44 protein-coding genes (2 of these 44 running past the window's edge) are annotated in these 57671 nt (G+C 55.8%); 24 read left to right on the top strand and 20 right to left on the bottom strand.

Annotated features, from left to right (window positions below; genetic code table 11):
- On the bottom strand, nt 1-1360 hold the 5' portion of the coding sequence (locus tag PSR63_RS04080) for a hypothetical protein (RefSeq protein ID WP_274330964.1). 41 nt of this gene lie to the left of the window's left edge; 1360 of the gene's 1401 nt are visible here — the first part of the coding sequence; it begins with the start codon at nt 1358-1360; the stop codon falls past the left edge of the window.
- 499 nt (nt 1361-1859) lie between these two features.
- Between PSR63_RS04080 and polA the strand changes: the two genes are divergently transcribed.
- The 7 genes from polA to PSR63_RS04045 all read left to right on the top strand — a co-directional run bounded on the left by polA (nt 1860) and on the right by PSR63_RS04045 (nt 10269).
- A complete protein-coding gene (gene polA / locus PSR63_RS04075; RefSeq protein WP_274330963.1) occupies nt 1860-4715 on the top strand; it encodes a DNA polymerase I in 2856 nt (951 codons plus the stop codon).
- Nucleotides 4716-4820: 105 nt separating this feature from the next.
- Nucleotides 4821-5450, top strand: coding sequence for a dephospho-CoA kinase (coaE, locus tag PSR63_RS04070; RefSeq protein ID WP_274330962.1), 630 nt, complete (start codon nt 4821-4823; stop codon nt 5448-5450).
- A 496-nt stretch (nt 5451-5946) separates the two neighbouring features.
- Nucleotides 5947-7461, top strand: a complete 1515-nt coding sequence (gene rho / locus PSR63_RS04065) for a transcription termination factor Rho (protein WP_443111079.1) — start codon at nt 5947-5949, stop codon at nt 7459-7461.
- Nucleotides 7462-7667: 206 nt separating this feature from the next.
- Entirely contained in the window at nt 7668-8150 is a 483-nt protein-coding gene (gene ribH, locus PSR63_RS04060; RefSeq protein WP_274330961.1) for a 6,7-dimethyl-8-ribityllumazine synthase, read from the top strand.
- A 104-nt stretch (nt 8151-8254) separates the two neighbouring features.
- A complete protein-coding gene (gene nusB / locus PSR63_RS04055; RefSeq protein ID WP_274330959.1) occupies nt 8255-8680 on the top strand; it encodes a transcription antitermination factor NusB in 426 nt (141 codons plus the stop codon).
- 97 nt (nt 8681-8777) lie between these two features.
- Nucleotides 8778-9770 (top strand): signal recognition particle-docking protein FtsY, encoded by a 993-nt coding sequence (gene ftsY, locus PSR63_RS04050; protein WP_274330958.1) that lies wholly within the window; start codon nt 8778-8780, stop codon nt 9768-9770.
- Nucleotides 9771-9987: 217 nt separating this feature from the next.
- Nucleotides 9988-10269 carry a calmodulin-binding protein gene (locus tag PSR63_RS04045; RefSeq protein WP_274334285.1) on the top strand — a complete coding sequence of 94 codons (282 nt, stop codon included), beginning with the start codon at nt 9988-9990 and terminating at the stop codon, nt 10267-10269.
- Between the two features lie 385 nt (nt 10270-10654).
- Here the strand turns inward: PSR63_RS04045 and PSR63_RS04040 are convergent, their stop codons facing one another.
- Complete coding sequence (locus PSR63_RS04040) at nt 10655-11260, bottom strand: hypothetical protein (RefSeq protein WP_274330956.1); 606 nt, start codon at nt 11258-11260, stop codon at nt 10655-10657.
- A gap of 239 nt (nt 11261-11499) precedes the next feature.
- Nucleotides 11500-12684 (bottom strand): M20 family metallopeptidase, encoded by a 1185-nt coding sequence (locus PSR63_RS04035; protein ID WP_274330955.1) that lies wholly within the window; start codon nt 12682-12684, stop codon nt 11500-11502.
- Between the two features lie 230 nt (nt 12685-12914).
- Here PSR63_RS04035 and PSR63_RS04030 point away from each other — a divergent pair, with 230 nt between their 5' ends.
- The 3 genes from PSR63_RS04030 (at nt 12915) to PSR63_RS04020 (ending at nt 15955) form a co-directional block, all read left to right on the top strand.
- Nucleotides 12915-14288, top strand: coding sequence for a sigma 54-interacting transcriptional regulator (locus PSR63_RS04030; protein ID WP_274330953.1), 1374 nt, complete (start codon nt 12915-12917; stop codon nt 14286-14288).
- A 158-nt stretch (nt 14289-14446) separates the two neighbouring features.
- Entirely contained in the window at nt 14447-14800 is a 354-nt protein-coding gene (locus tag PSR63_RS04025) for a hypothetical protein (RefSeq protein WP_274330952.1), read from the top strand.
- Nucleotides 14801-14887: 87 nt separating this feature from the next.
- Nucleotides 14888-15955, top strand: a complete 1068-nt coding sequence (locus PSR63_RS04020) for an Mrp/NBP35 family ATP-binding protein (RefSeq protein ID WP_274330950.1) — start codon at nt 14888-14890, stop codon at nt 15953-15955.
- 172 nt (nt 15956-16127) lie between these two features.
- Here PSR63_RS04020 and PSR63_RS04015 read toward each other — a convergent pair whose 3' ends face one another.
- The 4 genes from PSR63_RS04015 to PSR63_RS04000 all read right to left on the bottom strand — a co-directional run bounded on the left by PSR63_RS04015 (nt 16128) and on the right by PSR63_RS04000 (nt 19249).
- A complete protein-coding gene (locus tag PSR63_RS04015) occupies nt 16128-16412 on the bottom strand; it encodes a hypothetical protein (RefSeq protein ID WP_274330948.1) in 285 nt (94 codons plus the stop codon).
- A gap of 361 nt (nt 16413-16773) precedes the next feature.
- The gene (locus tag PSR63_RS04010; RefSeq protein ID WP_274330946.1) at nt 16774-17571 is read right to left on the bottom strand and encodes an SGNH/GDSL hydrolase family protein; all 798 of its coding nucleotides are present in this window, start codon (nt 17569-17571) and stop codon (nt 16774-16776) included.
- The gene (locus PSR63_RS04005; protein WP_274330944.1) at nt 17565-18350 is read right to left on the bottom strand and encodes a metalloprotease; all 786 of its coding nucleotides are present in this window, start codon (nt 18348-18350) and stop codon (nt 17565-17567) included. The genes PSR63_RS04010 and PSR63_RS04005 overlap by 7 nt, the downstream gene beginning before the upstream one ends.
- Before the next feature lie 203 nt (nt 18351-18553).
- Nucleotides 18554-19249 carry a 3-keto-disaccharide hydrolase gene (locus PSR63_RS04000; protein WP_274330942.1) on the bottom strand — a complete coding sequence of 232 codons (696 nt, stop codon included), beginning with the start codon at nt 19247-19249 and terminating at the stop codon, nt 18554-18556.
- A gap of 570 nt (nt 19250-19819) precedes the next feature.
- On the opposite strand from PSR63_RS04000, the gene PSR63_RS03995 reads away from it, so the two are divergent.
- Both PSR63_RS03995 and PSR63_RS03990 read left to right on the top strand, forming a co-directional pair.
- On the top strand, nt 19820-21391 hold the full coding sequence (locus PSR63_RS03995; protein ID WP_274330940.1) for a sialate O-acetylesterase: 1572 nt from the start codon (nt 19820-19822) through the stop codon (nt 21389-21391).
- A 161-nt stretch (nt 21392-21552) separates the two neighbouring features.
- Nucleotides 21553-22449, top strand: a complete 897-nt coding sequence (locus tag PSR63_RS03990; RefSeq protein ID WP_274330938.1) for a mechanosensitive ion channel family protein — start codon at nt 21553-21555, stop codon at nt 22447-22449.
- Nucleotides 22450-22562: 113 nt separating this feature from the next.
- Here PSR63_RS03990 and PSR63_RS03985 read toward each other — a convergent pair whose 3' ends face one another.
- Nucleotides 22563-23153 (bottom strand): protoglobin family protein, encoded by a 591-nt coding sequence (locus tag PSR63_RS03985; RefSeq protein ID WP_274330936.1) that lies wholly within the window; start codon nt 23151-23153, stop codon nt 22563-22565.
- A gap of 149 nt (nt 23154-23302) precedes the next feature.
- On the opposite strand from PSR63_RS03985, the gene PSR63_RS03980 reads away from it, so the two are divergent.
- On the top strand, nt 23303-23755 hold the full coding sequence (locus tag PSR63_RS03980; RefSeq protein ID WP_274330935.1) for an RrF2 family transcriptional regulator: 453 nt from the start codon (nt 23303-23305) through the stop codon (nt 23753-23755).
- Nucleotides 23756-23812: 57 nt separating this feature from the next.
- On the opposite strand, the gene PSR63_RS03975 is transcribed toward PSR63_RS03980, so the two are convergent.
- Together PSR63_RS03975 and PSR63_RS03970 are read right to left on the bottom strand one after the other, a co-directional pair.
- Nucleotides 23813-23998, bottom strand: a complete 186-nt coding sequence (locus tag PSR63_RS03975; protein WP_274330933.1) for a hypothetical protein — start codon at nt 23996-23998, stop codon at nt 23813-23815.
- A gap of 101 nt (nt 23999-24099) precedes the next feature.
- Nucleotides 24100-25098 carry a DUF1559 domain-containing protein gene (locus PSR63_RS03970; protein ID WP_274330931.1) on the bottom strand — a complete coding sequence of 333 codons (999 nt, stop codon included), beginning with the start codon at nt 25096-25098 and terminating at the stop codon, nt 24100-24102.
- Nucleotides 25099-25817: 719 nt separating this feature from the next.
- Between PSR63_RS03970 and PSR63_RS03965 the strand changes: the two genes are divergently transcribed.
- Entirely contained in the window at nt 25818-27215 is a 1398-nt protein-coding gene (locus PSR63_RS03965; protein WP_274330929.1) for a hypothetical protein, read from the top strand.
- A 12-nt stretch (nt 27216-27227) separates the two neighbouring features.
- Here PSR63_RS03965 and PSR63_RS03960 read toward each other — a convergent pair whose 3' ends face one another.
- The 3 genes from PSR63_RS03960 to PSR63_RS03950 form a co-directional block, all read right to left on the bottom strand.
- Nucleotides 27228-28991, bottom strand: a complete 1764-nt coding sequence (locus PSR63_RS03960) for a hypothetical protein (RefSeq protein ID WP_274330927.1) — start codon at nt 28989-28991, stop codon at nt 27228-27230.
- Between the two features lie 18 nt (nt 28992-29009).
- Nucleotides 29010-30788 carry a hypothetical protein gene (locus tag PSR63_RS03955; protein ID WP_274330925.1) on the bottom strand — a complete coding sequence of 593 codons (1779 nt, stop codon included), beginning with the start codon at nt 30786-30788 and terminating at the stop codon, nt 29010-29012.
- Nucleotides 30789-30893: 105 nt separating this feature from the next.
- Nucleotides 30894-31706 (bottom strand): hypothetical protein, encoded by an 813-nt coding sequence (locus PSR63_RS03950; RefSeq protein WP_274330923.1) that lies wholly within the window; start codon nt 31704-31706, stop codon nt 30894-30896.
- A gap of 239 nt (nt 31707-31945) precedes the next feature.
- Here PSR63_RS03950 and PSR63_RS03945 point away from each other — a divergent pair, with 239 nt between their 5' ends.
- A complete protein-coding gene (locus PSR63_RS03945) occupies nt 31946-33574 on the top strand; it encodes a M60 family metallopeptidase (RefSeq protein ID WP_274330921.1) in 1629 nt (542 codons plus the stop codon).
- A 7-nt stretch (nt 33575-33581) separates the two neighbouring features.
- Here the strand turns inward: PSR63_RS03945 and hisB are convergent, their stop codons facing one another.
- From hisB to rlmKL, 4 genes are all read right to left on the bottom strand, one after another.
- A complete protein-coding gene (gene hisB / locus PSR63_RS03940) occupies nt 33582-34175 on the bottom strand; it encodes an imidazoleglycerol-phosphate dehydratase HisB (RefSeq protein ID WP_274330920.1) in 594 nt (197 codons plus the stop codon).
- Between the two features lie 21 nt (nt 34176-34196).
- Entirely contained in the window at nt 34197-35255 is a 1059-nt protein-coding gene (gene hisC, locus PSR63_RS03935) for a histidinol-phosphate transaminase (RefSeq protein ID WP_274330919.1), read from the bottom strand.
- Between the two features lie 15 nt (nt 35256-35270).
- Complete coding sequence (hisD, locus tag PSR63_RS03930; protein WP_274330917.1) at nt 35271-36635, bottom strand: histidinol dehydrogenase; 1365 nt, start codon at nt 36633-36635, stop codon at nt 35271-35273.
- Nucleotides 36636-36853: 218 nt separating this feature from the next.
- Nucleotides 36854-39064 carry a bifunctional 23S rRNA (guanine(2069)-N(7))-methyltransferase RlmK/23S rRNA (guanine(2445)-N(2))-methyltransferase RlmL gene (gene rlmKL / locus PSR63_RS03925; protein ID WP_274330916.1) on the bottom strand — a complete coding sequence of 737 codons (2211 nt, stop codon included), beginning with the start codon at nt 39062-39064 and terminating at the stop codon, nt 36854-36856.
- A gap of 165 nt (nt 39065-39229) precedes the next feature.
- Here rlmKL and PSR63_RS03920 point away from each other — a divergent pair, with 165 nt between their 5' ends.
- From PSR63_RS03920 to PSR63_RS03905, 4 genes are all read left to right on the top strand, one after another.
- The gene (locus PSR63_RS03920) at nt 39230-40966 is read left to right on the top strand and encodes a DUF1559 family PulG-like putative transporter (RefSeq protein ID WP_274330915.1); all 1737 of its coding nucleotides are present in this window, start codon (nt 39230-39232) and stop codon (nt 40964-40966) included.
- 103 nt (nt 40967-41069) lie between these two features.
- Nucleotides 41070-42113: a threonine aldolase family protein gene (locus tag PSR63_RS03915; RefSeq protein WP_274330913.1), complete on the top strand. Its 1044-nt coding sequence runs from the start codon at nt 41070-41072 to the stop codon at nt 42111-42113.
- A 289-nt stretch (nt 42114-42402) separates the two neighbouring features.
- Nucleotides 42403-45405, top strand: a complete 3003-nt coding sequence (locus PSR63_RS03910; RefSeq protein WP_274330912.1) for a serine/threonine protein kinase — start codon at nt 42403-42405, stop codon at nt 45403-45405.
- A gap of 25 nt (nt 45406-45430) precedes the next feature.
- Nucleotides 45431-47545 (top strand): hypothetical protein, encoded by a 2115-nt coding sequence (locus PSR63_RS03905; protein ID WP_274330911.1) that lies wholly within the window; start codon nt 45431-45433, stop codon nt 47543-47545.
- A 42-nt stretch (nt 47546-47587) separates the two neighbouring features.
- Here the strand turns inward: PSR63_RS03905 and aroF are convergent, their stop codons facing one another.
- A complete protein-coding gene (gene aroF, locus PSR63_RS03900) occupies nt 47588-48613 on the bottom strand; it encodes a 3-deoxy-7-phosphoheptulonate synthase (RefSeq protein ID WP_274330909.1) in 1026 nt (341 codons plus the stop codon).
- Between the two features lie 275 nt (nt 48614-48888).
- Nucleotides 48889-49743, bottom strand: coding sequence for a sensor histidine kinase (locus PSR63_RS03895; RefSeq protein WP_274330907.1), 855 nt, complete (start codon nt 49741-49743; stop codon nt 48889-48891).
- A 225-nt stretch (nt 49744-49968) separates the two neighbouring features.
- On the opposite strand from PSR63_RS03895, the gene PSR63_RS03890 reads away from it, so the two are divergent.
- A complete protein-coding gene (locus tag PSR63_RS03890) occupies nt 49969-50229 on the top strand; it encodes a hypothetical protein (protein ID WP_274330905.1) in 261 nt (86 codons plus the stop codon).
- Between the two features lie 13 nt (nt 50230-50242).
- Here the strand turns inward: PSR63_RS03890 and nadD are convergent, their stop codons facing one another.
- Nucleotides 50243-50866 (bottom strand): nicotinate-nucleotide adenylyltransferase, encoded by a 624-nt coding sequence (gene nadD, locus PSR63_RS03885; RefSeq protein ID WP_274330904.1) that lies wholly within the window; start codon nt 50864-50866, stop codon nt 50243-50245.
- 128 nt (nt 50867-50994) lie between these two features.
- Here nadD and priA point away from each other — a divergent pair, with 128 nt between their 5' ends.
- The 4 genes from priA to recG all read left to right on the top strand — a co-directional run.
- Nucleotides 50995-53280 carry a replication restart helicase PriA gene (gene priA / locus PSR63_RS03880; protein WP_274330903.1) on the top strand — a complete coding sequence of 762 codons (2286 nt, stop codon included), beginning with the start codon at nt 50995-50997 and terminating at the stop codon, nt 53278-53280.
- 125 nt (nt 53281-53405) lie between these two features.
- Nucleotides 53406-55313: a sensor histidine kinase gene (locus PSR63_RS03875; protein WP_274330902.1), complete on the top strand. Its 1908-nt coding sequence runs from the start codon at nt 53406-53408 to the stop codon at nt 55311-55313.
- An 82-nt stretch (nt 55314-55395) separates the two neighbouring features.
- Nucleotides 55396-55860, top strand: coding sequence for a ribonuclease HI (rnhA, locus tag PSR63_RS03870; protein WP_274330901.1), 465 nt, complete (start codon nt 55396-55398; stop codon nt 55858-55860).
- Between the two features lie 34 nt (nt 55861-55894).
- Nucleotides 55895-57671, top strand: the 5' portion of a protein-coding gene (gene recG, locus PSR63_RS03865; RefSeq protein ID WP_274330900.1) for an ATP-dependent DNA helicase RecG. 320 nt of this gene lie beyond the right edge of the window; 1777 of the gene's 2097 nt are visible here — the first part of the coding sequence; it begins with the start codon at nt 55895-55897; its stop codon lies off the right edge, out of view.

Raw genomic sequence — 57671 nt, 5'->3', positions numbered from 1 at the left:
CAGCCTTTTCCTTCTCGGCCTGAGCTTCCAGTTCTTCCAGCTTCGAGGCGGCGTTCAGGCGGACGAGTTCTTCCGCTCCGACGTAGCCGGCCCAGTCGATGAACTGGTCGACGCGGATGGCCTGGATACCGTTAGCACGGGCTGCTTCGCTCATTTGCGAGTAAGCGGTCAGGCTGTTTTCGGCGGTCTTTTCGGTTGGACGCTTACCAAGGATCAGGTAGCGAATATCTGGGGTGATTGCACCCTTGATACTTCCACTTTCATCGACGTAAGCAGCGACAATACCGCCGGAGGTTTCGATGATCTGGCGAAGGTCATCGGTGTCGTCCTTGTCGTCGCCATCGATGTCGATGTAACCGACCACAGCGAACTTTTCAGGGTGTCCTGGGGTCCAGGTTGGCGTGAAGATGGTGTCGCCAGGCATGATCGGATTGGCCAGGTCAAAGTCGGTGATCCGGGCTTCCGCCTGGTGACCGTCATGGATCTTGGTGACTTCGATCTTACCCTTCACCGGAGCGTCACGCAGGTTTTCCTGACCGACAGGGTAAACGCTGAAGGTCATCTGCGGACGCAGCAAGTCTTGCGAACCGAGGTTGATCCAAACGGTCTTTTCCCGCTGGTTCGACCAGACGATCTTGCCATCAGGGCGATCGGTGATGCTTGGCTTCAGGTCTTCATTCACCTTCTGAAGGCCGGCGATGAGGTTCTGCTTGTCGGCGAGTTCCTTATCCAAGGCTTTCTTTTCCTGGGTGAACTTGGCAGTCACCTGGGCAACTTGTCCTTCGATGGCTTGCTTGGAAGCAAGAACCTTCTTCTGGTCGTCTTGCAGCGATTGGCGTTCCGACTGGTAGTCGGCGGTCATCTTACGCAGGTTGGCTTCGGCGGCATCCTTTTCGGACTTTGCTTTGGCGACGGCGGAATCGGCCGTGGTACGAATCGAATCGCGTTCGGCCGTCAGGGCATTCACTTGGGCACGGGCCGATGCCAACTGCTGTTCGAGCGTGGCGTACTTGTTGCGAAGTTCGACCGGGATCTTGCGGTAGTTCAAAGCCTGAACGTCGGCAGGAGTTCCATTCTCGTCAGCCACAAACGCGGCGACGTCGTTGGTGAACTGCGTTTCGATCTCGTCCATGGTCGTTTCGTCGGTATGACCGATCATGACCTTCAGACGGTTGCGTTCGAGCAAGTACTCACGCGACTTCGAGGATTCAGTCTGGGCACGTGCGTTGGCATCCTTCGCGTCTGTCTGGGCTTTCAGATTTGCGTTGTAGAACACGCCGGTCGTGATACCCAAACCGACCACCAGCATGACCATAAGGATCACGGCGATTTGAAGACCTTGATTGTCACGGGCTGCCATGAGCGAAACTCTCCTGAGGGGACAAGTAAAGGGAGACGGGTCGTGGAACTAGGGTCTCCCCAGTTTGCCTAAATTAGTCAAAGCTAGGGCAAATGCCAATCCAGCCGATGGTAGGGATCACGTGAACAAGTTAAGACCAAAGCCCCGCCTGGGCTTTAGCTTAAGGACTTGTGAACCGCTGGATGGATTAGCGATTGGGATGAGTGGTTGGCTGGTCAAAGTCTTGCCAGCACCGTAAGTGTACACGCGTTCTGGGTAGAAGTCAACGAAATGGAATTTTCGTAAGTCGTTGTATGACAAAGGATTTATGGAAATGTTGACCTGGGGCAACATGGGGTTTTTTGGCAACGTTCCTTCAGGGAGTGATGATGAAATTGCGAAAGCCTTAGAAATTAGGTGTTTGGGGGTGGCTTCTTGTTCGTAACTCGTTACTGCACAATAATCTACGTGCAGGATCGCAGCTCATAGCGGCTCTCGGCTTCCCCCTAACGCAGTTGGCATGATGAAAAATCGCACGCGGCAAACGTCGCTAAGTTTCGACACGGACGAGACGCAGGAAATTTCGGAAAAAATTCCCCAGCCCACGGCTGCTCCGGCCGATGTCGGCGATCCCAGCGATTTGAAGGACAAAGAGGTCTGGATTGTCGACTCGCACTCGCTGATCTTCCAGGTCTTCCACGCGATCCCACCCATGACCGGTCCGGCCGGCCAGCCGGTGGCGGCCATCTATGGCTTCGCCCGAGATATGGTCTTCCTGCTGGAAAAGAAGAAGCCTGACTATTTGATCTGTGCGTTTGACCTCTCGGGGCCGACCTTCCGCAACGAGCTGTACGACCAGTACAAAGCCAACCGCGACGAAATGCCAGTCGAATTGCCTTCGCAGATCGCCGGCATCCGGCGGCTGTTGGAAGCGATGACGATCCCGGTGCTCGAGTACGAAGGCTTCGAGGCCGACGACGTCCTGGCTGCCGCCGCGAAAGTCGTGGAAGAGAAGGGGGGCCGCTGCACCCTGGTCACCACCGATAAAGACTGCCGCCAGCTGATCACCGACAATGTGCGGCTGTTCAATGTGCGGAAGGATGCCTTCTACACGGCCGAATCATTGATGGAAGACTGGGGCGTTCGTCCCGACCAGGTTGTCGACTTTCAAGCGATGGTCGGTGACTCGGTCGATAACGTGCCAGGCATTCCCTTGATTGGCCCGAAGATCGCCAAGGATCTGCTCAATCAGTTTGGCACCTTGGAAGAAGTGCTCGACAGTGTCGATAAGATCTCCGGCAAGAAACGCAAAGAGAACATCACCAATGGCCGCGAACTGGCGCTGGTCAGCAAAGAGCTGGTTCGCCTCCGCGATGATGTGCCGCTGACCTGGGAGTGGGACAAGTACGTCGTCACGCCGGTTAATGGTCAGGCATGTGAAGAGCTGTGCGACGAGTTTGGCTTCCGCACGCTGTCGAAACAACTTCTGTCCCTTTCAAGCGGAGCAGCAGGGCAGGCGGAGACCAGCGCGCTGGAAGCAACACCGCTGGACTACCAGGCCATCGAAACGATCGATCAGCTGAAAGAACTGGTCGAGATACTCCGCAAGCAGAAACGCATCTCGATCGATACCGAGACCACGCATACCAGCCCTCGCTGGGCCGACCTAGTTGGTATCTCGGTTTGCTGGAAGCCCGGCACCGCGCGGTACATTCCAATTCAAACACCGGAAGAAGACCCGAGCCTGCCGCTGGAAGAAGCGATCGAACTGCTTCGGCCAGTACTCGAAGACGAAAACATCAAGAAGCTCGGCCAGAACCTGAAGTACGACGAGATTGTCTTTCGCGGTGTCGGCATCGACCTGGCCGGCGTCGACTTCGATACGATGATCGCCCATTACCTGTTGGAAGCCGGCGCACGATCGCACGGCCTGGACGAACTGGCCCGTCGCTATTTACAGCACGAAACGGTCAAGATCAGCGAGTTGATCGGCACCGGCAAGAAGCAGATCCTGATGAGCCAGGTGCCGCTGGAAAAGGTCTCGTACTATGCCTGTGAAGACGCGGACATTCCGCTGCGGCTGTACGAGATTCTGGGCGAGCGACTGGAAGAAGAAGGCCTGACCGATCTGTTCGACGATGTTGAAGTCCCGCTGATCGATGTCCTGGTCGAGATGGAAACCAACGGCATCCGCGTCGATACCGAGCGTCTCAAGAACCTGAGCGACGCTTACGGCGAGCGTCTGGACGGGCTCGAAAAAGAGATCTACGAGATCGCCGAGCAGCCGTTCAACATTGCCTCGCCCAAACAGTTGGCCGAGATCCTGTTTGAGAAACGAAACCTGCCGGTCATCAAGAAGACCAAGACCGGCGCATCAACCGATGCTGAAGTGTTGGAGCAGTTAGCCAAGCAAGATCCGCTGCCGCAGAAGATCATCGACTTCCGCCAATACGCCAAACTGAAGAACACGTACATCGATGCCCTGCCGAACATGATCTGCCCAAAGACCAACCTTGTGCACACGTCGTTCAACCAGGTGGTGGCCGCGACAGGGCGACTGAGTTCCAATGAACCGAACCTGCAGAACATTCCGATCCGTACCAAGGAAGGGAAAGAAATTCGTTCGGCCTTCAAAGCCAGTCGCGAGGACTGGGTGTTGGTCTGTGCCGACTACTCGCAGATCGAACTGCGTGTACTGGCACATTACTCTAAAGACGAAGCTTTGCGTGAGGCGTATCAAAACAATCAAGACATTCACGCCAAGGTCGCGTCGGAGGTGTATGGGATTCCGCTGGAAGAGGTGACCTCCAACGAACGCCGCAGCGCGAAGGCGATCAACTTTGGAATCGTCTATGGCCAAAGCGCATTCGGCCTGGCCAAGAGCCTGGATATCGAGAAGGACGAAGCATTCGGCTTTATTGATGCTTACTTCCGCAAATACCCAGGCGTCGACGATTTCATGGAGAACACCCTGCAGCAGTGCTACAAGGATGGTTTCGTGAAAACGATTCTGGGTCGCCGCCGTAAGATCGACGGCGTACGCTCTCCGCAGAAGCGTGACCGGATGGCGCGTCAGTTACTCATGCCCGAACGGACCGCGGTAAATACGGTCATCCAAGGTTCGGCGGCGGACATTATTAAGCTGGCCATGATTCGCGTTCACAAGGCATTGTCGGCTTCCGACCTGCAGTCGAAACTTCTGCTTCAGATTCACGACGAACTGGTTTTTGAAGCACCCCCGGAAGAAGTGCCATCTTTGGTGAAGTTGATGCTGCCGGAAATGACCGAGGCGGTCGAGTTGGATGTTCCGCTGGTGGTCGATGTCGAGTCGGGGCAGAACTGGGCCGAGTGCGAACCGGTCGATTTAGATGGCTGATGGGTAAGTGTCCACCAAGCTCAGTATGCGGCGGACGAAAAAAACGAGAGGGCGGTTAGCAATTACCCTCACTCCCCAATCGGAAGCTTGTCGGCAAGTCACATCATGAAAACGATCGGAATCCTCGGTGGTATCGCGTCCGGCAAGAGTGCCGCAACGGAGGCCTTGCGCGATTTAGGTGCGGTTGTCTTCGATGCCGACAAGGCCGGACATTGCGTTCTGGAGATGCCTGAGGTGAAGGAGGAAATCCGAGCGAGGTTTTCTTCCGCCGTATTTGACGATCAAGGGAACGTATTAAGGCCGAAAATTGCACAGCTTGTTTTTGGCGACTCTGACCAGCATCGTCAGGCTCTGGCCGACCTCGAAAAGATCTCGCATCCACGGATCGGTCAGCAGCTGGAAGCGGCCCTCCAGGCAGCGGAAGTCGCTGGAGCACCAGCATTTGTGGTCGATGCACCGGTCATGATTAAGGCGGGCTGGATACGCCATTGTGACTATGTTCTTTATGTGGATGCCTCGCGGGAAAAACGCCTGGAACGTGCTCTTGCGCGAAACTGGACAGAAAATGAGTTTGACATTCGTGAGGCCGCGCAGGAAAAATTAGAGGTCAAGCGAAAGCTCGCTGACATCGAGATCCCCAACGACGACGACTTATCCCAGCTACAAGCAGCGATCCGAGCCTTTTGGGATCGGTGTATTGCTCCCCCGCCAGGGCCTCGCGGGAATCCGCGTTAACTTCCCCAAAGATTTTCCTTTTCGTCGCATTGGGCTGCGAAAGAGCGAGGGGAATTTTAGTGGCGATGAAACCCACCTTACTGCAAAGGTGGGGGTCAAGAAATTGCCTGCGTCGATAGCAGCCCGAATTATCGTTACCCCTTTAATTTACAACCATTTACGAAGACTGCGATTCCTGCGATTATCGCCTCGCGAACTTTCGAGCGTTTTGCTACAACGAAAGAGTCTCCTCCTCATCCTGGAACAGCCTGCGTCCACCGAAGACGCCCTTCATGCCGATTTTTTAGTGGAACCGCTTCGTTAGGTAGCCGGTCTGAGTAGTTGGTTAAGGGACATTCCTTTAGACAACTCTGGCCAGGAAACTCCTCTTGGAGAACATTCTCCTATGGCACACAGAAACACGACAACAAACCGAAATACAAATAACAATTCGAATTCGAATAACAAGTTAACGTCCCGGGTCTCGAAAGACGCCAACGCATTTGGTGCCGGCATCATGCCGGAAACCGATGAGGCTACTTCGGATCAAAACAATCATCCCATGCCCAACTCGCCCCAACCTTCAGACTCATCCTCGAACCACGCATCAGACGGGCATCGCTCGTCGCGCGGTTCGAACCGCCGCAACAATAACAACCATTACGACGATGGCCCCGAGCCCATGTCCCTGGCCGAGCAGATCGCTCGCGGGAAGCATCGTGGCGATCAAGGAGAAGACGACGAGCAGTTCGAACAGCTCAAGCACAGCGAAGTGCATATCGCCGAACTGCAGAAGATGTCGATGCAGGATCTGATCGAAGAGGCCCGCAAGGAGAACCTCGAGGACGTTTCCGGCTCGCGCCGCCAGGACCTGATCTTCCGTATCCTCAAAGAACGCGTGAAGATGTCGGGCCTGATGTACGGCGAAGGAACGCTGGAAATCCTACCCGATGGCTTCGGCTTCCTGCGTAGCCCCGACTATCACTATCTGTCTTGCCCAGACGATATCTACGTCTCTCCTAGCCAGATCCGCCGATTTGGCCTGAAGACCGGTAACATCGTCACCGGACAGATCCGTCCACCGAAGGAAAACGAGCGCTACTTCGCGCTGTTGCGTGTGGAAGCGGTCAACTATCAGGACCCGAACGTCGCAGCCCAGAAGGTCTTCTTCGACGACCTCACTCCGCTGCACCCGGACGATCGGATCCGGATGGAGACGACCCCTGACGAATACAGCGGCCGAATCATCGACTTGATCGTGCCGATCGGTTTCGGTCAGCGTGGTCTGATTGTCAGCCCTCCGCGGGCCGGTAAGACGATCATGATGCAGAACATGGCCAAGGCAGTTCTGACGAACTACCCCGATGCCTACTGCATCATGCTGCTGATCGACGAGCGTCCTGAGGAAGTCACCGACATGGAGCGGCAGGTCAAAGGACCGAACTGCGAAGTGATTAGCTCGACCTTCGACGAACCGCCGTCGCGTCACGTTCAAGTGGCCGAAATGGTCATCGAAAAGGCCAAGCGAATGGTCGAATTCGGGACTGACGTGGTCATCTTCCTCGACTCGATCACGCGACTGGCACGGGCCTGGAATAGCGAATGCCCCCCTTCGGGCAAGCTCCTTTCCGGTGGTCTGGATGCCAACGCTCTGCAGCGTCCGAAGCGTTTCCTCGGTTCGGCCCGTAAGGTCGAAGAGGGTGGCTCGCTGACGATCATCGCCACGGCCCTGGTCGATACCGGGAGCCGTATGGACGACGTGATCTTCGAGGAATTCAAAGGAACCGGTAACCAGGAAATCGTGCTCGATCGCCGTATGGTCGATCGTCGCATCTGGCCGGCCATCGACATCAACGCCAGCGGTACACGCCGCGAAGAGATGCTGATGGATCCGGAAGAATACCGCCGAGTCTGCATCCTGCGTCGGGTTCTCAACGAAATGAACCCACCCGACGCGATGGAGTTCCTGCTCGGTCACATGAGCAAGAACAAGACCAACGCTGAGTTTCTCATGAGCATGAATGTGCAGTAACGCACGCTTTATGCCTCTATTCAATTCGTGACTTCCTCTCGGCAGTACCGCGAGAGGGAGTTGGCACATAGTTTTCAGTATTCAGTGTTCAGTTTTCAGTGGGCAAGAGCATGTCGTCTCTTCGCGCCTCGAAGGCTTCGCTGGTGAGAGACGCCCCAATTTCTCTCTCTTGCTGAAAACTGAACACTGAACACTGAAAACTTCCCATGCCTAACATTTACTCCGGAACCGATTACCGCCCCACGGGCGACCGCGTGGCGATTGTCGTTTCGACCTACAACATCTCGATCACCGATAAGTTGCTGACCGGTTCGCTGCAGACGTTGGAGAGCCGTGGATTTTCCGAAGCCGACATCGATGTGGCCAAGGTCCCGGGTGCCTGGGAGATTCCTTTGGCCGCCGCGGTGATGGCTCGGAGCGGTAAATACGCCGCCGTGATTTGTCTGGGATGTGTCATCCGAGGGGAAACGACGCACGACGTGCACATCAATACCCAGGTCAGCCAAACGCTGGGCAACCTGGCGATGGAGTGTCAAATCCCGGTTTCGTTTGGCGTGTTGACCTGCAATACGGTCGAACAAGCGATCAGCCGATCAGGGGGAGCCGTCGGTAATAAGGGGGTCGAGGCAGCCGAAGCGGCCCTGGAAATGATGGGACTTCTGCGAAATCTGCCTGAGTCGAAACCCTGAGCAGGCCACTCTCGCTATAATTCAACCAATCTGGCCGGCGAAATCCCAAAATCGCATCGTGTGCCGGCAAGACGTATTCGAGACGAGGCATTCTCTAGATTCCCATGGCAAGACGTAGTCGAGCACGTGAAGTTGTTCTTCAAATCCTCTATCAAGAGGATCTCAATCCCGACGCAGACCCGCGTCTGGCCGACGAGTTTCTGCGTGCGCGTTTGAAGCATGATGAAAACCTGATTCAGTTCGGTCGTTATCTGCTGGTCGGAACTCGCGAACACCGCAAGAAGATCGACATGCAGTTGGAACGCTTTGCCGACAACTGGAGCCTCCGCCGAATGGCCGCGACCGATCGTAACTTGTTGCGACTCGGTGCGTTCGAGATCATCTACTCTGACACGCCAGCGCGTGTCGCGATTAACGAAGCGGTCGAGTTGGCCAAACGCTTCGGTGGTAAGCACAGTCCGCAGTTTGTGAACGGCTTGCTCGATCGAATTCTCAAAAGTATCCAAGCCGAAGGTGGCGAGCCTGCGTAGTCCGCGGTGGCAGACAATCAGCGGCGATTCCGCTACATTGGCATTGGACCAATGGAACCATTCACCCCACCCAGGGGAACAGGATTGATTCGTAGCGATGGGCATATTCGGATTCGGTAAAAAGAAAGAAGACGCGGAAACGACCTCGGCGGAAGCCGCTCCAGAAAAGGAAGCCGGTTTCTTTGGTCGCTTGGGGCAAGGTCTCGAGAAAACGCGACGACTGCTCAACACCGACATCCGCGACCTCTTCAAAGCGGAAGGTCGCCTGGTCGACGAAGAACTGTTGGACGAGATCTTCGCGATTCTCATTCGTACCGATATGGGGGCCGGGCCTGCCAACCAGATCAAGGACCGCATTGCCCGCGACTTCCGCGGCCGCGTCGTCCATACCGAGGACATCCTGAAGAACATCCAGGAAGAACTCGCTAGTCTGATGCAGCAGGACCAAGAGCCGATCAAAATGGCTGCCGCTGGTCCGACCGTGATTCTGGTGGTCGGCGTGAATGGTGCCGGTAAAACGACTTCCATTGCCAAGCTCACACGCTGGTTCATCGACCAAGGCAACTCCGTGGTGCTGGGGGCCGGCGATACGTTCCGTGCCGCGGCATCCGAGCAGCTTTCGATCTGGGCCGAACGACTCGGTGCGACGATTATCCGCGGCGAAGCCGGCAGCGACCCGGCCAGCGTGGCGTTTCGCGCGGTCGACGAAGGGATCAATCAAAACGCCGACGTGGTCATCATCGATACGGCGGGTCGTCTGCAAACGCAGAAGAACCTGATGACGCAGTTGGACAAAATGCGTCGTGTCATTGGCAAGAAGATCGAAGATGCTCCGCATGAAGTCTTGCTCGTGTTGGATGCCACCGCCGGCCAAAACGGTATCAGCCAGGCCAAGGGCTTCTCGGAAGCCGCCCAGTGCACCGGCATTGTGCTGACCAAGCTCGACGGAACCGCCAAGGGTGGTGTCGTGGTGCCGATCCGCAAGGAATTCGAGTTGCCGGTTAAGTTCATTGGGGTGGGCGAAAAGCCGGAAGACCTCACACGCTTCGACCCTGAAGCATTCTGTAATGCCCTGTTCGCGGCGAGCTAGCAGCGCAGCGTTCTCCCTAATTTGAGTGTGGTACCGGTTCTGCGGGATTTTCGCTTAATTCCTGCTTCCCGACGCGCCGATGCTTAAGGTGCGGCATGTCTCCGTGTCCGTGGGGAGCGTGGTTGATTGGCCACGACTTCCAGTGAACCACAACTGAGTATTAGGGGGATCATCGATGTTTCGACGCATCGTATTTGGTCTGATCATTGCCGCTTCGATGTCGGTGACTTTCTCCAGCGTTGAAGCTGGCGACCAAGCATACAGCCGCGTTTGGGGCGGAACCTACGGTAGCTACGACTGGGAGCGTTTCTATCACTATCCCTACGTCTACTATCCCCAAAACTTCCAGGGTGCCGAGTACTATCGCAGCCGCGAGAGCCTGTACTACCGCTACCCAACCGAAATGCGAATCCCAGTCTACAACGAACAGTGGCAGAACCCGTACCCGAACGGTCGTCTGTATCACTCGGGTCACCACTTCCTGCTGGACGTGTTTTAGTCGGCAGTTGGAAGTTGTCAGTGTTCCGTTTTCAGTAAGAGAAGACTTATGTCTCTCCTGGATGGAACACTCTCAATTTTGAAGACACTGAAAAGGCGAGAGCTTGCCCGCACAGGCTCTCGTCTTTTTGCATGCGCGCACGCAGCGGCCGCACGCCCAAGCAGACTTGGGCATGGCACCCAGGTGGTGATGAATCCGCACCCGCGTTCCGGTCCCCTCGCCCCTGAGGGGAGAGGGTTAGGGTGAGGGGCATGTCGCGTGTTGGCAGCGCATACGAAAACTAAGTTCCAATTGATTGGGAACTCTGTCTGACGATGTCGGGTGAAGGTCGTTCAAGAAACCCTCACCCTGGCCGTCTCCCTGCGAGGGAGAGGGGACAGGATTGTCAGGGTGGTCCGCGTTTGTGCTGGTTGTCTCGATTGGCTGCCATGCCCTGGTCTGCTTGGGCATGTTCCTGCAAGCGTTGCCCCGGAAACTCGTGCGTTTCTTGTAGCGTGACCTTCTTCGCATGCCCGGCCGAACGTGGGCATGGCACCTGGGCGGTTGGCTGTTGTTTGAGCAGCTTCTTCAATCGCTTGATTTCGCTCCCTTGACGGTCGAGGACCTTCAGGTGGAACGAGACCCACGCCAGCGCGCGGTCTAATTCTTGGGAGGACGGTACGCGTAGCCCGTCGATGGTTTGGCCCGTGAAAGAATCCCGCGTGGGTTGCTTCGGGCGGGCTGGTCTGGCAGGTCGGGACTTCTGCCCGGTCGATCGCTCGGGCGTGTCATCAACTGCACGCTCTTGCTGAACTACTGGGGCACCTTCGGACGAATCCTGTGGAGAATGACCGACGGCAACTACCAACTGCCCCACGACATCCGCTGGCACTTCCACTAGCGTCCCGCAGGACGAGCATAGAAAGGTCTTCCCAGCGCGCACGACCACCTGGGGAACGTTCTCTTGCGAGCGCGATCCGCTTTTTTCAGGTTGTTGGCTTGCTGATGACATAGTGAAGACTTTCTCGTGGAGTATTGGCCTATGCTTCGGGTGAATATGGGGGAAGCGTGCAAGCGGTAATTTCGCTTGGAAGACACCGGCCGTAGGCCAGTGGTACACCGCGGTAAGATTCGCGTGTCACCCCGGAGCGAGAATGCTGCGAGGTCTTATGTGGGTAATTTAGCACCGAAGCGCATCCGTAAGATAGTGCGCGCAGAGATTTTTTTACGTGAGATGCTTAGGTCTTCTTCTTAGCCGAACTTGCGGCAAACGGCTTCCAGGATATCTGTGGCCTGGTAAAGCTGTTCGACTTCGATGAACTCATCCTTGGTGTGAGCCTGGGCCAGTGAGCCGGGACCGAAGACGACCGAGGGTACGCCGATGGCGAAGTACGCCGGCGAATCGGTTCCATAGGCAACCTGCATGAACTCGCTGGTTACGCCAAAGTCTTTCGCGACGTCGGCGATGTGGCTGGCCAAGGCCTGGTTCGACTCGGCCAGCGGCAAGCCGGGCGAACTCATGTAGGGTGGGTCGTGCTGAACCTTTTCGGGATCGTCGATCTTGGAAGCGATATAGTCGATCACTTCCTGGCGGACCTCCTCTTGCGATTCACCTGGCAGGACGCGACGGTCGATCTCGATCGTGCAGCAGTCAGGCACCGTGTTGACGCTCACGCCTCCGGAGATCGTGCCCACGCTGATCGTTGGTGGACCGAGCGCACCTTGCTCGGGAGCATTGGCCAGCACCGTTTGTTCGTACTCGCGAATGATCTTCAGGACGTCGGCCATGCGGTAGATGGCGCTATCGCCGACCGATGGCCGGCTACTGTGGGCGGCTTGCCCCAGGGCATGGCATCGCCAGCGGATGACACCTTTGTGCGAAACGACCACATTCATCAACGTTGGTTCGGCAACGAAGACGGCATCAGGCAGTTTCGAGATCAACTTCGAGTTGCTGTTGTGCCAGGTGCTGGCCAGGTGCCGGGCACCGGTGAAGCCGCACTCTTCGTTGACAGTGCAGGCCACCAGGACCGTCGGTTGGTTCTCGCCTGGGTTTTCCTTGAGTCGCGACAGAACGGCCAGGCACATTGCCATGCCGCCCTTCACATCGCAGGAACCGCGACCGTAGATGCGGTTTTCGACGTGGGTGCCGCCGAATGGATCGACCGTCATTCCTTCGACGGGAACGGTGTCTTGGTGGGCTTCAAGCACAACGATCTTGTCCGACGTCCCCGGGAGGCAGGCGATGACGTTGTCACGTTGTGGGGCGACTTCGATGCGTTCGTACTCGACGCCGATCTCTTGGAAGATTTGTTCCAACAGATCGCCTACGCGATGCTCGAGCTGAATCTCGGGCTGGTCGACTTTGTGCCCCATCGGGTTGACGCTGGGAACCTGCACGAGTCGCTGCGTTAGTTCCACCACATCCATCGGCATTGGTAAATCCTTCGGATTTCGTTTGAAGTGTTCCGTGTTCCGTTTTCAGCAAGAGAGAAGAACAGCGCTTTTGCACTGAAAACGGAACACTGAAAACTTAAAAGTTACCATTGTTCTGGTTTACAGGTTTTATAACAAGCATCCCACGCGGTTTGTTGACCTGGTTTATAATACGAAGTTTGGCAAAAACATGTTTGTTTCGCCGCCTAAAGCCCTGTGGACATTAACTGGTGCCATCGACTCCCCGTAAACCGACGACGTTTTTGATCCAGGCGTTCGACCTTTGTGCCTGGCCGGTCGTTTTGTTTGGTGAAGGTAACACGGTTCGTTACATCAACGCGGCCGCCGAGAAAGCGCTGGGCGTCTCGCGCGACGAACTCTTGGAGCAAACGGCCCGGTATCATGGCCTGGGGCAATTGCCGAAAGCCCTGCAGTTGGTTTCCGACCTTTGTCCTGCTTCCAACGTTTGGTTGGGGGAAGTGGCTACCCGCGACATTACGTTGGCTTCGGGGGCGGATGCGACCGCAACCAGATGGCGCGGCGTCTTCTACCCGATCACCGACGCGCCAGACACGGAAGCCATGGGCTTGGTTCGCAACGTGGTGGTGATGCTCGCGCCGCCTGATAAGTTTCCGCACTGGGGACCGCTACAGCCGCAGGAAGAGATTCATGCCACGCTCCAGGCATTGCGTCACGAGTATCGCGGACGGTATTCCGTCAGTCACCTGGTCGGGATAAGCACGGCGATGATCCGCGTGCGACGCCTGGTCGACCTGGCGTCGCAGTCGCGCGTGCCGGTCCTGGTGATCGGCGAGCAAGGTACAGGTCGCGAGCAGGTCGCTCGTACGATCTGTTACGCTTCCAACCCAGGTCACGCAGGCCCGGTGATTACGATCGAAGGCGAACTGATGGACGCCGAGATCATGCAGACAACAATTCGCGCGTTTGCCAACCGCTGCGAAGACGAAGAAGACTCTGCCCATGCGTCGCTGGTGCTATTGAATGCCGAGAAGCTTGATCTAGGCTCGCAGACCGAACTGTTGCACATGTTGGATTTGATTGGGGTCGACCTGCGGATTCTGTCGACGTCCCAAGAGTCTCTTTTGGAACTTGCGCGACGTGGGCAGTTTCGCGAAGACCTCGCGTTTCGGATTTCGACCTTGGAGATCGAACTGCCGCCGCTCTGTGATCGGCCGGAAGACATACCATACATCGCCCAGGCCATGGTCGAAGAACTGAACATCCCTTCCGATCGCCAGCTTCAATCGATCTCGGCTGAAGCGATCGATCGCTTGCAGCAGCAGGAATGGCCCGGCAATATCGATCAGCTGAACGAGATGCTGACCGTGGCCCACCAAACGGCAACCGGGTTTACGTTGGATGTGACCGACTTCCCGGCGGTCGTCTCCCGGGCGCCGCATAAAAAGCTGGAAGCCAAGGAGCCCGAGTCGATCGATCTGGACGCGGCTTTAGAGGCTTACGAGCGAGAGATTTTGCTGCGAACACTGAAGGCGGCCAAGGGAAATAAGACCCAGGCGGCCAATATGCTCAACATTTCCAGGGCTCGACTGCATCGTCGGATCGAGCAATGGGGGCTCGAATGAGTGGTACGACGCGGATCTCGCGTGGTTGTCACTTGTGGCCTCGCTTTTTACGATGAATAAGGGTTTTCATGGATTTATCGGGCCGGTGTTTACTATACGAACCGCAACCATGCTGGGCTCCCCGGTTACGGGGGCTCTCGCCGACCGCAAGGGTTGGTTTGGTCGAGGTTCGCGTAGCATCCGAGGTCACCAAGCTGCTTTCTGAGGAAAGTCAGCGGCTGTTGATGGTTGCCTTGCGGAGTTCGATGACGGCGGCTCAGGTCGCGGCTCGTTTGCGTCAGGTTGCCGAAGTTCGCCAACGCTGGCCGGCGTGTCATGTCTTTCTGCTTTTAGACGAGCGGATGGAAGCATGGCATCGAGCCTGTTGGGAGATGGGCAGTGGGTTCGTTTTTATCGGGCCGAGATCGCTTCCAGTGATCCGCCGCACGATCGAGCGGTTCCTGAACCAGTTGCCTGAGCCTGAAGACCAACCGGCCGACCATAACGACCCACTCCAATGGCTTCCCTGGTAGCCGCCGACAACAATCAATCCCAATCAATGCGCTTCCGGCAAGGCTTGAATGTCTTGCCCTTTGCTTCCGCTCGAAGGAGAGTTCTCCATGGCTGATGTCCAACAAGTCATCAAAGCCCTTGAAAGTATCAAAGACCCGTACAGCGGTCGTTCGATTACGACCACCGATCAGGTCAAAGAAGTCGACGTCACCGGTACCAAGGCATCGTTCATCCTGGAATTGACCACGCATAGTGCTCCACTGTGGGAAGAAACGAAAGAGCTGGTCAAGCAACAGGTGCTCAAAGCGGTGCCTGATCTGACGGAAGTGAACGTCCAACTGCGAGAACACCAACGCAAGATCGAACCGATCGGTCAGATTGGTCTTACGGCTCGCAGCGTGATTGCGGTTGGTTCCGGTAAAGGTGGTGTGGGCAAGAGCACCGTCGCGTCGTGCCTGGCTTACGCACTGAAGAAATCGGGTGCCAAGGTTGGTTTGATGGATGCCGACATCTACGGACCGAGCATTCCGCATCTGCTGGGTGTAAGTGGTCGGCCTGAGGTGATCGAAAAACGGATTCAGCCAAAAGAAGTCGATGGCATGAAGGTCATCTCGATGGGCTTGATCGTCGAGCCTGGCGAGGCGGTGATCTGGCGCGGTCCGATGTTGCACGGCGCGGTGACTCAGTTCCTGCGGGATACCGATTGGGGACCGCTCGATTACTTGATCATCGATATGCCACCAGGCACGGGTGATATTGCTTTGACGCTCAGTCAGCTATTGCCACTGACCGGCAGCGTGGTCGTTTGCACGCCGCAGGAGGTCGCGCTGTTGGATGCGATCAAAGCGGTGGCCATGTTCCGTAAAGTGAAGATCCCGGTTCTGGGGATGGTCGAGAACATGAGCGGCTTCGTTTGCCCCGACACCGGCAAGGAATGGGACATCTTCGGACGAGGTGGCGCCGAGAAGAAAGCGAAGGAGTTGGACGTGCCGTTTTTGGGCGACGTACCGATTACCATCTCCATTCGCGAGCAGGGGGACGCCGGAAAGACCAGTGACGTCCTGCAGAATGAAGTCACCGCACCTCGGTTCGAGAAGCTGGCGTACAACCTGGTGAAGCAGTTGGCCGATTCGGCCGCCGAGAAGCCGCCGATCCCTTCGCTAACTGTATTGTAGATAACAACTTCCAGTTCCCTCTCCCCGCCTGGGGCGAGGGGACCGGAATGGGATCACAAGAAAATGCTAGAGCCGTTTTCTAAGTTAGAAAACGGCTCTGTCTCGTTGTGATCTTGCTGAGGGAAAAGTTGGACGACCGTGGTCCTACTTTTCTTCGAAGCGAGTCTTTCGACTACTTCTTCTTTGCAGTCTTCTTCTTGACAGTCTTCTTCTTAGCGGCCTTCTTTGGGGCAGCCTTCTTCACGGTCTTCTTCTTGACGGTCTTCTTGGCGGCCTTCTTAGGAGCAGCCTTCTTGACGGTCTTCTTCTTGACGGTCTTCTTGGCAGCCTTCTTAGGAGCAGCCTTCTTGACGGTCTTCTTCTTAACCGTCTTCTTGGCAGCCTTCTTTGGAGCAGCCTTTTTGGTTGCCTTCTTTTTAGGTGCCGCCTTCTTCACGGTTTTCTTCTTTGTGGCCACTTAAACGTCCTCCGTAAGATCACGTTGCTGTTCGCGTGATGATGAAAGAAGGTCGAACCGATCGAACTCGTTCATCACTTCGCGAGGTTGCAACAAACTTAAAAATCTACCCGGGCGCCCTGTGGGCAGTGCAGCTTCCGATGCAGCCCGGTGCCTTTAATAAGGCCATTCACAAAAGAAGCTGAGGTAAGTTGTACGTATATTCGTTTTTTTTGCAACACGTTTTCCACATCTCAACACACGCATCTTGAAAGTTCTTTGAGAAAAAATGGCGGTCGCGTCAAGAAGAGCAACGCGCGCTATGCGTTCTTCATCGCGCGCGAAGCAAACCAACAACACCTAATCGCGTCGCGCAGCGCGCTTAGTACAACGCAACCGTAAGATGTGCGCCGCGCTGAATCACGGGCTGCGTTTTTGATTGCTCTTGACCAAAGAGAGTGCGCTTGTGAGGGCGCGTCATCCAATGTTTCATCTCATGAAAGAAGGTCGACTCAACGCGCGTGTAATCGAACGATGAGTGACCTAGCGCGGTAAGAATCGTGTGCCAAACTTCAGGACGTTTGCGCTGTCTCCAATGAATGGGGTCAAAGCCATACCACTCGGGTTTTTGCGGGATAAACGTGATGTCGTCGTCTTTAGCCAGCTCTTGCAAACGGCCATCTAATTCTTCGGCGCGCTGCTGCACGGTAGCGAGTTGCAAAGTCGAACCAGGGAACATAAACGTGCGTAGTGCGCGGAACTTATAGGGCGCTAAAGTTCGAACGCCGGCAAGTGGAATTCCGGTGATCGCAATCGGTCCTGCGGTTAGTCGCAAACGGATGATGCACTGCTCTAACCAATCAATAATTTGATCAACCGTACGACTGTAGAGAAGGTCGTTACCGATGTCGGTGATGACACAACTTGTCTTTGCGGAAATTGCCCTGCTTTCCAAAGCAGGCCAAAGTTCACTTTCCAAAATTCCTGGAAGTCTTCGAAAAAGAAATTTGGATTCGGTGCCGTAAGAACGCCCTCGACCGATCGCCGCGTAGACTTCCAACGGCTTGGCAATCATGTGCGGTGCCACGTTGAGCAGCACCTCTAAACTTTTCGCAACGTTACTGGCACCCAACACAATCAAACGATGCCGTTCGAGTTGGTCGTTTGCTTCGCTTACCAAGGGTTGCCTCCACTTCGGTTGGGTCCGCTTAAATCTTGATAGTTTTGAATCGCCATGAACGCAAAGAAGATGGCCATGAATCGAAGGTCATTTCGAAAGCCCAGGATCGCGATTCCAACGGCACAAATGATGGAAAGGATTAACGAATTGCGGATGGCCATCCCGCCGTCGGCCATTTGAAACAGTTCGCGCGAGATCTTGCCGCCGTCCAGCGGCCAGATTGGCAGTAAATTGACCAATCCCCAAAAGATATTGATGTACAACATCTGTAGCAGCAGGGTCGTCACGTAGGGATACTGCATCAATCGTTCGCCAGGGATCAGCGTATAGCCATTGGGAACAAAGGTTTCACCAAAGGTGAATACGTGAAATTGAGCAATTCCCGTGCCCCAGGTAACCGCCACGATCAGTCCTGCCAAGAGGAAGCCGGCTCCGGGGCCTGCCAGGCTGATAATGATTTGCGTCCATTTATTACGTCTGCCCCTTCCGGGACCATAATTCGACTGAATGTGCGGGTTATGGATCGCTAATCCGCCAAAGGAATAGAGTACGACACTGGGGGACCAGCCATACCATTGAATGACCAGGGCATGTCCCATCTCGTGCACCAAGATCGAAACAAAGACCGCCACGATCCATAACAGCACAGTCTTCGGATCGCCTCCATTGAATCCCATCAGCAGGGCGACCAGCCAAAACAATGGATGGACACGCACGGGGACGCTGAACAACGAGAAGTGGAGATCGTAAGGGGTTTGATTCGGTTCGGTCAGGAACATGCGGCGAGCGTTTCTTCTTCGCAGGGGTAATGGGACCACCGTCGCTCATGAACTAGTCGTCAAGGTGCGCCGATGGAGACATTGATTTGGGCATCTTAACGTTTTTCGTTTACCCAATTGAATGCTGACCTATAAAAAAAGCCAGGCCGCGAAGTTATCCGCGGCCTGGCCAATTGAGGAAAGCGTCAGTGAAGCGATCGAAACTAGTCGAGTTCGATGATCTTCACGTTGCGCCATTTGATCTGCTTGCCGACTTTCTTTTCGTCGCCACCCACACCGTGCACTTGCAGGGCAATGAAACCTTCGGCGGTCATGCCGTCGGTCAGATCAGCAGCCGGTACGCCATTGATCCAGGTCTTGATCGAGTCACCACGGCATTCGATGCGGTATTTGTTCCACTCGTTCTGCTTGAATGCCTTTTGGGCTTCAGGCTTGTCTTTCAGGTTGAACAACCAACCGCGTCGGCCTTCGTCGTAGATACCACCACTCCAAGCGCGAGCCGAAGGATCGATTTCGACCTGGTAGCCATGCACACGACCGGCCGAGACCTTAACTTCTTTGCCTTCGTCGGTCTTGTAGGTCTTAGGTTCGTCGTAAACATTGCTGCGGATCTGAATACCCGAGTTGAGCAGCGGATCAACCATGTATTCCACTTCGAGAATGAAGTTGCCGTACTTCTTTTCTGTGCAAAGGAAACTGTTAGGAGTCTTAGGGACCGAAGTACCAATGATCACACCGTCTTCTACGGTGTACTCAGCCTTGCCACCATTCTGAACCCAACCATCCAGGTTCTCTCCATTGAAAAGCGGTACGAACTTTTCTTCGTTCTCGGCGCGAACGGTACCGGCGGCCAATAGCATCAGGGTGAGGCAGGGAAGGGTGATCCAAAGTCGGCTCATGGGGGAAATATCCTTAACTGATCTTGTTGGGGATGTGCGTGGGACGAGGGTGCTAACCGAATTCAGAATAGTTGAGTTTCTATGCGGTGTCTATCCCTTGGTTTGCGGCGTCATTGGCTCGGTTTCATGAGGGTAGATGATCAAGGGAAATCTATCCTGGAGGGAGTATTTGGATTAGCCACAGAGCCCACCGAGATCACAGAGCAGAGAAGAAGAGGAAACGAACCACGGATTACACAGATGAACACGGATATGGGCAGGGTTGTTTGTCTTAAATATGGGTGACCACGGGCACAAGCGGATATTGAATAGGGGCTGAACTCATTGTCGTCTGCTGCCGTCTTCCGTCTCCTCGGTGACCTCTGTGTGCTCTGTGGCTAACTTTTCTTAATTTCGAGCCACTTACGATCGCCCCCAGCTTTAGTTGTTGGCGCAAAATCGTAGCCGTTTCACCCTCAAATAAGAGCATCTGGCGCCTTTTTTAACTGGCTGTTTCTCGATTCTGGCTGTGCTATAGTGATCGGTCTTGCCTTACCAACTGTTCCTGATTTCCTACCTGGAGATACCCACATGACTTCGCATTGGTTGAAGAGTGGCACGCTTGCCACGCTTTTCGCGTTTCTTCTGATTGGTTCCGTGCAAGCGGAATTGGCGCTGCCGAATTTGTTCACCGATCACATGGTACTGCAGCGTGATAAGCCCATCTTTATTTGGGGCACCACGGATAAGGGCGCGGAAGTGACGGTCACGTTAGGTGATCAAAAAACGACCATCACGGCCAACGACAATGGTAAGTGGAAAGCCGAACTGAAGCCGCTACCTGCCGGTGGTCCTCATGAAGTCGTTATCCGAAGCGGCGACGACGAAAAGGTGATTACCGATGTGCTGGTTGGCGAAGTCTGGGTTTGCAGCGGCCAATCGAACATGCAATGGGACGTGAACTCGTCGAACGATGCCGACATCGAAAAGTTGACGGCTAACTACCCACAACTTCGTTTCATCAGCGTTCCTCAAGTAGGTACGCAAGACCCACAAGACAACTTCAACGGCAAGTGGGAAGCTTGCACGCCAGACACGGTCGGTAGTTTCTCTGCAGTGGGCTACTTCTTCGGTCGCCAGATTCATCAAACACTGGACGTGCCGGTTGGCCTGATCGACAACGCTTGGGGTGGTTCTTCGGCGGAAGCGTGGGTTGAGCGTGATCTGCTCAAGAGCAGTGGCAAGTTCGATGAACTGTTGGCACGCTGGGAAAAGACCGAAGCGACTTACAACCACGAGCAAGCGATCGAACAATACAAGAAGAACCTGGAAGCTTGGAAAGAGAAAGCTGCCCAGGCCAAGAAGGATGGCAAGCCACAGCCAGGCGGCCAGCCACGTGCGCCACGTAACCCACTGACCAATCAGCATCGTCCAGCCAACCTATACAACGGCGTGTTGAATCCGATCATCGGTTACGGCATCCGTGGCGTGGTCTGGTACCAAGGCGAATCGAACGCTGGTCGTGCCTATCAATATCGCGACTTGTTCCCACTGATGATTCAGAACTGGCGCGATAAGTGGGGCCAGGACGAGTTCCCATTCTATTGGGTCCAGTTGGCTGACTTCCTGCAGGAACGCTCGGAACCAGGCGACAGTGCCTGGGCCGAACTGCGTGAAGCACAGACGATGACGCTCGACAAGCTTCCGAACACGGGACAAGCGGTGATCATCGACCTGGGCGAAGCGGAGGACATTCACCCCAAAAACAAGCAAGACGTCGCCAAGCGTTTGGCTCGCCTGGCTTTGGCCAACGAGTATGGCTACAAAATCGTCAGCCAAAGCCCACGCTACAAGTCGATGAAGGTCGACGGTGGTGCGATCGTGCTCGAGTTTGATACCTACGGTAGCCAGCTCGACTATTTCGATACGCGTGCCCTGCAGGGCTTCACGATCGCAGGCGAAGATAAGAAATTCGTCAACGCCAAGGCAACGATCGTCGATGGAACCCATGTCCGTGTTTCCAGCGATGAAGTGAAAGCGCCTGTTGCCGTTCGTTATGCCTGGGGAGATAACCCCGTGTCGAACTTGCAGAACGCCCAAGGCCTGCCAGCCACCCCGTTCCGTACGGATGACTGGGATGGAGTCACCAAGGACGCGAAGTAATTCGCCTCCTTAAGTAGTTCTAAATCGATCGTCAGGCCGCTGTGGGCATAAGCAGCGGCCTGACTCGTTTCTTGGATTGATCTTGGCTTGGCGCGCGCCTTGCTGATAATCGGAGGCATCGTCTATACACTATGCCCATCTGATTGACCGGAGAACGATCCATGTTGCTGTTTGCCCAGGCCGCTCCCGACGCGAAAGAACCTCAAGACGCGATTACCCGCCTGTCGGAGTTCTACAACGAAGCCTCGAACTTTGTAGTCGAGCAGGGACCTATCTGGATCACCAACGTGATTGCGGCGATTGTGGTCCTCTTTGCAGGCTGGGTCGCCGCGCGGGTCTTTCGCAGCTTGTTCAATCGAGCCCTGAACCGTAGTCGAATCGATAACACGCTCTCAGGATTTCTCTCGAACATCGCCTACGCCCTGATGATCGGCCTGGTGGTGATCGCGGCGCTCAATCAGTTGGGGATCAATACGACTTCCCTGGCCGCGGTCGTGGGTGCTGCTGGTCTGGCGATTGGCCTGGCGCTGCAAAGCTCGCTATCGAACTTTGCTTCCGGCATCATGTTGATTTTGTTCCGACCGTTCGGGGTGGGAGACTTCGTGGAAGTCGGCGGTGCGACCGGGATCGTGCAGGAAGTACATATTTTTCATACCGTGATGCGAACGATCGACAACAAGCGGGTGATCATTCCTAATGGCGAGATCACCGGCGACATCATTACCAACTTTACCGGACATGCGACGCGTATGATCGATCTGGAAATTGGTTGTGGCTACAACGATGACATTCGTGCCGTGAAACAGCTTTTCATCGAAATCCTGGAAGCGGACGAGCGGATCTTAAAAGACCCTGCCGTCGAAGTTCGTGTCTTTGAGCTAGGCGATAGCGCGATCATCTTTAAGGTTCGCGGCTGGGTACAAACTTCCGATTGGTGGGCGACGCGATGCGATATCGTGGAAGAGATTAAGGTGCGTATGGACGAAGAAGGATTCCATATTCCATTCCCACAGCGCGACGTGCACTTGTTCCAGGAAACGGAAAAACAATCGGCTTAGGGTGGCAGCTCAAGAAATAAAAAAGCGGTTACCGTCTTCTTGCCGGTAACCGCTTTTTACGTGGGGCCAAGGCAACAGCCTGGTTGCCTTGCTACTTCGCGAAATGGCCCTTCCTAGGCCACTGATTCGCGAACTGGTACGTAATGTTTGTTGATCAGGTCGTTCTGCAGCCAGAGCAGCTTGTTGAACGCCCGCAAGGTTTTCACTTCGGTTTCCCGGTCGAGACCCAGGCCGGTGATGGTGGCGATCAAAGCGTCGGCCACAAAGCCCATCAAGGCGTTCATCTGCACCAGGGGCACATCCAGTTCTTTGCTACCAGCTGCCGGCGTATGAATTTTGCCGACCGTGTCCAGATAGACCAGCATCTTTTCGTCGTACGGCTTAGTGACCAGCGATTCCAAGTAGCGGGCCAGGTGCTGCTTGCGAAACTTGATTTGCTCGTGATCCATGGAAAGTTCTTCGACCGAAGTCGGAACATCCCCTTCGTAGCCGTGCTGGCGGGGCACAAAGTGTCGCCAAGTGGCATCGTAGCCATGGAGTTTGTCGTAAACGGCATCGACCAAGGAGGGAACCAGGGGAGCAAGTGCCCCAGCAGCCCCATGAATGGCTTCGATGTCGTCCCCACCAAAACCTACGAATTCGAGCAAATAGCCGAAACGATAGGCCAAATCTGATTCCAAACGTGCTTCGTCGATCTGTTTCATGGCTAACCCAATCGAGTAAGTGATAATCTTAGGCTAAACTGGATGGGGCGGATACAATTCAGGATACCGATGTCCTGAATTGTTCTACCAATCTACGATTCGAATAATTGGATGTCAATGTCCAGTTTTGCTCCTGGTGTGGGAAATCGATGTTTTCACAAACCGTTGAATATGCGCTGCGAGCTGTCTGCCACCTGGCCTACACAGCTCCGGGAAGCTCTACCACCGAAGAAATTGCGAACAGCACCAAGGTGCCGATTGCGTATTTGTCGAAGGTTTTGCAGGGATTAGTCCGTGCCGGGGTCGTGAAGTCGCAGCGGGGGGTTGGCGGCGGGATCTCGCTGGTCAAGTCGCCGGAAGAGTTGACGATTCTGGAAGTGGTCAACGCGGTCGACCCGATCGTGCGGATTTCCTCGTGTCCGTTAGGCTTAAAGGCACACGGCAAGAACTTGTGCCCTCTTCATCGCCGTTTAGATAACGCCATGGCCAGCGTGGAAGAAGCGTTCAACGATACGACCTTGGCCGAAGTGATCGCCGAACCGACCACCAGCATTCCGCTTTGCGAGTTTCCCTCGGCTCGGCCCTCGAATAAGAAGCAGTAGCCAGCACCGTGCGTAGAAGAGGCCCGGCGATGATCCATCGCCGGGCCTTTTTCTTTTCTAGCGAGATTTCTTCGCTGGTCGTCGCTGGGCGGCTTCATCCGCTTCGACGGCTTCGACTTCAGCCTTCATGGCGGCTTCTTCTTCCGGCGTGAGTTCCGTGACCAGGTCGGTAGGCGTGCTCGATCCGCAGCCAACCAGCGTCCAGGATCCCAGTAGCAGTAGAGAGATATTCAACAGTTTCATCGTTTGCATCTTTCAATCGATTAAGCGGGGAAGTCCTCCTCGCGACATCATTTCATCGCGAGGAGGCTTGAGGGGAAGGGGGAACCCGACGGCGTCTTCGCTTACGGCCATTCAAAGACTTCGTAGTCGTTCGACAGCGACGCACGACGGAAGACTTCTTGGTCCACGGTGAAAGGAACCGAGCGGACGGAACCATCGGCCAGGCAGAAGTTCGTCACGCCCAGGTGCGACGAGCCGAAGTAGGCGTGCCACTGACCGAACTCGCCACCGTGGCTCAGGGCACTGTTGTCGAAGACCCAAGATCCCGAGTCATTCTTATGCACCGATTGGGTATCTGGGATCGGAGGCAAACCGATCGATACCGCGTTGTCTTTGTCGTAGCGGGCACCCCAGCGGATGACACATTGGTCCCAACCGGCGTTGACGTAGCGTTCGTTGTCGCCACCTTCGCTACCATGAGCGTCGGGGTGAAGTGCTTTTTCGCCAACCATGATCGTATTGGACGAACCGTCTTGAATACGTTCGATCACCATTTCCTTGCCGAGCTTGTTGTTCACGACGACACCCTTCTTGCCGGGGCTGGTTCCTTTGTTGGCACCATCATCGTGCCATTCGCCACCGTTTCCGGCGTAGTCCGTCCGGTAGTATCCGCTGTAGGCGGTCGGAGCGCGACGCGAGGGGCAATAAAAACCGAACACTGGGTTACGGGCGATGATGCTTGCCGAGTTGCCGACATCATTCTTGTCGCCCAGGTCATACAGGTTCTGCTGTTCGAGAAACGGCATGATGTGATAGGTCCAGTTCAGGTAGTCGATCTGAGTGGCCGAGCAGCAGTCGCCGGAGTCGCCCAGCGGTACCGAACTGTTCTTATCGGCGCCGCCAAAAGGAAGGTGCCCGTAAGTGTCTTGGAAGTTGTGGAATGCGAGACCAATTTGCTTGAGGTTATTGGTGCATTGCATGCGGCGTGCGGCTTCACGAGCTTGCTGTACCGCAGGCAGCAACAGGGCGATCAAGATACCGATGATGGCGATCACCACCAGCAATTCGACCAGTGTGAAACCAGTACGAGGGGACGTTTGCAGCTTTGGGGAGTGGAACATGGACTTCAATGATTCCTGTACTTTCGCGATTGCACGCCATGTTAGGTGGGACAGCGTGTTGGCGGGCATGCCGTTCAATTAATTAAGGAATGCGGCAGATCGCGGCCTCTTCTTCTTACCGAGCTCATCCGCTTTTCCTGGGTCCGTTCCCAGGACTGGGCTCGTGATGCAACGGAAGCTAATTGGGAATCATGAAGCGAAAATGAAGCCTATTGAAATGTGACTGTGAAGACATTTTTGTGGATCTGAAGTAAAAAAAGTTGCCCTTTGAGTAGGTGGTGTGATCAATGGAACTCTCGTTTGTGCGCAGCATTTCCTTCGCTTTGCGCAGCGTGAAAGCTGGCGATGAAAGTTCCTGGCTAAGGGGGCAGATTCTTGACAACGGAGCGGCTTCCCGTCGTGATTGGAGTCCTCTTATTGGTTTCTTAATCGCTTGCAGGCGGTCCAGACGCGTTCTTCAACCGCGGTCTCCCTTCGAACTGGGAGTGAGGTCAAAGCCTGAATCGAGTCAGATCTATTTCGCGATTTATTGCTTGCGGGTTGCCATTCGATTTGCGGCTGTTGATCGGTTCACGGATTTATCTGCTAGCAAATTCGCTGCGATTCCGGGCTCTAGATAAGGTTTGCCGGTTGGCACAATCGAGAAGTCGATTAATTCTGGTTTCTCCAATAATTCCCACGATGGAAGCATGGAGAGTCACTGTGGGGGATGCCGAGAAATGACTACAACGGCTGCGTTCGCGCATGGACGTAGTGAACACCCTAATCGTTTGAACCGAATCAAGGACGAACTCATGGATTGCCGCTCTTGGATGGTGGCGCTGGCTGCCCTGATGGCTCCAATGGCCTCGATTTCATCGAGTCTGGCAGCTGACTGCGCTTGCGCTCCGAAGAAATGCGAGTGCGTGAGTCCCTGTCCTCCTTCGCCGTGTCCGCCGGGCCATTACTACCAGGCTCCGAGCGACGATGATTCGCAGGCACCGAAGATTCCGATGGACGACATGCCCATGACGGATGATCTGACGCAGCCGGCCGATGATCTTCCGCCAATGCCGTCGCCAGCGACCACGTTCGCTACATCGACCCAGTTTGCTTCCGCTTCCGAAGGCATGGGTTTTCGCGATGCGACGATCGGTGACTTCTTCGGCAACACGGCACGCATCGCCGGTCCTAGCTACGGCGGTACCTTGCCAGAAGATGGTTTCAACATTCCAATCGGTGGTGGCGATCGTCGCTACAAGATTACCGAAAACGTGAGCCCGATTCCTGTCGATCGTTGGTTCGTCAATTACAACCACTTCAGCCAGCCGGTCCGCAACATTAGCCGCGAAGGAATCGATGTAGACCGCGTTACGCTCGGCTTGGAAAAGACCATCCTTAATGGTTCTTCCTCGATTGAATTCCGCCTGCCGATTGTTGGTGGCCTTGACAGGTCGCAACAGTTAAACGCATCGGGCGATCAATCGGCGGTCGAGTTCGGTAACCTGAATTTGGTCTTCAAAAGCATCTTGTACCAGTGTGGCGATCAGTCGGCGATCACTGCTGGTCTGACCCTGAATTTGCCAACGGCAGCAGACGGTGAACTTCTGGATGGAACGGGCAATCTCATCGCGGTTGTCGACAACCAGTCGGTCCACTTGCTGCCCTTTATCGCTTACTATCGTCAGCACTCGTCACGCACCTGGTCGACCGCCATCATGCAGCTTGACTTTGATGTAAACGGGACGACATTTCTCCTGCCAGATGATATGGGGGGGAGTGACATTAAGTTCGGCCGATATCAGGAACAGAACTTCCTGTATCTCGACTACTCGCTGGGTCACTGGTTCTACGAAGATTGCAGTGGATGCGGATTCATCCGCCGTGCAGCCGTGATCGGCGAACTTCACTACTCGACCACCATCAACGATACCGACACGGCCAGTGCAGGTCCTACGATGGGCGACGTGGTGACCAACCCGTTCAATCGTATCGATGTGCTCAATGCAACCGCGGGTCTTCGCTTTCAGCTGGGTGACAACTACCTGCTGACGGCCGCCGCCGTGGCTCCGTTGAAAGATGGCGAAAACAAGCTGTTCGATAGCGAAATCGCGATTCTGCTGACGCGTCGCTACTAAACCGAATCGCGACTAGAAGAAACCGCCCCCACCTTCACTCGAATTAAACGTTGGTGGGCTGGGGTTAACAGTAGGCGACTCATTCTGCTGATCCGTTGTCGGCGTCGGTTCATCCGGAGATGACTCTTCCGCTGGTACGTCTTCCTCGAGCGGTGGTGCATTGAGGCCTTGGCTGGCCAGGTAACTTGCGACGGTACGCTGCACATCGCGGCTCTGGCGAACGAAGACGCCACTGTGGGTCGCATCGGCGAAGTACTCATCGTCCGCCCAACTTTGCGGAGCAACGACCTGCTTCAAACGCTCGGCGATGCGGGCAAACTTTTCTCGGGAGAACTCCCCGGCGCGAGACTCCTCTGGTGTGTATGAGACCACGATAATGCTTTCGCCAACGTGAGGTTCCGAAACATCGGCGGGCCGGCTGATAGGAGCTGGCATCGATCGAGGAATGATATTCAAGGACTGGGGAGACGTCTTTTTCGGTTTCGCGGTGCGGACTTGTTCCAGAAGCTCAGCGACTTTGCGGTGAACGTCACCCAATTGCGTGACGACCAGGCAATCGGTGTAGGGGAAAGGTGCCAGCGAACCCGGACCTCCCAATTCTTCCCATGACTCGGGCTCGACCGTAGTGGTAATAGCCTCAATCAAGATGTCGAACTCGCCGGATACATTCCGTTTGGTCCGTTCTTTTCCGGTGTTAGGATCGTATCGCACGAGGTCCTTAACCGGGTAAACAAGCGTTTCGAGTTCGCTTTCGGCTTCTTCCGGTGTGGTGACAATTACGACTTCTCCGAAGATCACCGTCGTTAATTCGAGTTTCTCGCCGAGAACATCGAGCATGTAATCGATACTGGCATCGCTCAGTTTCAACGTGACAGGGGTGCGGTTCGACAATCCAATATCTTCCAAGGCACGATTATCGATCATCATGGGTAGGCGACCGAATTTTGAAATGGCGGCGACCGCACTTTCAAGCGGGGCGTTTGTTAAAGTGATCGTCGTACGTGCCTGACGCAGTTGCCGTTCGACTTTTTCGGCCTGCGGACCATAGGGGGAAATCGACTTCATCATCGGAAGGCCGGCTTGCCGAGGGGACTTCTGTACACGACGCAACGTCGCGAAGAGACCTTGAAGTCGGCGATGGTTTTGATAGCTCTGCGTAATGATGACGCCGTTACGAAGCGGTGCGATGCTGCCAGGGCCCCCCAGTTCTTCCCACGATTCGGGATCAATGCACGTGGTGAGCATTTGGATCAAGATATCGAAGTTGGGATTAGGATCGTTGAAGAGATCTTCGACGGCGTAAAACTTCGTGCGCAGGTTCGATTCTTCTTCCTCTGGCGTGGTGATAACAACACTGCCCGTATCCATCACATAGACCAGGTCCAGCTCTTTGAGCATCAAGTAAAGCAGCGTCTCTGCCGCGATCTCAGGCATGTTGAACGTGATCGGAACGTCGGCACTGAGCCCGACATCTTCGAGCGCTCTCTCGTCGATCCGCATCGGTATGCCGGTCCGCTGCGTAAATGTCTGGACCACTTCCTGAAGTGGAATGTCGACAACCTGCAGGCTCAGCCGCGCGGCTTGAACGCGCTTCTCCATCGCGTCGATCTGTTGATACTCTGGAGAATTGGTGTTGGGAAGAACAATGGGATCGGGGTCTGCCTGCGACGGCCCACCGAATTGACCGAATGCCGAATGACCCAGCACAGAGCCGATCAGGCAGACGATGGCAACGGTGCGAAGCAACGTTCGTGCAACAAATAGCGGTGGTAACATAGGACGTTCCATCGATCGTTAAAAGAATCCGCCTTGCTGGCCGTTGACCGAGTTCTGGAATGGCGAACCCATGCCTTGAGCTTCGGCGTCAAAGCCTGAGGAAGCGTTTGGGCCTGAGCTTCCATGCGCGTTGACTGGGGACCGATCGCTGCTAAGGGATGGGGCAGGCAAGCCGATACCGACCTGGTCGAGAAACTCTCCGATTTTCTCGTGCACTTCGCGAGTATGACGAATGATGAGGCCCGCTTGAGTCGCAAGGATGAAATAGTCGTCGCTGTTCCAGGTGTCCGCGACGATAAGCTGTTCGACCTGACGTCCGATGGCCTGGAAGTCTTCACGGGTGAAGTCTGATGAAGTATCGGTCACCTGGTACGGGACATATTTGACCGTCAACAACTGGCTGCGAATTTGCTCGATTTGCTGGGTCAGCGTCTCGGTATCAACCGCGTTCTCTTGCGAACGGAGTTGATGTAGCAGTTCGGCAACTTTCTCGTGCATTGCGCGGTGATGCCTTACAACGAGGCAGTCGCACATCGGATAGTATGTAATCGAACCCGGACCGCCCAGATGTTCCCACGTTTCAGGCTCGATTGCTGTCGTGATTGAATCGACTAAGCCACCGAAGTCGGGTAGTTTGGGCAGATCGGTCGTCTTCAAGTTGGCCCGCCCGGCGGCATGATTTACGGTACTTGGGAGACTACGAGTGGCCTGCCAAAGCTGTTGGCGGAGTTCCGGATCTCGAATGTCGAGCCCGTGCCAAACGAGATCACGTACCGGATAGACTCGGATTTCCCATGCGCGTTGGGCATAGGTCGATGAAGTCATAACGATCATTCCATCGACGGGATGCCAACCAAGATCGTGCTGCTGGCAGAGGATCGTAAGCGTCTGCTTCACCGACAGCTCTTTCGCCTGGATCGTGATCGGCAGGTCGGTTGAATACCCAACATCACTCAGGCTTCGCCGGTCGAGATGAATCGGGATCTCGCTCACATCCGAGAGAAAGTCCGTCACTTCTTCCAGCGATACGTCGATGAACTCGATGGGAACGTGGGTTGAGTTGAGTTTGGCCTCGAGATCCGCTGATTGTTGTTGAGAAGGAAAGACCGAAACGGAGGCTGTGGTATAAGAATCACTCGATAGCTCTTTCACTTCACGTAAACGTGTGAGCAAGCTTTCGATGTTGCGGTGGGCCAGATCGGTGCTATCGACAATCAGGCTCTTCTGAAAACACGAAATGCTGCCAGGCCCGCCCAGGTGTTCCCAAAGATGCGCTTCGACGGATGATGTGATCACGCCGATTAAGATATCGGGATCAGATAGGGGACCTTCGTGGATCAGATCACTGACAGGATAAACACGGCGAACCAGTCTGGATTCCGCTACCTCCCACGTGGTAACCACCACGCCCGTTGAATCGACCAGATAAGTCAGGTCAAGCTCTTGCAAGAGGAGTCTTAGCAGGGACCGCGTCGAGATGTTGCGGGCATTCAAGCTGACCGGCACGTCGCCCGCAACTCCGATATCATCGAGTGCTCGTTGGTCGACGCGGATGGGGATATCCGCCTGCTCAGAAACAAACTGCAGCGCGTCACTCAAAGGTGAGTCGATGACCTCGAGTTCGGATTTCGCGTTTCGCAACTTTTCGTGCCATCGCTGGACCTGGGCTTGGGAAGCTTGGGCTGCGGGGTCAGCGACGATCTTAATCGAGCGAAACGCTTCGCCAGGCTCTTCTTGGGCCCATGTCGGAGAAACGAAGAATACGAGCAGCAGAGCCGAAAAGGGAAACGCGCGCATCGAAAACTCCTCGGTTCGGAGCAGGGGAGGGATGGAGGTCCGGTATCACCCTAGCCGAGGGGAGAATTGCGTGCAACGATTTGGTTTGTTTTATCCCGGCCAAACCTACGAGGGCCTGATTCGCTTGCCGTTGATGGTGATATCGCCCAGGCGAGGCTTCCCTTCATCGGGCACGAGGACTTCGACGCGGACTTTCTCCCACTGACCATCTTCGATCTCTTTCTCGCGAACGAAGGTCAGTCGGCGATGTCCATCGGTAAAGTTTTCGCCAAACGAGAAGTCATCGATGGTGAATGGGGTCGACGCCGGCGAATACTTTTTGAGCCCCTCGTTGGCCAGCGGAATTTGCCGGGCAATGGCCTCTTTTCCTCCGGCTCTGACCAGGCCAATCAAATCGGTATAGGTTTGCATTACTTGTTGGTAACGTCGGATCATGTGATCTCGATGGGCGGTCGCCGAAGGCCAGCCATATTCACAGGTCAGCGTGATGACCTTCTCTTCGTCGCGTAGCAGATAACAGTCCTGACTCCCATCCCAGCGGTTCCCTTGACCGTTAAACCAGGCACCTGAAATATGCTGGATGGTCGCATCTTCCAGGAGTGTCTTTCGTAACGCCGCGATCTCATCATCCGAAAGCTTCAGCCGTGACTCTCGCTCGCGGTTATCCTTGGGCACGATGGCCGTTCCGTCCTTCAGCACGCGTATTCGGTAGATCGGATCGGTACCACCAAATTTGATGGATCCGAAGTGAATCCATGCCAGTAGGTCGCCTTCTCGCTTGGGCAAAGCCAGCGAATCGAGCTCGACCACAATTACTTTCGCATTGCCTTCCGGCGACTGGGCAACAGCGATCGCTGGGCACACTAGCGAAGCCGAGCAGGCAAAAACGATCAGAATCGACGCGTAACGTTGCCACATGACGAGATTCCTTTACGGGGAAAGCAACAACCTAGTTTGTGCTCTAGACGCACTTTAAGAAAGACGAATTGGAGTTCCGTTTGGTTCTTAAAACACCAGCCGTGGACTTTTGCTTGTCATAAATGAAGTCGCACGGCATAATCACCGTTCCTTCCACGTCGCGCTTTTTCTTATACGGAATGATATCCCGGGAAAGTAAGGCAAATAGTTTGTTTTTTCAAGTTTTGAAACCTGTTCGTATGGGGTTGGTTCGCGTTCTGTCTGGCTTGTTGCTAGGGCTGTGGATGACCACGGTGTGCTTGGCTGCAAGTGACGCAGAACTGCAAAAAGCAGCCCAGGGAGAGAAGCTTACCGAAGACGAGTTTGTGTCGGTGAAGAAGGCCGTCATTAAGGAGGCCCGCTCCGGGTTTCGCTCGACCGGCGCGATGCAGCAGCTGATTGGCAAGTTGAAAGAGGTTCCGGCCGTTGAGATCGGTCCCGAGAAGGAGAACCGCTTTCAAGTTCTCGAGCATCCGTTAGTCGCGCTGCGAATGATCGTCGAAGCCGAACTGGCAGGCAGTGTGCTTCCGCCCGATCAATTGAAGAAGCATCCTTCGGCCGATAAGTTCCCCGGCACCATCCATCGGGCGATCAAGCCTGAGGTTCAGTTTTGCGAGATCGATGCGAACTCGTATCGCTGGCAGAGTACCGGGCTTTACGCTCCGCCAGGGGAAGTCGTGCATGTGATGATTCCGGAAGAGTATGTCGACGCCGGTTGGAAGCTGCGGATCGGTGCCAATAGCACCACGATCGACATTCCACGCCACTCGCGACTGAATCGTTTTCCGAAGATCGATCGCGTTTACGAGTTGAAGAAGCGAACGACCGAGGTCGCTTGTTCCTTCGGTGGCTTGCTGTACGTCGAATTGCCGACTCCGAAGGCCAAGACGTTTCTGGCTAAGAATAGTGATATCTACGACCTGGTCGACCACTATGATCCACCAGCCAAGAAGATGGTTCAGCTACGTTTTTCCAACGTAGTCCAGGCTCCGCGTTATGTGCATGGCGAAACGAACGTCCAAGAGTGGCGAGCCACCATCCGCAGCTATCCGGCACCCTATGCCGAGATTGGTAGTGATAAGGTGATCTTCACGTTGCCATCGAAGTTTGTCCGCCGACTCGATACGCCAGACCTGGCAATGGAGAAATGGGACGCACTGATCGACGCCATGAGCGAACTGTCAGGCCGACCGAAGACGAAGCCGTTTCCGCATCGCTTCTTGATCGATGCCCACGTGAACTGGGGCGCGGCCTTTGCCGGCTATCCGATCAATGCTCCGCACGGCTGGGCCGAAGCGATTGTCCGCGGTGAGCCTGAGTGGGGCCATGCTCACGAGTTGGGGCATCTGCACCAGCATCGTGCCTGGACCTATCAACGCACCGGCGAAGTGACCGTCAACATCTTTGCTGCATACGCGCTGGAGAAAGTGAATGGACGTACTCACGATCGTGCGACACGCGAGACCGTGGTCGAGAATGCTCGGCGGTACTTGAGCCGCCCGATTGAAGAGCGGAACTGGATGACGGTCAACGGAGCCCTGTTCGAACGTCTGGCTTTCTACACGATGCTTTCGTATGAGTTTGGCTGGGAACCGTTCAAGCAGGTCTTTCGCGAGTACCGTGAACTACCGCTCGACCAACATCCCAAGTCGGATGTCGACCGGGCCAGCGATTTCCTGATCCGCATGTCCCATGCGACCAATCGCAACTTGGGGCCTTACTTTACCGAGTGGGGTGTCCAGGTTAATGACGCTGCCCTGGCAGAAGTGAAGTCGCTTCCTGCTTGGGAATCACCCATGATGAAAGAGGCGATGGCTAAGGGAACTTAGTTGACGCCTACGAGTTCAACGTTCCCTTGGTGCTTGGCACGCCTGGGGAACGTGGGTCGAGTTCGACAGCCATCCGTAAGCTTCGCGCGGCGCACTTAAAGATCGCCTCGCTGATGTGATGGTTGTTGCGGCCGTAATGGATGTTCACGTGGAAGTTGCACAGGGCATTGGCGGCCAGGGCCTGCCAGAAGTCTTCGACCAGTTCGGTATCGAAGTCGCCGATCTTTTCGGTCGTGAACGGGGCATTGAACACCAGGTAATACCGGCCGCTTAAGTCCCAGACCGTGCTGCACAGGGTTTCTTCCATCGGCAGCGAGAAGTGACCGTAGCGACGGATCCCCTTCTTGTCGCCGATCGCCTGCAGAATCGCCTGGCCGATGCAGATGCCGGTATCTTCGACCGTGTGATGCTGGTCGACGTGCAGGTCCCCTTTCACATCGACCGACAAATCGAAACAGCCATGCCGCGTGAAGAGATGCAGCATGTGATCGAAGAAGCCCACGCCGGTGCTTCCGGAGAAGTTGCCGGAGCCGTCGAGGTTCAGCTCGAGCTTGATCTGGGTTTCGTTCGTGTCGCGTTCGATTTTGGCGGTGCGAGTCATGGGCGAGCGATTATGCGGGTTCTATGAGTTCTGCTGAAGGTACTGCTCGATCAAGTCCAAGCATACGTCGGTTTGACCGTCGGTGCCGACCGAGATCCGAATTCCCTCGGTAATTCCTGGGTATTGCATGTATCTGATCAGAACGTGGTTCTGCTTGAGGAATTCGTAAATCGGTTTGAGTTTGACGCCTGGTTGCGTCGCCCAGACGAAGTTGGCCTGCGAATCCGGCACCGTAAAGCCCATCTCGCGTAGCCGCTTCGTCATGCGGGCTCGCGTGGCAACGATCTTGGCTTTGTTTTCAGCGACCCACTGCTGATCGTCGATCGCGGCCAGCCCGCCAGCCAACGAAAGGGCATCGCAGTTGTAGCTGTCTTTGACCTTCATCAACTGCTCGATGATCTGCGGTTGGGCCACCAGAAAACCAAAGCGGAGGCCGGCCAGGGCGTACGACTTGCTGAGCGTCCGCGAGACCATGATCTTCTCGTTTTCTTTCACGAGATCGATGCAGTTGTCGTCGGCGAAATCGGCATACGCTTCGTCGATTAAAATGGGGCAGGGAAGCGAGTCGGCAATCGTTCGCAGTTGCTCCTTAGGAACGACCGTTCCACTGGGGCTGTTAGGGTTGGGCAGGAAGGCCAGCTTCAGGTGATTGCTGGCGGTGCCGAATGATTCAGGCAGGGTCCAATCTTCATTGAACTGGATCTCTTCGCTATCGGCCCCTTGGATCTCGGCCAGTGTCTTGTAGAGGATGTAGCTGGGCGTCGGTAGCCGCAGCCATTCGCCATCGCCAACGAAACCGCGGGTGAGGATGGTCAGGATATCGTCGCTGCCGTTGCCGCAGAGGATCCAGTCGGGCTCAACCCCGAGCACTTCCGCCGCGCGAATGCGAAACGCCGTCCCGATCGGATCAGGGTACTTCTCCAGGCCCTGATCCAGACGCTGACGAATGGCCTCGGCGACCTTTGACGAGGCAGGGTAGGGGTTTTCGTTGGTATTCAGCTTGATGAACTTCCCGCCTTGCGGTTGTTCGCCCGGCTTGTAACCAGCGATCGCTTCAATCTCAGGACGAAAGTAGCCCATGGTGTTCCCAGTGTGTTATTCAGATTCCGTGCGAATCGTGACGCTTCGCTTGTGTGCAGTTAGACCTTCTTTGTCGGCCAGCGTGGTGACCAACGGGGCGATCGCCTTAAGGCCATCTTCGGTGAAGTGAATCACGCTGCGCGAACGCAGGAAGTCGTTGGCCGATAGCCCGCTTGCCCAGTGGGCTGTGGCACCGGTCGGCAAAACGTGCGATGGACCAGCCGCATAATCACCCAGCGCAACCGGAGTGTAGTTACCCAGGAAGGTCGCACCGGCGGTGAGGATCTTCTCAGCGGTCGCTTCGCTATCGGTCGTCGTGATGTGTAGGTGTTCCGGAGCCAGCTCGGTGGCGATGCGGCAGGCCTCGTCTTCGTCTTGAGTGACAATAACCGCGCCGAAGTCAATCAGGCTTTGAACCGTCAAATCGCAGCGTTCCAAAACGGCAACTTGTTTCTCCAGTTCTGTCAGCGCGGCATCGATCAGAGACTCGTCCCAACTGATCAGGACGCTACTGCCAGGCGAATGTTCGGCCTGGGCCAACATATCGGCGGCAATATATTCAGGCTTGGCCGTCGTATCGGCTACCACGACCACTTCGCTTGGTCCGGCAATCGAATCGATGTCGACTTCGCCGAAGACATGCTTCTTGGCCAGCGCCACAAACAAGTTGCCAGGCCCGACAATCTTCTGCACCTTCGGAAGGCCTTCGACGCCGTAGGCCAAGGCGGCCACACCTTGGGCTCCGCCGACACGGTAAACTTCCTTCACGCCCAGTTCCGCGCAGGTTGCCAGGAGATCCAAGTTGTATGAACCAAACGGAGTTGGCGGAGCGATCACGACGAGTTCTTCCACCCCAGCGGCTTGTGCCGGAACGGCCGTCATGAGAACGGTCGACGGGTAAGCCGCCGCGCCCCCTGGCACGCAGATGCCCACTCGCTTGAGCGGAGCATAGCGATGACGCAATTTGCCACCATGTTCGATCGGGACTTCAACGTCCTTGTGCAGGATGGCCGTTTGAAAACGCAGAATGTTTTCGCGAATGTCGCGGATCGTTTGCAGAAACGCAGGATCGGCCGCTTCGTGGGCCAGGCGTAGTTCTTCGTCGGAGACGCGAATGGTCGAAGCGTATAGCTGCTTGCCGTCCAGGGCCTTGCCGTATTCGAGCACAGCAGCCAGCCCGTCGCTTTCGACGTCCGCACAGATTCTCTGCACCACCTGCAGTGGGCTGAGAGGTTCACCAAATACTTCCATCGTCCGCTTGCGACCCGCTTCGCTGACAACATCCCCCTTAGGGCTGAGCTTATCGCGTACCTGTTGCAATTGTGCTTCGACGTCGTCGTGCCGGGTATCAATCCGGGCGATTTTCGACTTCAGATCCATTTCGGCTTTCTGGGGGCTGGATAGCAAACGGTCTCAGTATTGGGAAAACATACTATTTTGCTGCACGAGGCACTCAGTGGAAAGGGGCGAATCCTTGTCGATTCCCGAATCTGGGGGAGGGGATTAACCACTGATTTCACCGATAGTCACGGATAGGAGCTGGGCATCGATATCCGTTGTCGAGATCATTTGTCAGTGGTTATCCGTGCCATCTGTGGTTACTCCCCTGTCTTCCGCACCATTCGCCAGCAGCGGTGGATGCGCTGGTTGCGAAAGTCTTCCGGTACGGTGTGCTTTGAGATCTCCCGGATCTGCACGTTCTGTAAGGCTTCTTCGTCGAGCTTGAAGCGGCGGAAGTTGTTCGAAAAATATAGGACGCCCCCTTCGCTCAACAGGTTCAGCGTCAGGCCGATCAGCTCGACGTGGTCCTCTTGGACGTCCCATACGTCGTCGGTGCGTTTGCTGTTGGAAAAGGTCGGCACGTCGACAATCGCCAGGTCGAACTTGGGTTCCGGTTTTTGGTTGCGAAGGTACTCCATCACATCGCTGCGAATGAAGTGGTGTTTGGCGATCGATAGACCGTTGAGTTGGAAGTTTCTGCCAGCCCAGTCCAGATAATTGGCATTCAGGTCGACGCTGGTTGTCGAGGTCGCCCCGCCGGCCGCCGCATAAACGCTGAATGCCCCGGTGTAGCAGAACAGGTTCAGGACCCGCTTGCCGGCGGCTTCTTCCCGAAACTGGCTACGCAGATTGCGATGATCGAGGAACAATCCCGTGTCGACGTAGTCGGAAAGATTGACCTCGAACTTCAGGCCCCCTTCTTCCACGACCACAATCTTCGAGTCCTCCGAGACTTTCTCGTGCTGGGATGTGCCAGACTGCCGCGTGCGATGCTTGACGAAGACATGCCCTTCGGGGATCTCCAGCACCTCGCGAGCCGCTTCCGTCAGATGATCGAGCCAGTCAGCATATTGAGCCGGCGTTCGATCGTGCGGACGATCGTAGTCGGTGATGTGCAGGTAATCGTGATAGATGTCGATGACCAACGGAATCTCAGGAATGTCGCGCTCGTACAAGCGATAACAGTGAATCCCTCGCTTCGGCCAGCGACGAAAGTGCCGAGCCCGCTTGGCGAGCCGGTTCTTCAGCAGTTGGGCCTGTTCTTTGGCCTTGTCATCGAGTCCACCAAACGCCGGCGTGAAAGTACGCTTCGGCTTTTCTTCGCTCGGCTCCGGGGAGGACTCGTCGCCTGCTTTCGGTGGCGGAGGCCCGTGATATTGATAGTAGTGACATTCGGTCCGCCCGTTGTACATCTTGCGGCGCCGGGTCGCTTCTTGCCCCATGGCTCGCTCGAACTCGGGAAATGCCGTGAGGATGAAGTGCGACCAGGTTGGTAGCTGCCGCAGTACATCGGGAAAACCACGGTAGAAATCCCACTGGGCGCGTCGGGCACGCGAGTGGTCGTCGTACGGGGTGCTGGTGATCAGACAGCCATACTTGCGTTTGCTGGTCAGCTCGCTGAACGCTTGACGCTGGAAGTGAATATTGCTGTCGACGCCTGCCGAGATCGCTTGTTGCCGAGCCAGGCGAAGCGCCGAGGCATCTTCGTCGTAGCCGATGATCGATTCGGGTAGCGTGTCGAGTATCTGGGATCGGGCTTCTTCCACCAAGTCGAGCCACGCCTCTTGATCGACCGCCGGCCATTCGATCAACGCGAAATCTCTGAGGAGACCAGGCGCCATATTACGACCGATCATCGCCGCTTCGATCAGCAGGACGCCACTTCCACAGAAAGGATCAACCAGTGGTCGCTCGCGATTCCAGTGGCTTAGCTGGATCAGGGCCGCGGCAAGCGTCGGTTTCATGGGCGAGCGTCGCTCGGAATCCAAATAGCCACGCCGTGTGAGCCCTGCACCTGAGGTGTCGATCGTCAGCGTGGCGACATCCTTGGCGATGGCCACGTCCACGGTATAGGTCGCGCCCGATTCCGGCAGCTTCTCGCCATAGGCCGATTGAAGCCGCTCGACGATGGCTCTTTTGGTGGCGCGTTGAATGGCGGGGACACTGGTAAGCTGCGATTGGTAGCTGCGTCCTTTTACTGGGAAAGCCCCTTCGGCATCGATGAAGGTTTCCCACGGCAGCGCTTTGACACCCTCGAACAAAGCATCGAAATCGCCGGCGGGAATCTGGGCCACTTCAACCAACACACGATCGGCCGTCCGCAGGTGCAGATTCGCCTTCATCGCGTCGGTGTAATTGCCGCCGAAGCGAACGCGACCGGAACCGAGGATCTCGGTTTCGTAGCCTAGTGTTTGCAGTTCGCGGGCCGTGACGGCCTCGATGCCAAACGCCGTGGTGGCCAGAAGTTGGAGGGGATTGGATGGATTCACGCGCTTAAGCACCCTGGCAAAGTCAGTGGAATTCTTCATCGTACGTGCCAGTGGCTAGATGGCATAGTGCTGTTAAGCAGAGCGAAGGCCGTAAAAACTTCATCAAAAAGCGCTCGAAGGCCCCTTCAGATAGGTTTATAACCAACGTTTCGTGGAGCGATTCTTATCTATTGGCAACATGGCAAGCGCGGAGGCGAAGTAACCATGAGACACGTACTAAGTGCCCTTTTGATCGGCTTTTTAACGGCAACGATGGCTTTTCCGCCGCAGTTGTTGATGGCTCAGGAGGCTGCTACCCCGGCTACCGAAGAAACGCTTCCGGGCTTGAGCTATGTTCCGGCAAACGCGGTCGGCATCGGGTTTGTGCAAGCCGATCGATTTCTAACCAATCCGATGGTGAAGGCCTATCCGGTCGAAGTCGCGGAAGCGTTCGGTAAGAAGTATTTGGGCTTCGATCCCATGAAGATCACGTCGATTACGTTCGTGATCACACCTCCGTCGCCTGATTTTCCACAGCCTGACATGTTCTCGGTGATTAAGACATCTGAAACGCTCAAAGAAGAGACCTTCTTTGCCGGGATCGAGGAATTGGTCGAAGGCATGGCCGAGGAAGAGGACATCAAAGATTTCTTTCCCGGACTCAAAGGCAAAGCCTTTTACACCGATGCCTACCCGTTCGATTACATGGCCGCTCATATGCTGGACGAACATAGCTTCATGCTGGGTTCGCTCGGAGTGATGGGCGAGATCGTTGAAAACGGTCCGAATGCCGAGCTGACCAAGCCTGCCCAAATCTTGGCCGCAGCCAATGACGGTGCGGATGGTTACATCGCATTCAACATGGAACCAATTCGCGGTCAACTTAATGGGATGCTGTCGCAACAAGAGATTCCCCCACCGTTCACCATGTACAAGCAGGTACCCAACTATACCGAGTCGATTACGCTGAGTTGCCACTGCACCGGCAAGTTGGCTGCGACACTGAAGATCAACGGCGTTGACGAGGCGGCCGCCGGGCGTCTGGATGACATGATTGGCTTTGGCCTAGAACTGGCAAAGCAGACCATGCTGTCGGAAGCCGACAAGCTCGTGCGAAGCGAAGACGAAGTTGAAGCGGCGATGGGACGTTACCAGGTTCGCGTTTCGGAAAGCATGATCGACGCGCTTCGCCCAAAGAAGGAAGGCAACTCGCTTGTCTTGAAGTTTGAACAAGACGATGAAAGCATCATGGGCGCGAATGTCGCGGTGATCGGTATCCTGGTCGCTCTGTTATTGCCGGCCGTTCAAGCGGCTAGAGGAGCCGCCCGTCGTGTGCAATCGACCAATAACATGAAGCAGATTGGCATCGCGATGTACAACTTCCATGACACGTTTGGTGGACTTCCGGCTTACGCGAAAACAGATGCTGAAGGAAAGCCACTTCTTTCGTGGCGTGTGATGATTTTGCCGTTCATCGAGCAAAACGCGATGTTTGAACAGTTTCGTATGGATGAACCTTGGGACAGCGAACATAACAAGCAGTTCATCAAGCAAATGCCGGAGATTTATCGTCGTGCCAATAGCACGGCACCCGAGGGATACACGACCTACCTGGTACCTGTCGGGAAAGAAATGGTCTTCCAGCCAAACCCCAAGCCGACCCCAGCAGGGGAGAAGTTCACGAAAGGACTTGGGCTTTACAATATCACCGACGGCACATCCAACACCGCGATGCTTGTCGAAGTCAACGACGAAGACGCCGTCATCTGGACCAAACCAAGCGATCTGGAAGTCGACCTGATGAACGTTTGGAAATCGCTGGGTGAAGCTCAGCCGGGTGGATTCAACGGTCTTTGCTGTGACGCAAGCATCCGTTTCATCAGCAAGAATGCCAGTGCCGACTTCCTGAAGAACTGGTTCCAGCGCAGCGATGGAAATCCGATCCAGTTTCCGAAGGACTAGGACCACAATCGAATTCTGATAATATCCTTGGCACTCACGAAGCCTCTCTGCAAAATGTAGAGAGGCTTTTTCATCCCACCTTCGAAGGTTACCCCAACTCGCCATGACTTATCCCATTGATCTTCGCAGTGATACGGTTACCCAGCCCAGTCCCGCCATGCGGCAATTCATGGCCCAGGCCGAAGTGGGCGACGCTGTCATCGATATCGATCCGACGACCGAGCGGCTCGAGAAACTCACCGCTGAGATGCTCGGCAAAGAAGCCGCGATCTACATGCCGTCGGGAAGCATGACCAATCAGATTGCGATCCGCTTGCACTGTCAGCCTGGCGACGAATTTTTATGCGAGGAAAACTGCCACGTCTACAACTACGAACAGGCAGCCTTCGCGCAGCTAAGCGGCGTGGTGGCTCGCACGCTGCCCGGCGAGAACGGAGTCTTGCAGCTAGAGCAGTTCGAGGGAAAGATCCGGCCTGAAAATGATCACCTGGTGCGGACGAAGCTGGTCTGCCTGGAGAACACCCACAATCGTGGTTCCGGCAAAGTCCAGCCGTTTGAGACCGTTCAGAAGATCACCGACTGGGCGAAGGTTGGCGGCTTGAAGACGCACCTCGATGGAGCTCGTCTTTTCAATGCGGCAGCGGCCACAGGCATCTCGGTGGCCGACTGGAGTGCGATGTTCGACAGCGTCAGCGTCTGCTTTAGCAAAGGGCTGGGGGCGCCAGTCGGCAGTGCGTTGGCCGGGCCGGCGGACTTCATCAAGGAGGCAAAGCGAGCCCGCAAGCTGTTTGGCGGCGGGATGCGTCAGTCCGGAATCATCGCGGCCGGTGCCTTGTATGCATTGCAGAACAACGTCGCACGATTGTCGGAAGATCATGAAAAGGCCGCTAAGTTGGCGGAGGCCGTCCGCCAGACCGAGGGGCTCTCGCTGGATGTCGACCCGGTCGAGACAAACATCGTGATCTTCAGTATCGATCCGGAGTTGGGCACCGCCGCACAGCTTCAAGCCGCGTTCTCGGAGCGGGGCGTCGAAGTCCTCTCGGTTGCCCCCCAGAAGATACGCATGGTAACCCATTTAGACGTCTCCATGCTGCAAGTCGATGCAGCGATTGATGTTATCAAACAAACGCTGCCCGCTATGGCGTAGTTGCCATTGCGGCGACTGAGGACGGAAGGGCATCGTGAGCAAGCCATTTTGGCCGCACGATTCTGACGCTTGTTCGGGTATTTCGGGGCATTCAGGCTTCTATCGGACAAGCCGTGAAAACCTGACCGAAGTTTTGCTCTTCGAGCAGCGTGCGCGGTACACTAATAGGTTGACGGAAAACGGTTTACGCCCACTGGAAGCAGTCTAGTCCAGATGCCGTACTGGTGGGCGAGGGGCAGCCGTGCGGTCCGCGTCGCAATGGAACAACCGAGACTGATCGCAAACAAGCATGCAAGTTACCAAGACGAACGACTTCTGGAAGCTGGTTCTCGAATCAGGCCTAATGACCAAAGAGGCCTGTAAGCCGCTGCATGATCAATATCAGCAGACGTCCAAGAATGGCGATGCCAGGGCACTCGCTACCTGGCTGGTCAAAGGTGGGCACCTCACCACGTATCAGGCTCGCGTGCTATTGGCTGGTCGTGCGAAAGCCATCAACATCGGTGAATATCAAATCACCGATCGATTGGAAGAAGGGCCGCTGCAAGGAACCTACGCCGGAAAGCACACCGCATCCGGGCATCCCGTGTGGCTGCATCCGATTGCCCCTGAAATCCAGGAAGATACCGTCCGCTTCCCGATCGTTCAGCAGATGTGCAAGCTGCGATCGTCTGTGCCGCATCCTCATCTGATTCGCTGCTTTCACTTGCGTCAGGGAGCCAAACGCAGCTACCTGATCACCGAACAACTCGATGGCAACCTGTTAGCCGAAAGCCGTCCCGGTGACGGAGTACCGATTCCGACGCCTGACTGCGCTCGCTTGGTTCGCCAGGCGGCCCTTGGTGCCACGCAGGTCCACAGCCAGGGTATGGTCTTTGGCGACCTGACCATGAACCAACTTTGGCTGGAACCAACCGGCAACCTCAAGCTGTTGCATCTGCCGGTGCGTCCAGTGGAAGCGATTCCATGGGCGGATGAAGCGCAAGCCGAACGCTTAAACGCATTGGCGGATGTCGCCGCACCAGAACTCCAGCAAGCGGGCACCGCCCCTACCAAGCTAAGCGATCTGTATGCGTTGGGTGCGATCCTGTTCGACCTGCTGACCGGCAAGCCGTTTGTCGAGGGAAGCATTACCGAACGACTTCAGCAGCACGCCAGTAGCCAGGTTCCTTCGCCGCCGTTCATTCCGGGCAACTTGATGCAGGTCATCCAGTATCTGTTGGCCAAGAACCCTGGTGGTCGCTACCAAAGTGCGCAGGACGTTGCCGAGGCACTCCGACCGTTTGTCGATGCCGGCCAGCTTTCACCTCCGATCGCTGATGCTCTGCCGACGATGGGCAGCTACCTGCAGTTTCTGACCGCCAATGCCAATGATGCCGCAGCGCCGTCGGCTGCACCTGCCGCGGTACCACCAGCGGCAGCAGTTCCCTTTCCCGGTCAGGCCCCGGCAGCGGCACCTGTTCCCCAGCCTGTACCGCCTGCGGCAGCTCCGTTCCCTGGGGCTGCACCACCGCAAGCGGGGCCACCTCAGCCGGTCGTTGCTCAACCGGCAGTGCCGGTCGCGGTTCCTCAAGCAGCAGTGGCCACCGCAGTCCCTGCGGCTCAGCCAGCCCAAGAGGGAGGAACCAGTCGTGCGACCGCTTTGACCGAACGTATTCGCAAACGCAAGTTGCAGCGAAAGATCACCAGCTTGGTTGTGTTGGGTGTGATGGCGATCGCGGCGCTTGTGGGCGGAATTTATGGCTATGGAATCCTCTTCCCGGGTGATGACATCGCCGACAATGGCGAGCAGGTCGAAAATCCGCCCGAAGAAAACCCAGATACACCTCCGGTCGAACCGACTCCCGGTAACAATCCACCGCCTGCAACACCAACCGGACCGCAACTGGTGCAAGACGATGGCCAAACATTGTGGGCTTCGCCGACCGATGGCCAGCCAATCGACTTGACTGGCGTCCCAAGTGATACCCGCCTGGCGCTAGTCGTGCGAGCGAGCGACCTGACCGGCAATCCCGAAGGAGACCGGATTCTGCGGGCCATGGGACCAGACTTCGCTGCGTTGCGCGAGCAGCTAGAAGGGGAGTTGGGCGTCCGCTTCGAACAACTCGAGACGCTCACGGTCAGCTTCGGTCCTTCGACCGCTGGGGGACCTCCTTGTCTGGTTGCGAAGCTCAAAGGAGGAACCAACCTGCTTTCTCTGTGGGGTAATCCTAATCCTTCCGGCAGTGGCATCCCTGCGATGTACGAAGTTAAAGGCTGGACTGTCATGCCGATGCCGGGGAAGGAAGATAGCCAGTTTGTTGCCGGCTCGAAGGCCGTCGTCGAGGCCATTGTCCAGCGGGGCGTTGCCGCACCTCAGCTGACGCGTGAATTGGAACAGCTCCGACGTGAATCGGACGATCAACAAACGGTGAGCCTGCTGGTCGAACCGCAGTTCCTGGCATCGTCAGGTAGCCAAGTGATGCGAGGGGAACTCGCAGCTGGTTCTGCTGGTGTCAAGGACTTCCTGGGCGAAGGCATCCGGGCGGTTCTCGTGAGTGGGCATCTGGGGCAAAACCTGTACCTTGAGATGCGGTGCATGGGATCGCTCAGTTTGGATCCACCAAGCCTGGCGAATTCGGTAAAAGAGAAGATCAACGGCGTTTCACGCAAGCTGGAAGATGCTGTGCCCTCGCTGAATCCTACGCCCTACTGGCGTCGACTGGCTTCTCGCTTCCCGAACATGGTTCAGTATGCTTACCAGCAATCGCGAACCGGCGTGGACGCCAACCAGGCGGTCGTCAACATCATGCTTCCTTCGGCTGCCGGTCAAAACATGGTCGCCGGTGCCGAGTTGATGCTCGCCGCCAACACGACCGGTGCTGCCGGTCCGGCCAGCGGCGCTCCGATGCCAGCAGCCAAGACTCCCGAGACGATCGAAGAGAAGCTGGCCAGCAAGATGAGCATTTCATTCCCGCAGAATTCGCTCGAATTCGCGCTGCGTGATATTGGCGAGGAAGCAGGCATTCCAATCGATATCAAGGGAGGCGACCTGCAGCTGGACGGCATCACCCGGAATAAAGAAATCAAGGAATTCACGCACGACAACAAACCGGTCGGTGACATCCTTGCTCAACTGCTGGTGCGAGCCAATCCCGAGCCTTCGCCGGGTGCGAATTCAGAAGTACAGAAACTGATTTACGTTATTCACCCCATGGATGGTCCTGACGAAGAAAAGAAGCTGGTAGTCACTACCCGCGCAGCCGCGCAAAAGAACAACTACACGTTGCCTGACGTGTTTAAGATCCCATAGCCTCTTCTTGTGCAAGAGTAATCGCGTGACCCTATTCCGAGTTCAATGCCCGACCTGTGCTGCTCGCCTGAAGGTGACCAGCCGTTCGCTCATCGGTCAGATTGTCAACTGTCCGAAGTGTGGAAGTATGGTCGAGATCGCCGCGCCCGATTCGCCTGGATCGACGGATAAGTCGAAGTCGAAGGCCGCACCTGTCGCTGCGCCGATTGCATCTCAGCCAGAAGCTCCTGCTCCGGAAACTCCCGCACCAGAGACGCCGACACCTGAGCCAACCCCGACTGAGGTTTCTAGCTCGGATGCGGCATTCGATAATCTTGACGAGATGTTAGCCGGTTCGCCGGCAGCCGAAGAAACGGTACCGACTTCGCCCAGTGCCGAGCCTGCCGAAGCAGCAACGGCCGAGGTCAACCGTTTTTCCGATAGTGCTTCGGTCAGCAAGATGCGGAATATGGCCCTGATCGGCGGGACGTCGGTCATGGCCATCGTAACATTCGCGGTAATTGGGTACGCCGTCTTTTCGGGAAATGATCAACCGGCGCCTGTCGTTCCGGAAGAGCCAGAACCGACCCAGGTAGCCCAGTTCGAGTCGCCGGCAGAGGAAGAACCACCTGCCGAGAAAGAACCGACTCCTGTCGAAGAAACGCCGCAGCCCACGCCGGAAGAACCAGCCAAAGAACCGGTCGAGTCGGAACCTGCCACCGAGGAGTCTCCAGCAGAAGAGAAGACCTTACCGGAGGCAACTGCCGAAGAGTCGACTGAGCCGATGATGCCCAGCGAAGAGAATCCGTTCCTGTTCGACGATCCTCCAGGGACAACGCCTGCCGGAAATCCGACGGAAGAGATGCCGACCACTGACGATGGCAAGCCGAAGGTCGCCGACGCCAAGCCTTCGATTCTGGAACTCAAGGACGACCCACTGTATGAAGTGTTTGGCGAGGCGTTCCCTGTTTTCGATTCAGAAGCCTTCGAGCAATCCGCCAGTACCAATCCTGGACCTGCGGATGCTATGCCAGCCATGCCGCAAGTCGATGTTTCGACGGCACCGGAACTTGTGCCTCCGATTCCGGAGGTGGATGTCGCTCAACGGCTGGGCGATCCGATTGTGCGGATTGAATTCGACAACATGCCGCTCAATGAGTTTGCTTCCTTTGTGACGCAGATGAGCACCGTGCCGGTCACGCTCGATCCAATCGCGTTGGCATCGGCCGACATCAATGCCAAGACGCCCATCTCCGTCAAACAGACGCAGACATCGATCGAAGGTATTTTGAATTCGGCTGTCCGTCCGTTCGGTCTCGAGATTCAAGCGACCGATAAGAGTGCCCGGCTACGTATCACGCAGCCATTGGATGGCCACAAACGCGTGGCCCAGTTGTTGGTTGATGACTTGGCCGCGAATCAGCAAGAAGTTGCCGACATCGCCTACCTCATGACACACCTGGTCGAGCCCCTTTCCTGGAAGCAATCCCGCGGGGACGGCCTTTATCGTATCGATCCAGGAAAGATCATGATCACGCAAAGCGAAGTGGCGCACTTCAAAGCAGTGGTCTTTTTGGAAAAGCTACGAATTGCTCGCGGACTTCCGCAGCGTAGTAGTTTCTCGAAAGAGTTGTTCGACCTGACCCTGCGTAGCGATCAGCTATCGCCGGCACTGCAAAAAGATGTGAAGCTGCAAATTGTCGTGCCGACGCCGTTTTACAAAGTGGTCGATCAACTTGAGAAGAAGAGTGGTCTGACCATTTTGTGCGATTGGGACTCTTTGGCGATGAACAAGCTCGGTCCAGCCACACCGGTGACATTAACGGCACCCGGCGTTACCACTCAGCAGGCGCTCGAGCAGTTCTGCCAAGCCTGGAAACTGGAAACGCTACCGATCAATGCCACGACGGTTCAACTGGTCAGCTCGCGTACTACGCCTATCATGCCTTGGCTGGAGTTCTACGATGTGAGCAAGCTTCAGCTGGGTAAGTCGGAAGCTGCGGCACTGATTAACAATGCCAAACGCGAACTGAGTGATCTTCGTAAAACAGGCTACGGCGATTTGCAGTACGATCCCGTCAGTAAACACCTGATTGCCCTTCTGTCGAAAGACGATCATCAGCGGCTTCAGTTCGCTCTGCAAAGGAAGATCTCCAACTAAACGGAGATCTTCCATCGTCCACAAGCCTGGACACCTCTTGGCCTACACGTCGGCACCGCACTGAATTCCCACGGCATTTGCCACCGCGCGGCAGCGTTTCATCGTTTCCGCGAAGGTAGGCAGATCAAGCGATTGATAGCCGTCACTCATGGCTTCGTCAGGCTCGGGATGCACTTCCACGATGATGCCGTCAGCGCCGATTGCCACGCTGGCAACGCACATGTCGGGGACCAGGGAAGCATGGCCGGTGCCGTGGCTAGGATCGATGACCACCGGGAGGTGCGTCTTCTGATGAAGGTAAGTCACCGTAGCCAGAGGAAGCGTGAACCGCGTGTGCGACTCGAAGGTGCGAATCCCGCGTTCGCACAGCATGACGCGGCTGTTGCCTTCGTTGAGAATGTATTCGGCAGCCAGAAGCAGTTCGTCGATGGTAGCGGAAGGTCCACGCTTGAGCAGTACGGCTCGATCGACCCGGCCCACCTCTTCTAAAAGGCGGTAGTTCTGCATGTTGCGGGCACCGATTTGCAATACGTCAGCATACTTGGCAACCAGCTTAACGTCTTCCGACGCGACCACTTCCGTGACAACGGCCAGGCCGGTTTCTTCGCGTGCTGTGGCCAGCATCTTCAGGCCATCTTCTTTCAGACCCTGGAAGGAATAAGGGCTCGTGCGTGGCTTGAACGCTCCCCCACGCAGCGCCGTGGCTCCTGCGGCTTTCACTGCTTTGGCAGTCTGGACAATCTGGTCTTCGCTTTCCACGCTACAGGGACCCGCGATGACGCCGCACTTGCCGTTGCCGACTTCCAGGCTACCGGCTTTGACGAGCGTTGGCTCTGGCTTCACTTCGCGACTGGCGACCTTGTAAGGGGCCAGGATCGGTACGACCTTCGAGACACCTGTGACGGTCTCGAACGACTCCCGCATTTCTTCGCGTTTGTCGCCAATTGCGGCGATCACGGTCCTTTCAGTCCCTTCGATGACGTGGGCTTTGAGCCCTAATTTCTCGACTTTTTCGGCGGCATGTTGAATCATGTCGCCGGTGGCGTCCCGTTTCATAACGATGATCATTGCTTTCTCTTCCCAGGCTTTAGTTTGGTGAGGTGTCAGGTCTTAAAGTTGGCAATAGAAACAAAAAAAGCCCTGAATCGCTTTCCGATTCAGGGCTTTTGGAGTTCTCGCGTTTTGCAGTTAGCAGTTTACACAGAATCCTCGGCCCTACTCGGAAAGTAGGGAAAGTAGAATCCAAAAGTAAACTGCCAGCTGTTCATATCGGTTATTATGTGCGCGTTTTCGTTTGTGACAAGTCCGAATTTCATGAACTTGCCATGAAGCATCAAACTTGCTTAGTGCCTCACAGGCGACGTGGGAAGCATTTCGCTGCCTGCGATCGGTACGCCGCTGGAGACAGTTGAGGTCGGCGTAGGGTTCACGGCAGCGGCCGGAATTCGGATCGTGAAGGCGGTTCCCATCCCCACGGTGCTTTGCACGCGGATCTTGCCTTGGTGGGCTTCGATGATGTCGCGGCAAGCGGCCAAACCGATCCCGGTTCCCCCTTTGCCCGTTTCATCGGGACCTGTTTTGGTCGTGTAGAACGCATCAAAGATATGCGGCAGTTGATCGGTCGGAATGCCGGTGCCGTGATCGCGTACCAACAGGTCGACCGTGTCATTCGCTTTGTCGTACGAAAGCTTCAGGATCAGCCGTCCGCCGTGAGGCATCGCCTGGCGAGCATTGATCATCAGGTTCAACAGGACCTGCTGAATCTGGTTCCCGTTGGCCATTGCCAGGGGAGCGTTCTCGTTTTGAAATTCTAATTCGATGCGATATTTGCGAAGTTCCCGCTCGAGCAGCACGATGGTGTCGTCGACGATTTTCGACAGGTCGGTTGGCTCCATGCGGTCGCCACGGTTCTTGGCCATCGCCAGCACACCGGTCGTGATCTTGGCGGCTCGGTCCCCGGCGGCTGCGATCTTTTCAAAGCAGTTGTTGCGGGTTTGCTCGTCCTGATGACGCAGCCCCATGCGGGCGTAGTTGATCACGGCCATCAGCACGTTGTTGAATTCGTGCGTCGTCGTACTGACGAGTTCCCCCATCGCGGTCAGTTTTTGCGCTTCGAGCAAACGGCGCTTCAAGATTTCGATTTCCTTCGCCTGACGTTCAATCAGCGAAGCATCTGAGGGGGATTGCGAGTGGTTCATCCTTGACCCTGCTTCCATGGTTAGTCGCGACTTGTGAGCGGACGAGCTAGCAGCTGGCATCGATCGAAATCGCAGAATCCTTTCGACGAATTCGATGGCCTGATCGCGCTGGCCCGTAATATGTCTATCGTCGATCCCCCTTTGACCGCTACAATTCCCGGCGAAAGAACCGGTAACCTTTATGGTTGCTCATGCAAATTACCTAGATCATCGGAGTTCGCAAGGATGCACACCCTCGATCTACTCGACCAGGCCATCGCTACCGCTCAAGAATTGGGATACCAGATTCGCCGTGAATGGCTCGACGGCCAAGGCGGAGGCGTCTGCGAAATCGCCGGCAAACGATGGATCTTCCTCGACCTGAGCTTGTCCTCGCTCGAGCAGCTGGACCAAGTACTGGAAGCGCTTAAGAGTGATCCTTCCCTCGAGCAAACGCCTCTGACGCCGCAACTCGGTCAGGTTTTGGGTCGTCGCCGAGCTGCGTGATTCACGTAGCGATCTAAGTTGACGCCACTTGTTTGTGGAAGACGTGCTGCGTTTCGATATACTTCTCGACACTACGCGGCACCATGTAGCGGATCGATCTGCCGCTAGCAATTCGCCCACGGATGTCGGTGCTGGATAGGCCAATCAGTGGCATTTCGACGAAGTGCTGCTTGATGTGTGTCATCTGATCGTCATTTAGGACTTCCGGCAGTTGTCCCCAGTCGCTTAAGTCGCTGCCAGGCCGGCCCACCGTGCAAATGGTTGCCAGTTCGCAGATCTCGTCAATCTTGTGCCAGTGAAAGAGCGAAGCGAACGAGTCGCCGCCAACCAGTAAGAATAACTCGGCCTGCGGAACGATTTTCTGCAAATCTCGAAGTGTATCGACGGTATAACTAAGTCCACCGCGTTCCAACTCGATGGGACTGCATTTGAATGCATGGTTACCGGCGATGGCTAGTTCGATCATTGCCACGCGATGAGCATCGGAGGCCAGCACGCCATCTTGCTTGAGTGGATTGGTGGCCGCAGGCAAGAACCAAACTTCGTCCAAGGCGCACTGTTCGCGACACGATTCTGCAAGAAGCAAATGACCGTTGTGAATTGGGGAAAACGAACCCCCGTAAATTCCCAGTCGCATGGTACTCCCCCTTTCGCTTCGGGCCGATCTTCGGCGTGGTGGGAAGGTCGCCTTCAAACTGCTATCGTATCGGTCCGGGGCACAATTGGCCAGGATGAACGCTTGGACCACCAGCATTTCGAGTTTTTGTGAAGAATCAAAAAGGACTTTTCGGCGACGATTCGACCCCCTGGGAGCAGGACGATGCTCAAACAGGGCTGGTGGCCTCAGTCGTGATGTCGACCGGGCCTGAGCAGACCTTCGATTACTTGGTGCCTGATGAGTTGGTCGGCGAAGTCTTGCCTGGCCGCCGGGTCTACGTCCCACTAGGTCGATCCAATCGCCGCGTGATGGCGTACTGCGTGGCTGTCGAGCGGAAGGAGTATGGTCGTCGCAAGCTGAAGTACGTGCTGTCGGCCCTTGATCAGCAGACGTTGCTTTCTTCGCAGATGCTGAAGATGACCCAATGGATGGCCGAGTACTACTTGGCTAGTTGGGGACAGGTGCTCGACGCCGTGATTCCCGCCGCTGTGCGCGGCAACGCAGGCACACGCGAAGTGACGCTACTGAGTGTTCCCCGCGAAGTGGCTGCCCGCATCGCGACGATCAAGCTGCCTGAGAAGCAACATCACGTGCTGACGACGCTGGCCGCATCCAGTAAGCCGATGACGCCGGGAGACCTAGCCGACAAGTGCCGCTGTACTCAAGCACCCATCACCGGGCTACGCAAGAAGAAGCTCATTACGTCGGAAGTCCGCCGCGTCAGTCACGCCCACTTCGACGACATTGATATCGAACGCGAACCGGCTAAGACGTTGAACGAGGTTCAGGCTTCCGCACTCAAGACGATCCTCGCCCAGGTCAATGCACCTGAGCCGAAGCCCATCCTGCTGCATGGCGTGACCGGCAGTGGAAAGACTGAGGTCTACATTCAGGCCATTCAACATGTGATCGATCAAGGGAAGCAGGCGATCGTCCTGGTTCCGGAAATCAGTCTCACGCCCCAAACCAAACAGCGTTTCGCTTCGCGCTTCGATCGGATTGCTGTACTGCACAGTCATATGAGTGACGTCGAGCGGCACTGGCAGTGGAAACGAATTGCTTCAGGCATCGTGAACGTGGTGGTCGGGGCACGCAGTGCGGTGTTTGCACCGACACCTCAACTGGGAATGATCATCCTGGATGAAGAACACGACAGCTCGTTCAAGCAAGACTCGGTGCCTAGGTACCATGCTCGAGAGGTCGCTGCCAAGCGGGCCGAATACGAGAAGATCCCGCTGATTCTCGGCACGGCGACTCCTTCGCTGGAGACGTACTATCGTGCTCAGCAAGGTGAGTACGCGTTGATCTCGATGCCGCATCGGATTGGGAATCGGCCACTGCCGGCGGTGCGTACCGTCGACATGCGATACGACAAGACGACTAGCTTTCGCGGTGCGATCAGCCGTCAGCTTTATCACTCGATGAAGCGAACTCTCGAACAAGATGGACAGATTATCCTGCTGCTCAATCGTCGAGGGCACAGTACGCACATTCAGTGCCCCGCGTGTGGTCACCTGGTGGAGTGCCCTCATTGCGAGATTCCGCTGACGCATCATATCACCGACGGCAGCACCGTTTGTCATTACTGCGACTACCGCAGCTCGGCCCCACGTGTCTGCCCTGTGCCCACGTGTCGTTATAGTGGAATCCGCTTTTCCGGGATCGGTACTCAAAAGCTGGAACAGGAAGTCAAGTCGAAGTTCGGCTCATACCCGATCATTCGGATGGACTCCGACACAATGAAGAAGCCTGGCTCGCATGAAGCCGCGCTCGAGCGTTTTCGCAATCGCGAAGTGAAGATCCTGGTCGGCACCCAGATGATCGCCAAGGGGTTGGACTTCCCGAATGTGACGCTGGTGGGTGTGATCAACGCCGATACGGCACTGCACTTTCCCGATGTCCGTGCTGGCGAGCGGACGTTTCAATTGATCACCCAAGTGGCTGGGAGAACCGGCCGAGGCGACCTGGGGGGGGAAGTCCTGGTGCAGACGCTAAGCCCAGATCACCCCGCGATCGAAGCAGCGACACGGCATGATTACGCCCTGTTTGCCGAGCGAGAGCTGCCATTTCGCCGCGACTTTCAGATGACACCTTTTGCGCACATGGTTCGGATCATTGCTCGCGGTCCATCGCAGCCGTCCGTGGAACTGTTCATGCAGCAGATTTCCGAAGAGCTGGCTCGTTTCGCCCAAGAGCAGGGGGGCGACATCTCGCAGCAAGGGCCTGCTCCGGCCCCCATCGAAAAGCTGCGTGGGAATTACCGCTATCACTTGCTACTGCACAGTTTCGATCGACTGTTAATGCGTGCGGCCGTGCTCCGATGTCGCGAAAAGGTAGCCGTTCCGGAGGATGTCTTGTGGATTGCCGATGTCGATCCAATCGACATGATGTAGGCCAACTATGGAAATCTGGGTAGTTTCAGTTGAGCGAAAGTCCTAGAATTCAAAAGTTGCTGTTTCCAGCCGTGTTTGGGCCACTTCTGGCTCTTGCACTAAAAACTGAACACTGAAAACATCCCATGTCGTATCGTTCCATTAAGCGCGTCCTCGGCGAGACCAATCTCGAACGAAAGTGCCGCTTTCTGTACGGAACATGCCTGTTGCTGCTGATTACCGGCAGCTTCTGGTGGTATGGGCAATCGACCGAACAGTTGGTGCACAACAATAATTTGAGCACCGGGCGGCACCTGGTTGATGCGGTTCTGATGAAGATCCACTGGAAGCATGACGCCCAGGCCCAAAAGAATCCGGAAGGATGGGACGAGCACGTACGTGATACGGGCCTCGAACTGGAGTACATGAAGTACGACTGGGAAGTGATGACCCTCGATCCGGCTGACCGCAAATTGGCGGCGACCAGTCGACCCGAGGAACGCATCCTTCTGCCGGCTAACGAAGAGGAAGCCGAGATCCTGCGGCGTTTGAAAGAGATTCAACAAACGCGTGATAAGGATATCCTCGAGAAGTTCCTTAGCACGCCCGGTATCAGTACCCAAGAGACGACTGATGAATTCGTCGAACTGGGGCGTGGTGACGCTGACAACGACGAAGACACGATCGCCTATTCGCCAGCCTCAGAAGCTTTCTACGATGCGGAACGGCAAAAGTACATTTATTATCAGCCGATCTATTGGAAGCGAAACTGCACGGTTGCCTGTCACAATACGAACCTGGAACTGGCCGTCTCGACCACAGGCTTCCCGCTTGAAAATGAACTGCCGTTCAATGTGATCAAGATCGTTAAGGACGACGAGATCACGCAGATCGCGCTGACGAAGAACCGGGCCTACCTTCTAGCCACGGCTATTATCACGGTCGCGCTTTCCATGATCGCGTTGTACCTGATCGTGCGTTACATCATCGTGAAACCACTGACTCACCTGCGTGACGTGAGTGACGAGGTGAGCCAAGGTCACATGGACGTGCGGGCCGAGATCTACACCGGCGATGAATTCGAAGACCTGGCAACTTCCTTCAACCGCATGCTTGCTCACTTGATCGATGCCCAGAACAAGTTGACCTACGTTAACCGAGATCTCGACGGCAAGGTCGATCAACTGGCTCAGGCCAATATGCAGTTGTACGAGATGAACTGCTTGAAGAGCGACTTCCTGGCAAGCATGAGCCACGAACTGCGGACGCCGCTCAATAGTATTCTCGGTTTCTCGGATGTGCTGCGTGGTATCGACAGCCTGAACGACAAACAGAAACGGTACGTCGAGAACATCCAGAAGTCAGGTCGTTTGCTGCTGGACATGATCAACGACATTCTCGACCTGGCAAAGGTCGAAAGCGGTCGCATGGAAGTCCGCCCGTCACGATTTTCGGTTGCTTCGGTGGTTAGCGGCGCCTGTGATATGGTTCGCTCGCTTACGGAAGAAAAGAACATCGATCTGACCTGTCACGTCGATCCCAATGAAGAGCCGGCGCTGCAGGATCAATCGAAGTTCCAGCAGATCTTGACCAACTTGCTTTCCAATGCGATCAAGTTCACGCCGGAAGGGGGACGCATTGTTGTCAAAGCGAATCGCATCAACAATCGTCTTGAGCTTTCCGTAAGCGACACCGGTGTGGGTATCGCGGAAGAGGATCGCGAGATCATCTTCGAGAAGTTCCGCCAAGGGACCGCCTCGCAAGGGGACACGCTGACACGCGAGTACTCTGGTACCGGCCTCGGCTTATCGATCGTCCGCGAGCTATGCCAGCTGCTGGGCGGAACCGTACGAGCCGAGAGCGAACTGGGCAAGGGAAGTACGTTTTTTGTTGACATCCCGTGGGTGATCGAAGATCGTCCTGACGTTCGCGAAGATTCGTTCACGTCACGTATCGACGAGATCACCAAGACCAAGCACGGCGACTTTGTCCGCATTCAAGGGTCTCGCCAGGTCGAAACGCCGGAAACGATCGATTCGACAACGAGAAACTAGTCATCTTCCAGGTGGGGCTTTATCCCGACCGCATCCCGGGACATAATCGCTCGTTTAGCGAACGATCTATTGGGAGCAGTGAATGGCGGCCACCTTCGAGCCTGAGGTTCTTCTTTTCACGGACGGGGCATGTAGTGGAAACCCCGGCCCCGGCGGCTGGGCGTTTATCTTGCGCCATCCATCCACCGGCAAAGAGATGGAAAAGTCAGGCGGTGAACGCGATACGACCAACAATCGCATGGAGTTGATGGCCGTCATTCAAGGCCTGCAGACCCTTAGCCGAGCGTGTAGTATCGAGCTATTTACCGATAGCGTCTACGTCGGCAAAGGGATGACCGAGTGGATGCCCAAGTGGAAGAAGAACAACTGGCAGCGCAAAGAAGGCAAGCAGTGGAAGCCGGTCAAGAATGACGACCTGTGGAAACAACTGGACGAACAGCTGCAAAAGCATCGCGTGAAATATACCCGAGTCGCTGGCCACAGTGGCCACCCGGAAAATGATCGTGTTGACGAATTGGCCGTGGCGGCCTATCAGCCTTATCGATAATCAACCCCCGACGGATCGCCCTGGTGAGGACGGAATGTCAGACAGCCGCGAATCGACTCCGCTCCAGCGTCTTCGCACGCCGGTACAGTTCCTGAAAGGGGTCGGACCGCAGCGTGCCGAGCGGCTGGCGAAGCTGCAGCTCTACACGGCCCTCGATCTCATCTTCTTCTTTCCACGTGACTACCAAGACCTGCTGGATATCATCCCGGCCGATGACCTGAAGGAAGATGAACCGGCGTCGATTACCGGCGTAATCGAAGACGTCGATTTCCGCGGAACGGGTCCAGGACGCAGCGTGCTGGGGGTACTCGTCCGCGATAATCAAGCCTATGTGCGCGGCGTTTGGTTTAATCAGCCTTTTCTGCGAAAGCGATTCCAGGAAGGGCAGCACGTGATCGTATCGGGTCGACCTCGACTACAAGGTAATCGCTGGGAGATGGCCCACCCCGTGGTCGATATCGTCGAGCCTGGTGATCAGCCGGAAGGTGGCAAGCTGCTTCCCATCTACCCACTGACCGAAGGAGTGCGCCAAGGGTTGATGCGAAAGATGGTCCATACGGCGCTCGATACGTATGGGAGTGACCTAGAGGAAGTCTTGCCGGACTCGTTTCTAAAACAGCACGAACTGCTGTCGATTCACGATGCCCTGAACAAGATTCATCGGCCCCACTCGCGTGAAGATACGGAAGCTGCCCGGAAGCGGTTTATCTACCAGGAACTGCTCGTGCTGCAGCTGGCTATGTCGCTGCGCAAGCATCAGCTCAACGAGCGCAAGAGTGCGCTGCCAATCCCCGTCGATTTTCGCATCGACGAACGGATTCGTAAGCTGCTTCCATTTGAGCTGACCGAAGACCAGAACAAAGCGATCCACGAGATCTGCCACGATTTGAATCGTACGATTCCCATGAATCGCTTGCTGCAAGGGGACGTGGGGACGGGCAAGACAATGGTCTCGGTCTACGCAATGTTAGCCGCGGTAGCTGCCAAAACTCAGGCTGCCCTAATGGCTCCGACGGAAGTCTTAGCCAAACAGCATGCTCGAACGCTCAGCAAGCTGTTAAGTCATGCGAAGGTTCGGATCGGAGTACTTACAGGCTCGCTGACCGAAAAGGAACGTTCTAAGCTTTTGGCGGATGTCGCTGCGGGTGAGATCGATCTGTTAATCGGAACGCAAGCGATCATTGCGACCGAAATCACGTTCCAAAAGCTGGGCCTGGTGATCATCGACGAGCAGCATAAGTTTGGCGTTCGCCAACGTGCCGCGCTGCGAAGTGCCGGCAATGATCCGCACTACCTGGTGATGACCGCCACGCCGATTCCACGCACGGTGGCCTTGGGGATGTTCGGAGATCTCGATATCTCGACCATTCGCAACGCGCCGCCAGGTCGTCAGACGATCAGCACGTATATTGCTGACGATGAGCAGCGGGCCAAGTGGTGGGACTTCTTTCGCAAGAAACTGCGCGAAGGGCGGCAAGGGTATGTCATCGCGCCATTGGTCGATGAAACGAACCGCGATGACACGCTTGGTGGCGTCGAGCAACTGCTCGAGAATTTGGCCAACGGCGAACTGGAAGAGTTTCGTTTAGAGATGCTGCACGGACGCATGCCGCCGGCCGAAAAGGATGCCGTGATGCAGCGTTTTGCTAATCACGAGATTGATGTCTTGATCGCCACGACAGTCGTGGAAGTGGGGGTCGATGTCGCCAATGCCGTGCTCATGACGATCGAGAGCGGCGAACGCTTCGGGCTGGCCCAACTCCATCAGCTTCGCGGTCGAATCAGTCGAGGTAAGCATCCCGGTTATCTTT

The sequence above is a fragment of the Bremerella sp. P1 genome (genome assembly GCF_028748185.1).
In the GTDB taxonomy this organism is placed as follows: Bacteria; Planctomycetota; Planctomycetia; order Pirellulales; family Pirellulaceae; genus Bremerella.
The sequence above is the reverse complement of the archived record's forward strand: the minus strand, read 5'-3'. Positions and strand labels throughout refer to the sequence as shown.

What these genes read in the sequence shown, in the direction of transcription:
- polA (WP_274330963.1), top strand. Translation starts at nt 1,860, where the DNA reads ATGATGAAAAATCGCACGCGGCAAACGTCGCTAAGTTTCGACACGGAC.
- PSR63_RS03950 (WP_274330923.1), bottom strand. Translation starts at nt 31,706, where the DNA reads ATGTGGCAACGTTACGCGTCGATTCTGATCGTTTTTGCCTGCTCGGCT.
- nusB (WP_274330959.1), top strand. Translation starts at nt 8,255, where the DNA reads ATGGCAAGACGTAGTCGAGCACGTGAAGTTGTTCTTCAAATCCTCTAT.
- rho (WP_443111079.1), top strand. Translation starts at nt 5,947, where the DNA reads ATGCCGGAAACCGATGAGGCTACTTCGGATCAAAACAATCATCCCATG.
- PSR63_RS04040 (WP_274330956.1), bottom strand. Translation starts at nt 11,260, where the DNA reads ATGTCATCAGCAAGCCAACAACCTGAAAAAAGCGGATCGCGCTCGCAA.
- PSR63_RS03960 (WP_274330927.1), bottom strand. Translation starts at nt 28,991, where the DNA reads ATGTTACCACCGCTATTTGTTGCACGAACGTTGCTTCGCACCGTTGCC.
- PSR63_RS04020 (WP_274330950.1), top strand. Translation starts at nt 14,888, where the DNA reads ATGGCTGATGTCCAACAAGTCATCAAAGCCCTTGAAAGTATCAAAGAC.
- PSR63_RS03980 (WP_274330935.1), top strand. Translation starts at nt 23,303, where the DNA reads ATGTTTTCACAAACCGTTGAATATGCGCTGCGAGCTGTCTGCCACCTG.
- PSR63_RS03915 (WP_274330913.1), top strand. Translation starts at nt 41,070, where the DNA reads ATGACTTATCCCATTGATCTTCGCAGTGATACGGTTACCCAGCCCAGT.
- PSR63_RS03975 (WP_274330933.1), bottom strand. Translation starts at nt 23,998, where the DNA reads ATGAAACTGTTGAATATCTCTCTACTGCTACTGGGATCCTGGACGCTG.
- PSR63_RS03945 (WP_274330921.1), top strand. Translation starts at nt 31,946, where the DNA reads ATGGGGTTGGTTCGCGTTCTGTCTGGCTTGTTGCTAGGGCTGTGGATG.
- PSR63_RS03890 (WP_274330905.1), top strand. Translation starts at nt 49,969, where the DNA reads ATGCACACCCTCGATCTACTCGACCAGGCCATCGCTACCGCTCAAGAA.
- PSR63_RS04000 (WP_274330942.1), bottom strand. Translation starts at nt 19,249, where the DNA reads ATGAGCCGACTTTGGATCACCCTTCCCTGCCTCACCCTGATGCTATTG.
- ribH (WP_274330961.1), top strand. Translation starts at nt 7,668, where the DNA reads ATGCCTAACATTTACTCCGGAACCGATTACCGCCCCACGGGCGACCGC.
- aroF (WP_274330909.1), bottom strand. Translation starts at nt 48,613, where the DNA reads ATGATCATCGTTATGAAACGGGACGCCACCGGCGACATGATTCAACAT.
- nadD (WP_274330904.1), bottom strand. Translation starts at nt 50,866, where the DNA reads ATGCGACTGGGAATTTACGGGGGTTCGTTTTCCCCAATTCACAACGGT.
- PSR63_RS03910 (WP_274330912.1), top strand. Translation starts at nt 42,403, where the DNA reads ATGCAAGTTACCAAGACGAACGACTTCTGGAAGCTGGTTCTCGAATCA.
- ftsY (WP_274330958.1), top strand. Translation starts at nt 8,778, where the DNA reads ATGGGCATATTCGGATTCGGTAAAAAGAAAGAAGACGCGGAAACGACC.
- PSR63_RS03990 (WP_274330938.1), top strand. Translation starts at nt 21,553, where the DNA reads ATGTTGCTGTTTGCCCAGGCCGCTCCCGACGCGAAAGAACCTCAAGAC.
- PSR63_RS03955 (WP_274330925.1), bottom strand. Translation starts at nt 30,788, where the DNA reads ATGCGCGCGTTTCCCTTTTCGGCTCTGCTGCTCGTATTCTTCGTTTCT.
- PSR63_RS03965 (WP_274330929.1), top strand. Translation starts at nt 25,818, where the DNA reads ATGACTACAACGGCTGCGTTCGCGCATGGACGTAGTGAACACCCTAAT.
- coaE (WP_274330962.1), top strand. Translation starts at nt 4,821, where the DNA reads ATGAAAACGATCGGAATCCTCGGTGGTATCGCGTCCGGCAAGAGTGCC.
- PSR63_RS03895 (WP_274330907.1), bottom strand. Translation starts at nt 49,743, where the DNA reads ATGAACCACTCGCAATCCCCCTCAGATGCTTCGCTGATTGAACGTCAG.
- hisB (WP_274330920.1), bottom strand. Translation starts at nt 34,175, where the DNA reads ATGACTCGCACCGCCAAAATCGAACGCGACACGAACGAAACCCAGATC.
- hisD (WP_274330917.1), bottom strand. Translation starts at nt 36,635, where the DNA reads ATGGATCTGAAGTCGAAAATCGCCCGGATTGATACCCGGCACGACGAC.
- rnhA (WP_274330901.1), top strand. Translation starts at nt 55,396, where the DNA reads ATGGCGGCCACCTTCGAGCCTGAGGTTCTTCTTTTCACGGACGGGGCA.
- PSR63_RS04035 (WP_274330955.1), bottom strand. Translation starts at nt 12,684, where the DNA reads ATGCCGATGGATGTGGTGGAACTAACGCAGCGACTCGTGCAGGTTCCC.
- PSR63_RS03970 (WP_274330931.1), bottom strand. Translation starts at nt 25,098, where the DNA reads ATGTTCCACTCCCCAAAGCTGCAAACGTCCCCTCGTACTGGTTTCACA.
- PSR63_RS03985 (WP_274330936.1), bottom strand. Translation starts at nt 23,153, where the DNA reads ATGAAACAGATCGACGAAGCACGTTTGGAATCAGATTTGGCCTATCGT.
- hisC (WP_274330919.1), bottom strand. Translation starts at nt 35,255, where the DNA reads ATGGGCTACTTTCGTCCTGAGATTGAAGCGATCGCTGGTTACAAGCCG.
- PSR63_RS04045 (WP_274334285.1), top strand. Translation starts at nt 9,988, where the DNA reads ATGTCGGTGACTTTCTCCAGCGTTGAAGCTGGCGACCAAGCATACAGC.
- rlmKL (WP_274330916.1), bottom strand. Translation starts at nt 39,064, where the DNA reads ATGAAGAATTCCACTGACTTTGCCAGGGTGCTTAAGCGCGTGAATCCA.
- PSR63_RS04005 (WP_274330944.1), bottom strand. Translation starts at nt 18,350, where the DNA reads ATGTTCCTGACCGAACCGAATCAAACCCCTTACGATCTCCACTTCTCG.
- PSR63_RS03875 (WP_274330902.1), top strand. Translation starts at nt 53,406, where the DNA reads ATGTCGTATCGTTCCATTAAGCGCGTCCTCGGCGAGACCAATCTCGAA.
- PSR63_RS03920 (WP_274330915.1), top strand. Translation starts at nt 39,230, where the DNA reads ATGAGACACGTACTAAGTGCCCTTTTGATCGGCTTTTTAACGGCAACG.
- PSR63_RS03995 (WP_274330940.1), top strand. Translation starts at nt 19,820, where the DNA reads ATGACTTCGCATTGGTTGAAGAGTGGCACGCTTGCCACGCTTTTCGCG.